This is a genomic window from Mesorhizobium alhagi CCNWXJ12-2, from assembly GCF_000236565.1.
Taxonomy (GTDB): Bacteria; Pseudomonadota; Alphaproteobacteria; order Rhizobiales; family Rhizobiaceae; genus Allomesorhizobium; species Allomesorhizobium alhagi.
In genome coordinates, this window is the sequence record NZ_AHAM01000068.1 from 1 (window position 1) to 44667 (window position 44667).

The 44667-nt window shown below is 62.9% G+C and carries 49 protein-coding genes and 1 pseudogene; 18 read left to right on the forward strand and 32 right to left on the reverse strand.

Annotation, left to right across the window (positions count from 1 at the left end):
- From MAXJ12_RS09270 to MAXJ12_RS09285, 4 genes and pseudogenes are all read right to left on the reverse strand, one after another.
- Positions 1-1261: pseudogene (locus MAXJ12_RS09270) on the reverse strand (hypothetical protein); the annotation flags it as partial.
- Position 1262: 1 nt separating this feature from the next.
- Positions 1263-4082, reverse strand: coding sequence for a DUF4159 domain-containing protein (locus tag MAXJ12_RS09275; RefSeq protein ID WP_008835566.1), 2820 nt, complete (start codon positions 4080-4082; stop codon positions 1263-1265).
- On the reverse strand, positions 4079-4996 hold the full coding sequence (locus tag MAXJ12_RS09280) for a DUF58 domain-containing protein (protein ID WP_008835567.1): 918 nt from the start codon (positions 4994-4996) through the stop codon (positions 4079-4081). The genes MAXJ12_RS09275 and MAXJ12_RS09280 overlap by 4 nt, the downstream gene beginning before the upstream one ends.
- Before the next feature lie 4 nt (positions 4997-5000).
- Positions 5001-6005 (reverse strand): AAA family ATPase, encoded by a 1005-nt coding sequence (locus MAXJ12_RS09285; RefSeq protein WP_008835568.1) that lies wholly within the window; start codon positions 6003-6005, stop codon positions 5001-5003.
- A gap of 139 nt (positions 6006-6144) precedes the next feature.
- On the opposite strand from MAXJ12_RS09285, the gene MAXJ12_RS09290 reads away from it, so the two are divergent.
- The 3 genes from MAXJ12_RS09290 to MAXJ12_RS09300 are packed head-to-tail and all read left to right on the forward strand — an operon-like array spanning position 6145 to position 8668.
- Positions 6145-6774, forward strand: coding sequence for a DUF1285 domain-containing protein (locus MAXJ12_RS09290; protein WP_008835569.1), 630 nt, complete (start codon positions 6145-6147; stop codon positions 6772-6774).
- 2 nt (positions 6775-6776) lie between these two features.
- Positions 6777-7406, forward strand: coding sequence for a CoA pyrophosphatase (locus MAXJ12_RS09295; RefSeq protein WP_008835570.1), 630 nt, complete (start codon positions 6777-6779; stop codon positions 7404-7406).
- A gap of 5 nt (positions 7407-7411) precedes the next feature.
- Positions 7412-8668 (forward strand): CCA tRNA nucleotidyltransferase, encoded by a 1257-nt coding sequence (locus MAXJ12_RS09300; RefSeq protein WP_008835571.1) that lies wholly within the window; start codon positions 7412-7414, stop codon positions 8666-8668.
- A gap of 81 nt (positions 8669-8749) precedes the next feature.
- Here the strand turns inward: MAXJ12_RS09300 and MAXJ12_RS09305 are convergent, their stop codons facing one another.
- The 3 genes from MAXJ12_RS09305 to hemF form a co-directional block, all read right to left on the reverse strand.
- Positions 8750-8935: a DUF1059 domain-containing protein gene (locus MAXJ12_RS09305; protein ID WP_008835572.1), complete on the reverse strand. Its 186-nt coding sequence runs from the start codon at positions 8933-8935 to the stop codon at positions 8750-8752.
- A 97-nt stretch (positions 8936-9032) separates the two neighbouring features.
- Complete coding sequence (locus MAXJ12_RS09310) at positions 9033-9941, reverse strand: alpha/beta hydrolase (protein ID WP_008835573.1); 909 nt, start codon at positions 9939-9941, stop codon at positions 9033-9035.
- Between the two features lie 202 nt (positions 9942-10143).
- On the reverse strand, positions 10144-11058 hold the full coding sequence (hemF, locus tag MAXJ12_RS09315; RefSeq protein ID WP_008835574.1) for an oxygen-dependent coproporphyrinogen oxidase: 915 nt from the start codon (positions 11056-11058) through the stop codon (positions 10144-10146).
- A gap of 108 nt (positions 11059-11166) precedes the next feature.
- Here hemF and MAXJ12_RS09320 point away from each other — a divergent pair, with 108 nt between their 5' ends.
- Complete coding sequence (locus MAXJ12_RS09320) at positions 11167-11424, forward strand: hypothetical protein (RefSeq protein ID WP_008835575.1); 258 nt, start codon at positions 11167-11169, stop codon at positions 11422-11424.
- Here MAXJ12_RS09320 and soxR read toward each other — a convergent pair.
- Together soxR and MAXJ12_RS09330 are read right to left on the reverse strand one after the other, a co-directional pair.
- Positions 11399-11860, reverse strand: a complete 462-nt coding sequence (gene soxR / locus MAXJ12_RS09325) for a redox-sensitive transcriptional activator SoxR (RefSeq protein WP_008835576.1) — start codon at positions 11858-11860, stop codon at positions 11399-11401. The genes MAXJ12_RS09320 and soxR overlap by 26 nt on opposite strands.
- A gap of 169 nt (positions 11861-12029) precedes the next feature.
- Positions 12030-12488 carry a tRNA (cytidine(34)-2'-O)-methyltransferase gene (locus MAXJ12_RS09330; protein WP_008835577.1) on the reverse strand — a complete coding sequence of 153 codons (459 nt, stop codon included), beginning with the start codon at positions 12486-12488 and terminating at the stop codon, positions 12030-12032.
- A gap of 285 nt (positions 12489-12773) precedes the next feature.
- Between MAXJ12_RS09330 and MAXJ12_RS09335 the strand changes: the two genes are divergently transcribed.
- The 4 genes from MAXJ12_RS09335 to MAXJ12_RS09350 all read left to right on the forward strand — a co-directional run bounded on the left by MAXJ12_RS09335 (position 12774) and on the right by MAXJ12_RS09350 (position 17415).
- Complete coding sequence (locus tag MAXJ12_RS09335) at positions 12774-13100, forward strand: hypothetical protein (RefSeq protein ID WP_008835578.1); 327 nt, start codon at positions 12774-12776, stop codon at positions 13098-13100.
- 143 nt (positions 13101-13243) lie between these two features.
- The gene (locus MAXJ12_RS09340; protein ID WP_008835579.1) at positions 13244-15115 is read left to right on the forward strand and encodes an ABC transporter ATP-binding protein; all 1872 of its coding nucleotides are present in this window, start codon (positions 13244-13246) and stop codon (positions 15113-15115) included.
- 104 nt (positions 15116-15219) lie between these two features.
- Positions 15220-17088, forward strand: a complete 1869-nt coding sequence (locus MAXJ12_RS09345) for an ABC transporter ATP-binding protein (protein ID WP_008835580.1) — start codon at positions 15220-15222, stop codon at positions 17086-17088.
- A 12-nt stretch (positions 17089-17100) separates the two neighbouring features.
- Positions 17101-17415, forward strand: coding sequence for a DUF6665 family protein (locus MAXJ12_RS09350; RefSeq protein WP_008835581.1), 315 nt, complete (start codon positions 17101-17103; stop codon positions 17413-17415).
- 19 nt (positions 17416-17434) lie between these two features.
- Here the strand turns inward: MAXJ12_RS09350 and MAXJ12_RS09355 are convergent, their stop codons facing one another.
- Positions 17435-17776, reverse strand: coding sequence for a cupin domain-containing protein (locus MAXJ12_RS09355; protein WP_008835582.1), 342 nt, complete (start codon positions 17774-17776; stop codon positions 17435-17437).
- Between the two features lie 315 nt (positions 17777-18091).
- Here MAXJ12_RS09355 and petA point away from each other — a divergent pair, with 315 nt between their 5' ends.
- The 3 genes from petA to MAXJ12_RS09370 are packed head-to-tail and all read left to right on the forward strand — an operon-like array spanning position 18092 to position 20865.
- Positions 18092-18655, forward strand: a complete 564-nt coding sequence (petA, locus tag MAXJ12_RS09360) for a ubiquinol-cytochrome c reductase iron-sulfur subunit (RefSeq protein WP_008835583.1) — start codon at positions 18092-18094, stop codon at positions 18653-18655.
- Between the two features lie 17 nt (positions 18656-18672).
- Entirely contained in the window at positions 18673-19977 is a 1305-nt protein-coding gene (locus MAXJ12_RS09365) for a cytochrome b (protein WP_008835584.1), read from the forward strand.
- Positions 19978-20004: 27 nt separating this feature from the next.
- Positions 20005-20865 carry a cytochrome c1 gene (locus MAXJ12_RS09370; RefSeq protein WP_008835585.1) on the forward strand — a complete coding sequence of 287 codons (861 nt, stop codon included), beginning with the start codon at positions 20005-20007 and terminating at the stop codon, positions 20863-20865.
- Between the two features lie 54 nt (positions 20866-20919).
- Here MAXJ12_RS09370 and MAXJ12_RS09375 read toward each other — a convergent pair whose 3' ends face one another.
- Both MAXJ12_RS09375 and MAXJ12_RS37590 read right to left on the reverse strand, forming a co-directional pair.
- Positions 20920-21255, reverse strand: coding sequence for a type II toxin-antitoxin system PemK/MazF family toxin (locus MAXJ12_RS09375; RefSeq protein WP_008835586.1), 336 nt, complete (start codon positions 21253-21255; stop codon positions 20920-20922).
- The gene (locus MAXJ12_RS37590) at positions 21236-21595 is read right to left on the reverse strand and encodes a hypothetical protein (protein WP_008835587.1); all 360 of its coding nucleotides are present in this window, start codon (positions 21593-21595) and stop codon (positions 21236-21238) included. Before MAXJ12_RS37590 ends, MAXJ12_RS09375 begins: the two co-directional genes overlap by 20 nt.
- 138 nt (positions 21596-21733) lie before the next feature.
- Here MAXJ12_RS37590 and MAXJ12_RS09385 point away from each other — a divergent pair, with 138 nt between their 5' ends.
- Complete coding sequence (locus MAXJ12_RS09385) at positions 21734-22279, forward strand: adenine phosphoribosyltransferase (protein ID WP_008835588.1); 546 nt, start codon at positions 21734-21736, stop codon at positions 22277-22279.
- Positions 22280-22503: 224 nt separating this feature from the next.
- Here MAXJ12_RS09385 and MAXJ12_RS09395 read toward each other — a convergent pair whose 3' ends face one another.
- The 9 genes from MAXJ12_RS09395 to MAXJ12_RS09435 all read right to left on the reverse strand — a co-directional run bounded on the left by MAXJ12_RS09395 (position 22504) and on the right by MAXJ12_RS09435 (position 29999).
- Positions 22504-22974 carry a MaoC family dehydratase gene (locus MAXJ12_RS09395; RefSeq protein WP_008835590.1) on the reverse strand — a complete coding sequence of 157 codons (471 nt, stop codon included), beginning with the start codon at positions 22972-22974 and terminating at the stop codon, positions 22504-22506.
- On the reverse strand, positions 22971-23432 hold the full coding sequence (locus tag MAXJ12_RS09400; protein ID WP_008835591.1) for a MaoC family dehydratase: 462 nt from the start codon (positions 23430-23432) through the stop codon (positions 22971-22973). The genes MAXJ12_RS09395 and MAXJ12_RS09400 overlap by 4 nt, the downstream gene beginning before the upstream one ends.
- 102 nt (positions 23433-23534) lie before the next feature.
- Complete coding sequence (locus tag MAXJ12_RS09405; RefSeq protein ID WP_008835592.1) at positions 23535-24509, reverse strand: magnesium transporter CorA family protein; 975 nt, start codon at positions 24507-24509, stop codon at positions 23535-23537.
- A 28-nt stretch (positions 24510-24537) separates the two neighbouring features.
- Positions 24538-25641, reverse strand: a complete 1104-nt coding sequence (gene ychF / locus MAXJ12_RS09410; protein WP_008835593.1) for a redox-regulated ATPase YchF — start codon at positions 25639-25641, stop codon at positions 24538-24540.
- Positions 25642-25652: 11 nt separating this feature from the next.
- The gene (locus MAXJ12_RS09415; RefSeq protein ID WP_008835594.1) at positions 25653-26117 is read right to left on the reverse strand and encodes a PIN domain-containing protein; all 465 of its coding nucleotides are present in this window, start codon (positions 26115-26117) and stop codon (positions 25653-25655) included.
- The gene (locus MAXJ12_RS09420; RefSeq protein ID WP_008835595.1) at positions 26104-26331 is read right to left on the reverse strand and encodes a hypothetical protein; all 228 of its coding nucleotides are present in this window, start codon (positions 26329-26331) and stop codon (positions 26104-26106) included. The genes MAXJ12_RS09415 and MAXJ12_RS09420 overlap by 14 nt, the downstream gene beginning before the upstream one ends.
- A gap of 100 nt (positions 26332-26431) precedes the next feature.
- On the reverse strand, positions 26432-27145 hold the full coding sequence (pth, locus tag MAXJ12_RS09425) for an aminoacyl-tRNA hydrolase (RefSeq protein ID WP_008835596.1): 714 nt from the start codon (positions 27143-27145) through the stop codon (positions 26432-26434).
- 24 nt (positions 27146-27169) lie between these two features.
- Positions 27170-27811, reverse strand: coding sequence for a 50S ribosomal protein L25/general stress protein Ctc (locus MAXJ12_RS09430; protein ID WP_040585546.1), 642 nt, complete (start codon positions 27809-27811; stop codon positions 27170-27172).
- A gap of 409 nt (positions 27812-28220) precedes the next feature.
- Positions 28221-29999, reverse strand: a complete 1779-nt coding sequence (locus MAXJ12_RS09435; RefSeq protein ID WP_008835598.1) for a DEAD/DEAH box helicase — start codon at positions 29997-29999, stop codon at positions 28221-28223.
- Between the two features lie 261 nt (positions 30000-30260).
- Here MAXJ12_RS09435 and MAXJ12_RS09440 point away from each other — a divergent pair, with 261 nt between their 5' ends.
- Positions 30261-31070, forward strand: coding sequence for a chromate resistance protein ChrB domain-containing protein (locus MAXJ12_RS09440; protein WP_040585548.1), 810 nt, complete (start codon positions 30261-30263; stop codon positions 31068-31070).
- Position 31071: 1 nt separating this feature from the next.
- Complete coding sequence (chrA, locus tag MAXJ12_RS09445) at positions 31072-32412, forward strand: chromate efflux transporter (RefSeq protein ID WP_008835600.1); 1341 nt, start codon at positions 31072-31074, stop codon at positions 32410-32412.
- Positions 32413-32417: 5 nt separating this feature from the next.
- On the opposite strand, the gene MAXJ12_RS09450 is transcribed toward chrA, so the two are convergent.
- The 8 genes from MAXJ12_RS09450 to MAXJ12_RS09485 form a co-directional block, all read right to left on the reverse strand.
- On the reverse strand, positions 32418-33353 hold the full coding sequence (locus MAXJ12_RS09450; protein ID WP_008835601.1) for a ribose-phosphate pyrophosphokinase: 936 nt from the start codon (positions 33351-33353) through the stop codon (positions 32418-32420).
- Between the two features lie 115 nt (positions 33354-33468).
- A complete protein-coding gene (locus MAXJ12_RS09455; protein WP_040585551.1) occupies positions 33469-34041 on the reverse strand; it encodes a hypothetical protein in 573 nt (190 codons plus the stop codon).
- Positions 34042-34099: 58 nt separating this feature from the next.
- Positions 34100-35251, reverse strand: a complete 1152-nt coding sequence (locus MAXJ12_RS09460; RefSeq protein WP_008835603.1) for a M24 family metallopeptidase — start codon at positions 35249-35251, stop codon at positions 34100-34102.
- Positions 35251-36045 (reverse strand): peptidoglycan editing factor PgeF, encoded by a 795-nt coding sequence (gene pgeF, locus MAXJ12_RS09465; RefSeq protein ID WP_008835604.1) that lies wholly within the window; start codon positions 36043-36045, stop codon positions 35251-35253. The genes MAXJ12_RS09460 and pgeF overlap by 1 nt, the downstream gene beginning before the upstream one ends.
- Before the next feature lie 104 nt (positions 36046-36149).
- The gene (locus MAXJ12_RS09470) at positions 36150-37238 is read right to left on the reverse strand and encodes a class I SAM-dependent methyltransferase (protein WP_008835605.1); all 1089 of its coding nucleotides are present in this window, start codon (positions 37236-37238) and stop codon (positions 36150-36152) included.
- A complete protein-coding gene (gene lgt / locus MAXJ12_RS09475; protein ID WP_008835606.1) occupies positions 37235-38086 on the reverse strand; it encodes a prolipoprotein diacylglyceryl transferase in 852 nt (283 codons plus the stop codon). The genes MAXJ12_RS09470 and lgt overlap by 4 nt, the downstream gene beginning before the upstream one ends.
- 90 nt (positions 38087-38176) lie before the next feature.
- Positions 38177-38479 (reverse strand): type II toxin-antitoxin system RelE/ParE family toxin, encoded by a 303-nt coding sequence (locus tag MAXJ12_RS09480; RefSeq protein ID WP_008835607.1) that lies wholly within the window; start codon positions 38477-38479, stop codon positions 38177-38179.
- Positions 38476-38736, reverse strand: coding sequence for a type II toxin-antitoxin system ParD family antitoxin (locus tag MAXJ12_RS09485; protein WP_008835608.1), 261 nt, complete (start codon positions 38734-38736; stop codon positions 38476-38478). Before MAXJ12_RS09485 ends, MAXJ12_RS09480 begins: the two co-directional genes overlap by 4 nt.
- Positions 38737-38873: 137 nt before the next feature.
- On the opposite strand from MAXJ12_RS09485, the gene MAXJ12_RS09490 reads away from it, so the two are divergent.
- The 4 genes from MAXJ12_RS09490 to MAXJ12_RS09505 all read left to right on the forward strand — a co-directional run bounded on the left by MAXJ12_RS09490 (position 38874) and on the right by MAXJ12_RS09505 (position 41528).
- Positions 38874-39179, forward strand: a complete 306-nt coding sequence (locus tag MAXJ12_RS09490; protein WP_008835609.1) for an accessory factor UbiK family protein — start codon at positions 38874-38876, stop codon at positions 39177-39179.
- Between the two features lie 321 nt (positions 39180-39500).
- A complete protein-coding gene (locus tag MAXJ12_RS09495) occupies positions 39501-40001 on the forward strand; it encodes a type III secretion system chaperone family protein (RefSeq protein ID WP_008835610.1) in 501 nt (166 codons plus the stop codon).
- Positions 40002-40003: 2 nt separating this feature from the next.
- The gene (locus MAXJ12_RS09500; RefSeq protein ID WP_008835611.1) at positions 40004-40363 is read left to right on the forward strand and encodes a tRNA-binding protein; all 360 of its coding nucleotides are present in this window, start codon (positions 40004-40006) and stop codon (positions 40361-40363) included.
- Between the two features lie 115 nt (positions 40364-40478).
- Complete coding sequence (locus MAXJ12_RS09505; RefSeq protein WP_008835612.1) at positions 40479-41528, forward strand: DNA topoisomerase IB; 1050 nt, start codon at positions 40479-40481, stop codon at positions 41526-41528.
- 18 nt (positions 41529-41546) lie between these two features.
- Here the strand turns inward: MAXJ12_RS09505 and MAXJ12_RS09510 are convergent, their stop codons facing one another.
- From MAXJ12_RS09510 to MAXJ12_RS09520, 3 genes are all read right to left on the reverse strand, one after another.
- Positions 41547-42578, reverse strand: coding sequence for a glycosyltransferase family 4 protein (locus MAXJ12_RS09510; protein WP_050898808.1), 1032 nt, complete (start codon positions 42576-42578; stop codon positions 41547-41549).
- A gap of 293 nt (positions 42579-42871) precedes the next feature.
- Positions 42872-44284, reverse strand: a complete 1413-nt coding sequence (locus MAXJ12_RS09515; RefSeq protein ID WP_008835614.1) for an ATP-binding protein — start codon at positions 44282-44284, stop codon at positions 42872-42874.
- Between the two features lie 138 nt (positions 44285-44422).
- Positions 44423-44667, reverse strand: a 245-nt coding sequence (locus MAXJ12_RS09520; RefSeq protein ID WP_008835615.1) for a winged helix-turn-helix domain-containing protein, incomplete at its 5' end; no start/stop codon positions are given.

The following is a 44667-nucleotide window of genomic DNA, read 5'->3' on the forward strand; positions in this document are numbered from 1 at the left end:
GACCGGTTTCGGTCAGGCGCGGATAAAACGCCTCTTCGACCACGTCGCCGGTCGGCATCGCCGGAAGCGCGGACATCAGGGGAGTGCGGGCAATCGACTGTTCGCCGGCATATTCGGGTCCGGCTGCGATCAGCAGCGCGCCGCCGCGCTCAACATATTCGGCGATGTAGTCGTAATAGAGGATCGGCAGCACGTCCCGGTGCTGGTAGCGGTCGAAGATGATCAGGTCGAAATCGTGGATTTTCTCCACGAAGAGCTCGCGCGTCGGGAAGGCGATCAGCGACAATTCGTTTATCGGCGTGCCGTCCTGCTTCTCCGGCGGCCGCAAAATGGTGAAGTGCACCAGGTCGACCGAGGCGTCGGACTTCAAGAGATTGCGCCAGGTGCGCTCGCCGGCATGCGGCTCGCCAGAAACCAGCAGCACGCGCAGATTTTCGCGGATGCCGTCTATGATGGCGATGGCGCGGTTGTTGGTGTCCGTGAGTTCGCCTTCGATCGGGTCGATCGCCAGCTCGACGATATTGCGCCCGGCGCTCGGGATCGTCACCTGCAGCGGCGTCTCCTGGCCGATATTGGCGCGTTCGACCGAAACCAGCTGGCCGTTGATGGAGACGCGCACATCGACCGAGCCGCGCTCATTGCCGGTGGCGATGACGCGGTAGGTCATGTCGAGCGGCTTGTCGACGATGCCGAAGCGGGGTGCGTTCTCGAATCGGATGCGGCGGTCCCGCTCGCCCTCGTCGCCGGTGATCAGCGCGTGCAGCGGCGCGTCGAAGCCGGGCGCTGCCTGCGGCGCGTCGTGGACCTGCCCGTCGGTGACCATGATGGCGCCGGCGATGCGTGAAGGCGGCACGTCGCGGAAGGCGCTTTCCAGCGCGCCGAACAGGCGTGTTTCGGTGCGCTCGTCGGCGGCGTCGGCCTGGCCCGCTTCGACGATGCGCACGTCAAACTGCTTGAACCGCGCCAGCCGCTCCTGCAGCCCGGCGACGGCTTGCGTGGTCTCCTCGTTGCGATTGCCGATCTCCTGGCTCTGGCTGCGGTCGACGACCAGGGCTACGACGCTCTGCAGCGGCTCGCGCTCCTCATCGAGCAGCACCGGGTTCAAAAGCGCGGCTATCAGCGCCAGCAGCGCGGCGAAGCGGAACAGCGCGCCGCGCTGGCGGAACCATAGTCCGGCAAGCGCGATCAGCGTGATCGGCACCAGCACCGCCGCGAGGATCGGCCAGGACAGGAGGGGTTCGAAGGCGAGGGAATAGTTCATGTCACTGCCCCAGCCGTTCGAGCAGGATTGGCACATGCACCTGGTCGGATTTGTAGTTGCCGGTCAGCATGTACATGACGATGTTGACGCCCGCCCGCAGGGCATAGGCGCGCTGCATCGGATCGGCCGGCACGGTCGGCAGCATGGCGTCGCCATTCGCGTCCACCGCCCATGCGCCCGCGAAATCATTGGCGGTGATCATGATCGGGGTCACGCCGTCTCCGGTGCGGACCGGCCGGTTGTCGGTGTTCTGAGCCTCCAGCGACGCCTCGACCCAGAGCGGGCCGCCGTTGAAGCGGCCGGGAAACTCGGGAAGGATGAAGAACGCCTTGGTCAGAACGTGGTCAGGCGGTACGGGCTCCAGGGGTGGCACGTTGAGATTGCCGAGGATTTCGCGCAACCGCTCATTCGCAGGGCTCGCGGATCCGGAATCCAGCCCGGTCGAGAACTGGTCGCGGGTGTCGAAAAGCACGGTGCCGCCCTGCTGCATATAGGCGTCGATGCGGGCGATCGCCGCCTCGGTCGGCATCGCCGCATTCGGATCGATCGGCCAGTAGATGATCGGATAGAAGGAGAGTTCGTCGGCCGCGATGTCCACGCCGGCAGGCTGGCCCGGCTCCAGCGCGGTCTTTTCGACCAGGAAGCGCGATAGGCCGGCAAGGCCGGCGCGGCTGATCGAATCGACGCCGGCATCGCCGGTGAGCACATAAGCGAGCCTGGTCGTGGAGATCGCCTCGATCGCCTCGGCGTCGCCGGGCTTGGCGTCCTGCGCGTCGGCCTGGCCGGCGGGCGCGAAGACGGCCATGACGGCGACCAGCAGCGCTGCGACCGAGCCTGAGGTGCGCGCCGCGGGCTTCGGCCGGCGCGTGAACATGCCGCCCATCCAGAAGACGGCGAGCGTGTCGAGCACCATGAGCAGAAGCGCGGCGGCCACGAGCGGCCCTTTCAGGTTGCGCGATTCGTCGAAGGCATAACGCATTTCGGTGACCGGCGCTTCGATGCGCGGGCGAACGAGCGGCGCCAGCACCGTTTCTGCATCGAGCAGATTGTGGGCAAACACGCCCTCTTCGGTCCCGTAGAGGCCGGGCGGGTTCTCGATTGTCACCGGAACCTTGCCCGCGCCGACGGCCAATGGCCGCGCATCGGGCGTCGGCGGCACCAGCGCGCCGTTGGCTGCGATCATGCGGTAGGGCGCGAGCGAGCCGGCCTGCCCCTCCGCGCCGGCGGCGGCCGCGCCCTGGTTGCGCGACAGCTGCACGATGCGGCGCAGCATCTCGACGAAGCTGCCGGAGATCGGCAGGCTCGACCACGTGGCTTCGGGCGTGATGTGGAAGAGCACGACGGTACCTTGCTCACGCTTGGCCCCGGTAACCAGCGGCGTGCCGTCCGCCAGATTGGCCCAGGTGCGTTCAACAATGTCGGCCGTCGGTTCGGCCAGAACCTGCCGGGTGACCGTGACCTCGTTCGGCGGAGCCAGATCGGAGAAGGGGCCGGTCGGCGGAAATTCGGTGACCGGCTGCGGTTCGGTCCAGGACAGCGTGCCGCCCAGCGAGCGCTCGCCCACCCGAAGGCGCACCGGCAGCAATTCCTCGTCATTGCCGGCGGCGGCGAGCTTGGAGCCGGCGAAGCGCACCAGCGTGCCGCCATTCTGCACCCATTCGACGAGTTGGGCGCGGGCGGTCTCCGGGATGGTGCCGACATCCGCCATCACGATCATGGCCGGCTTCTGTTCGAGAAGCTGCGGAATGGCTTCGGCGAGATCGGGGCTCGACGGCTCGACCAGATCGGCGAAGGGTTCGAGCGCGCGGCGGATGTAGTAGAGGGGCGACAGCAGCGGCTGGGCGCGGTCGGCCTCGGACTGTGACAGAAGACCGACGCGGCGGCGCTTGGAATTTTCGTCGAGCACGCGTACCGCGCCGGCCTGCGGCTCGCCGTCGATGGCGATGGAGGAAAAGTCGTTGCGCAATTCGAACGGCACCTGCAGCCGCCCGGTCGCCTCGGCTTCGCCTGCACCAAAGGTCAGCGTGGCGTCCGCGATGCGACGGCCCTTGTCGTCAAAGGCTCCTGCCGTGACCTGGCGCATTGTCGGATCGGCGGCACGGACAGCGGAAATCCTGAAGCCGTCGACCTCATTCTCGGCCGCGGTCAGCCCGATTGCCGATAGCCGCTCGGGGACAGCCCAGACAACATTCGCGGCGCCGCCGAGAAGATTGCCGAAAGCCGCTTCGTCGCCCTCGGAGGCCAGCCCGTCGGCGAGGACCGCGACGCTGGCGCCCGGCAGTGTTTCAAGAGCTGCGGCAACGCGCGCATAGACGGCGGGACGGTCGACCGGCACCGGTCGCGGTTCCGTGGCGCGGAGCTTGTCCCGGGCGGCCTCGGCGTCGAACGGCCCGATTTCCGCATTGGGCTTTTCAGCCGTGAACGCCAGCAGCACCGGCACGCCAGTCGAGGCGGCGTCGGCGATCAGGCGCTCTGCCGTGGCGACTCGGCGGTCCCAATCCGGGGCGCTCGCCCAGCCATTGTCGACGACCAGCGCGAGCGCCGCGCCGCCGGTCGGCAGTTTTTCCCGTGGGTTGAATACCGGTTCGGCCAACGCAAGCACAATCAGCGCGGCCATCAACAGCCGCAGCAATGTCAGCCACCAAGGGCTTTGATGCGGCGTCTCTTCCTTTTTCATCACCCGCGCCAGGATCTTCAGCGGCGGAAAGACTTCCATCTGCGGCTTTGGCGGCGTGAGCCTGAGCAGCCACCAGATGACCGGAAGCGCGAGCAGTCCCCAGAGGATTGCCGGGAAACCGAAGGAGAGCGGCAGCCAACTCATGCGCGCACTCCCGAAGCATAGCCCCCATCGGCAGTCATGAACGCATGCACGCGGACCAGCGCGTCGGAGGCCAGGCGGTCAGTATGATTGACGGTGAAGCTCCAGCCGAGGCGCTTGCACCAGGCGGCGAGTTCCTGCCTGCGGGCCGTGTACTGCCAGCGATAGGCCTCGCCCAGCGTTTCGGCGCGGCCGGCCGTCAGCTTCTCGCCGGTTTCGGGATCGGTGAACTCGGTGCGGCCGGAATAGGGGAAGGTTTCCTCGGCGGGATCAGCCACCTCGATCAGATGGGCCCGCACGCCGTGGCGCGCCAGGACGTCGAGCCATGCCATCGTCTCTTCGATCGGATCGAGGAAATCGCTGGTGATGACGATGTCGGAGAAGCGGCGGAGGATGGAAAGGTCAGGCTTGGCGACCAGTTCGGAGGCGTGACTGAGATGCGACGCCAGGCGCTCCGCGCCGTTGCGGGAAGTGAAAGGATCGGTGAGGCCGGGCCAGGCGATGCGCTCGCCGCTGCGCGACAGAAGCTCGGCCATTGCGAGGATCAAAACCAGTGCGCGCGATTCCTTCGACACGGTCGCGCCCGCCGATTTGTAGAGCATCGACGGCGAGGGATCTGCCCAGAGCCAAACCGTGTGCGCGGCCTCCCATTCGCGGTCGCGCACATAGGTGTGGTCGTCGCGAGCCGAACGGCGCCAGTCGATGCGGGCCATCGCCTCGCCCTCGACATAGGGCCGGAACTGCCAGAAATTCTCGCCGATGCCGCGCTTGCGGCGGCCGTGCCAGCCGCCGATCACCGTGTTGACGACGCGTCGGGCCTCGACCAGCAGGTCGGGCACCAGCGAGGCGCGCATCCTGGCCCGGGCGAGCGCATCGCGCGTAAGGACCGGGGAGGACGCCTCGCCGACACGCGCCATCAGGCTAGATACCTTTCACCAGCCGCGCCACCACGTCGCGCACCGACATGCCTTCGGCGCGAGCCGCGAAGGTCAGCGCCATGCGGTGCTGGAGGACAGGCTCGGCCAGCGCCTTGATGTCGTCGATCGACGGGGCAAGCCGGCCATCGTAGAGAGCACGGGCGCGGGCGCAGAGCGTCAGCGCCTGGCTGGCGCGCGGGCCAGGCCCCCAGGCGACATGCTTGTCGGTTTCGGCATTCTCCTGGCCGGGGCGGGCGGAGCGCACGAGCGCGAGGATCGCCTCAACCACGCTTTCCGGCACCGGCATGCGGCGGATCAGATGCTGGATTTCCTTCAGACGCTCTGGCGTCAGCACATTTTGCGCTCGGGCGTCCTCGGTGCCGGTGGTCTCGAGCAGGATGCGGCGCTCGGCTTCCAGTTCGGGATAAAGAATGTCGATCTGCATCAGGAAGCGGTCGAGCTGGGCTTCGGGCAGCGGATAGGTGCCCTCCTGCTCCAGCGGGTTCTGCGTCGCGAGCACATGGAAGGGCGAGGGCAGATCGTGGCGCTCGCCGGCCACCGTCACATGATATTCCTGCATCGATTGCAGGAGCGCCGACTGGGTGCGCGGGCTGGCGCGGTTGATCTCGTCGGCCATCAGCAACTGCGCGAAGATCGGACCGGGAATGAAACGGAAGGAGCGCTTTCCCAACTCGTCCTGCTCCATGACTTCGGAACCGAGAATGTCCGACGGCATCAGGTCCGGCGTGAACTGAATGCGGCGGGCATCCATGCCGAGCACGATGCCCAGCGTTTCGACCAGCTTGGTCTTGGCAAGGCCGGGAACGCCGACCAGCAAGGCATGGCCGCCGGCAAGAAGCGCCACCAGCGTGCGTTCGACGACGCTTTCCTGGCCGAATATGACGCGGCCTACCCCTTCCCGAACGCGTGAAATGTCGGCAAGCGCCTTTTCGGCCTCGGCGATCATGTCCTTTTCGCTTATCGGGGCCTGCTTGATGATGATGCTCATGCCGCTTCGGTCCTCATTTGCCTGGAACGCCGGCCAGCAGGTTTCCAGTGCCGCGATTCGCACATGACGGGTGTGCTCTAATGAACTTAAATCACCCAATCAGGCTGACAAGCGGAACAACAGTGACTATTTCGTGACGATGGACAATCAAGCGCGACCGGAGAAAGACAGCCTTGCCGCCGCCGGCGATACCGCGGATCTGTCCGCGCTGATCTCCCGCGCGGCACGCGCGGGCAAGGGCCTGCCGCCGGTTGAGCGCTGGAATCCGGACTTCTGCGGCGATCTCGACATGGAGATCAAGGCAGACGGGACATGGTTCTATCTCGGCACTCCGATCGGCCGCATGCCGCTTGTCCAGCTATTTTCGACGGTGCTGCGCAAGGATGCCGACGGCAAGACCTATCTGGTCACACCGGTCGAGAAGGTCGGCATCAGGGTCGTCGATGCGCCGTTCGTTGCGGTGGAGATGAGCGTGACGGGAGAGGGCGACGAGCAGAAGATAACGTTCCGCACCAATGTCGGCGATGTCGTTGAGGCAGGGCCGGAGCACCCGCTGCGCTTCGTCGACGAGCCCGAGACGGGTGGCCTGAAGCCCTACGTGCTGGTGCGCGGCCGGTTGGAGGCACTGGTGGCGCGACCGGTCATGTACGAGCTTGTCCAGTATGGCGAGGAGATCGAGGTCGACGGCAGGCTCATGTTTGCGGTGCGTTCCGGCGGCGAGGTCTATCCGATCATGCCGGCGGAAATCCTGAAAAGATTGAGCGCCTGACCGTGGATGCCTTCGCAGCAAAACCCTATTCCGCCGCCGACTTCCGGCTGCGCGCCGTCGCCGAACGCATCGACGATGACGAGGAGTATGGTGACCACCGCTTCAACCCGCAGCATGGTCCTCTGATCCGGCGGACCGATCTGCGCGATGCAGCGGTGCTCGTCCCGGTCGTCGATCATGGCGACGAGGCGACCGTGATCCTGACCAAGCGTGCGGAAAAGCTGCGCAATCATTCGGGGCAGGTGGCGTTTCCGGGCGGCCGTATCGACCCAACGGATCCGACCCCGGAACATGCGGCGCTGCGCGAGACGATGGAGGAGATCGGTCTCGATGCCGGCCATATCGAGATCATCGGCCGGATCCCGGATTATGTGGCGGGCAGCGGCTATCGCATTGCGCCGGTGCTCGGTATCGTCCGGCCCGGCTTCCAGCTCACCATCAACGAGCATGAGGTCGATGCCGCCTTCGAGGTACCGCTGCGCTTCCTGATGGATCCCGCCAACCACCGCCGCGACAGCCGCATGTGGGACGACAAGGAGTGGTTCTATTACGATATGCCCTATGGCGGGCGGCGGATTTGGGGCGTGACGGCCGGCATCATCCGCACGCTCTATGAGAGGCTCTATACGTGAACGGGATGACCCAGATCGCCGGGGCTGACTGGCTCGCCCGGGACGAGCTGCAGCGATTGCTGAACGCGCTTTCGGCGGACGGCGAGGAGGCCCGCATCGCGGGTGGCGCGGTGCGCAACGCGCTGCTCGCCGAACCGGTTTCCGACATAGACATCGCGACGACGAACCTGCCGCAAGAGACTGTGCGCCGTGCGGAGGCCGCCGGTTTCAAGGCCGTGCCCACCGGCGCCGAACACGGCACGATTACGGTCATCGCCGGCGGCAAGCCTTACGAGGTGACCACGCTGCGCGCCGATGTCGAGACTGACGGGCGGCGCGCGAAGGTGCGGTTCGGGCGCAACTGGAAGGAAGATGCGCAAAGGCGGGACTTCACCATCAATGCGCTCTACGCCGAGGCTGACGGAACCGTGGTGGACCTGGTGGGCGGGCTGGCCGATATCGAAACGCGGAGGCTGCGGTTCATAGGGAATGCCGAAGACCGCATCCGCGAGGATTATCTGCGCATTCTGCGATTCTTCCGGTTTTTCGCCTGGTACGGGACCGGACGGCCGGATGCGGAGGGTGTGAAGGCCTGCGTCCGGCTGAAGGACGGGCTCGACCAGCTTTCGGCGGAGCGGGTCTGGAGCGAACTGAAGAAGCTGCTTTCGGCGCCCGATCCGTCGCGTGCACTGCTCTGGATGCGGCAGGCGGGCGTCTTGACCCGCGTTTTGCCGGAAAGCGAGAAGTGGGGCATCGACGCAATCCACCCACTGGTCAGGGCCGAGCTGGAACTGGGCTGGACGCCTGATCCGCTGCTGCGCCTGATGGCCATCGTGCCGGCGGATGCGGAGCGGATGGCAGGCCTGGCGGAGCGGCTCAAGCTGTCGAATGCGGATGCGGAGCGTCTGTCGCATTGGGCCAAGACTGCCCCGGTCGCCTCGAACTTGCCGGAAGACGCATTGGCCAAGCTGCTCTACCGGGGCGATCGCCGCGGTTTCATCGACCGCCTGCGATTGGCGCTAGCTTCCGCGAGGGCGCGGGGGGTGGAGGACAACAAGGCACTGATGGAGGCAGGCGGATTTTCGCGTCTACTGGCTTATGCGGAGCAATGGCAGAAGCCGGAACTCCCAATCAGGGGACGCGACCTGGCCGGCCTGGGAGTCAACGACGGACCGCGCATGGGCGAGTTGCTGCGCGAACTGGAAAATCAATGGGTTGATGGCGGCTTTTCGCACGATCGCGGCGCGCTGCTGGACCGCGCCGCGACAATGTTGAGAGACTGATTCAAGCGATTGACGATTTGAATCAACTGGCTCGCGGCCTGAATCACCAAGTCGCCGCAACAGCCTGTTTCAAAACATGTTTTAGGCCGCGTCGCGAACCTTTTCGATGCGCGACCGGATCGCCTCTATCATGGTCTCGCGAATGATCGTTTCGCCGTGCGTTTCGCGCAGATGCTCGACGGCGCGCCGCATGATTTCGGCCTCTTCCTCATGGCGCGTGTGCCAGTCGCAGCCCGGGACAAGCGATCCGCAGTGAAATTCCTTCATCGGTTTCTCCTTTCCTCGTTCTGGCGGGGGAACCAGCATAACATGGAATCGGGCGATAGGTTGCCGACGGAGGCAATTTTCCCGGATGCGGCTTGCGCTACTGATTGAGCGAGACCGCGTTCGAGGGGGCGAGCCATTCGCTTACGACGGCAACGTCGTCGTTGCCGAGATCGTGCCCGGACTTGATCGTGCGGGCTTCGACGCGGCCGCCATGCTTGCGCAGCATCGCTTCAAGCGCGGGGGCAAAGGGTGCGTAGATGCTGTCGGCTGCCCCGGCGACGGTGAGGAACCGCGTGCCGGACAGGTCGACATCGGGAATGCTCTCCAGCACCGACATGGGCCGTAGCAGCACCGCGCGCTCGACAAGGCCCGGATGCAGGAGCGCCATTGCGGCCAGGAGATTGGCGCCGTTCGAATATCCGATGAAGGTGGTGTTGGCGAGATCGAGCTTCTTCGCTTCGACCGCGTCGCGCAGAAAAGACGCGAAAGCTTCGGCCTCGGAGCGGATGTCGTGCTGGTCGAACCGGGTCGGCGTGAGGCGACGGTACCAGCGCGTAACGCCGTCCTGGACGAGCCGTCCGCGAATGCCCATCAGTACGGCATGGGGATCTATACGCGAGGCAAGATCCATCATCGTCGTCTCGTCGCCGCCGGAGCCGTGCAGCAGCACGAAGGTTTCCCCGGTTGCGGGTTTCGGCTGCCTGCGCAGGACGAGGAAGCGATCCGACCGCTCGATCGCCGATACCTCGTCCCGCGGGGCTGAGTCGACATCTACGCCGGTCGAACGATTCGGGGCTAGGGGCACGGCCGCGTCTCCTGCTGTGGGAATATCGGCGCAGAACTGGAGCGCCTCCGCGTTGAGGGCGGGGTTCTTCTTTGCCGCTGCCGCGATCTTTCCCGGCGATGGGTTGCGGTCGCAATCAGACAGGTCGCTGGCATTGCCCATGCTCGCGAAGCCCAAGGTGATGACGATCGACAGCAAGCCGATGATGCAGTTTCTGGCCATTGGCCGACCCTGTCAGCTGAACGTTAATCATTCCGGAGCCTGCAGTTCCCGCCATGTCTGCCGCAGCCGACATGCCAGCGGAATTCGCCCTTTGCCCCAACCTTGTTCGCTTATAGCGGTCTCTTGCCGGCTACTCATCACACGATTTGATGATCCGGGAAGAAGACGGGCGGGTGTGTCCCGAAGGTCACGCGGGTTGCGGCTACGGCCATTTCACTTCCGGCGGCAAACTCGACAGGATCGAGTCGACATTGCCGCCGGTCTTGAGCCCGAAAATGGTGCCGCGGTCGTAGAGCAGGTTGAACTCGACGTAGCGGCCTCGCCGGATGAGCTGTTCCTCGCGGTCGCCGTCGGTCCAGTTCAGGTTGAAGTTGTTGCGGACCAGATGCGGGTAAACCACCGCGAAGGTGCGGCCGACATCCTGGGCGAAGCGGAAGTCGGCGTCCCAGCCGCCACTCTCCTGTGGAGACTGCAGCCAATCGAAGAAAATGCCGCCTATCCCGCGTGGCTCGTTGCGGTGTGGGAGGTAAAAATACTCGTCGCACCAGGCTTTGTATTTTTCGTAGTCGGCGACCGTCCGGTTCTTTTCGCAGGCAAATCGCATGGCCTTGTGGAAGGCGATTGCGTCGGGATCCTCCTGGCTGCGGCGGCGGTCGAGCACCGGCGTCAGATCGGCGCCGCCGCCGAACCAGTTGCGCGAGGTCACGACCATGCGCGTGTTCATGTGGACGGCCGGCACGTTCGGGTTCCATGGATGCGCGATGAGCGAAATGCCGCTTGCCCAGAAGCGCGGATCCTCCTCGCCGCCGGGCATCTGCTTGCGGAACTCCGGCGAGAATTCGCCATAGACCGTGGAGGTATGAACGCCGACCTTCTCGAAGACGCGGCCGTGCATCATCGACATGACACCCCCGCCGCCCTGGCCTTCCTGGCGCTGCCACGGCGTGCGCTCGAAGCGGCCGACCGCCCATGACGATTGCGGACCAGCGAGATCGTCCTCGATCTTCTCGAGCGCCGCGCAGATGCGATCGCGCAATTCCTCGAACCACGCCCGCGCGGCTGCCTTCTTGTCTTCAACGTCTTCCGGCAGCCCAGCCGGTATTTCGGGGCGTTCCATGCGCCGTCTCCGCTTCCTGCCGTTTCCACAGCCCGCGGGCATGCAAAAATGACTCGTTTTTTCCGGCGCGATCCCTAATCTCTAATTGTCCAGGGTCAAGGAGTTCCTGTGCGCACCCCGACGCGGCCGCCGCTCGATGGTCTAAAGAAAAGGCTCGATCAAAGCCGGGCCGAGAATGCGCGCATGCCGCGCGACGGGTTTTTGCGCGAGACTTTCGTGCTGCCGCGCAGCGACGCCCGAAAGAAGGCCAAGGAGTGGTTCGACCGTTGGCCTAAGCAGGCCTACTGGACCTCCATCGAAAGCTGGTTCGAGCGCCCCGGCGACGTCATAGAGTTCACCATCAGGCGCCTGCCAAGTTCCGACTAGGCGCGACAACAAGCCGCCGCGGGCCTGGGCCTTCCTCGGCCAGCCGGTCTCCCGGATTGCGCAATTTGCAGCGGTCGATCGACAGGCAGCCGCAGCCGATGCAGTCGGTCAGCCCATCGCGCAGTTTCTGCAACTGGAGAATCCGACGATCAAGATCGGCCGCCCATCCTTGCGATAGCGCATTCCAGTCGTCGCGGTTCGGCGTCCTGCCGTCCGGCAGCGAGGCGAGCGCGGCGCGGATCTCGGCCAGCGAAATGCCGACCTCCTGCGCCACCTTGATTATCGCGACCCTGCGCAGGACGTCGCCGCCATAGCGGCGCTGGTTGCCGCCTGTTCGGTGGCTTTGGATCAGTCCTTTCGTTTCGTAAAAGTGCAGGGCCGAAACCGCCACTCCGCTCCGGACCGCGACCTGCCCCACTGTCAATTCCTTCGCCATGCCGGATTTCCGCTTGACCTCAACTTAAGTCGAGGTTGTAGCAAGCTATCCCTGACGATGCAAACCGAAGGGAATTGCGATGCTTTTGAATGTAAGGGTTGCCGTCGGCGTCCGCGCATCGGGTTGCGGAGTGATTGCGTGGCGGATCGGCGTTCAATTCAGGGTACTTTCAGCCGACCTGCCTGATCGCTTCGCCAGCCGCCATTGCGGCGCTCAGCGCGACGTTGAGGCTGCGCCCGCCGCCCTTCATCGGGATCAGCAGGCGCGCGTCGGCGCGGTCGCGGACCTGGTCCGGAACGCCGGCCGATTCGCGCCCGAACAGAAGTATGTCGCCATCGGCGAAGCTGAACGCAGTGTAGGGCAGGGCGGCTTTGGTCGAAAACAGCAGCAGCCGGCGCGCTTCGCTCCGCCGCCAATCTTCGAACCGCGCAAAATCGACATGGCGGGGGAGGGCCGCCATTTCGAGATAGTCCATGCCCGCGCGCCGGAGATTGCGGTCGGAGAGGTCGAACCCGGCCGGCTCGATGATGTCGACGGCGACCCCGAGGCAGGCAGCCATGCGAAGGATTGTGCCGGTATTGCCGGCAATGTCCGGTTGGTAAAGCGCGATGCGAATGCCGTCGGCCAATATCGTCTCCAGCTAATAAGTGTCCATACAGCAACACCGTCGGCGACTTCGCCGCGATGGCCGTCTTCCGCATGGTCAAGGCGGCCGAATGAGTTTATAGAGCCGCCATTGTCAACTCGAACCGAAGGAGGCGGACATGGAATTCATGATGACCGTAGATATCCACCGCCCCATCCGCGGGCTAAGCGCCCTGGCGGTTTCGGTTCGACGCTTTACCTGACATTTCAAAGCTTCATCGTCTCGATTCCCGCCGGACCTTTTCATGGTTTCCGAAGGAATCTTGCTATGTCTTCCAATATCGACAAGGGCCAAAAGGCCCCCTCCGTAGATGAGCGCCGCCAGGGCCTTCGGGCCGTGGACGGCGCACCAGACCTGAACCGGCAAAAGCTCGAGGCGTGGGAACTCGCCATCGGCATTCGAAGTCCGGTCGCGCACCCACCAGGCCGGGCGGTTCGCTCGCATCGGGGCAATCTTCCCGATGTCGACATGTCGCTTGCGGTTCCGTTTCCGACCAAGCCGTCGCGCGTCAGCATGATCGCAGGATGGGTCCGGAATGTGCTCCGCGACCCGGCCAAGGAAGAGCGGCGCCACCCGTTTGTCAGGAGTTCGTGACAGGCGGGTCGGCGAAGCGGCCTCGACGCCTTAAGGTGTCGGGGCCGAACCCACGCTGGAATCAGGCCGGCCAGTATCCATCTTAGCTTCACGCCTGCACGGTTGGTGCGCAGCGGCATGAGGCGCCTTGAAAGACCGAGAAAATGTTCCGCTGGTTTGAACAGAAGCTCAATCCGTTTCCGGTCGAAGAACCGGTCGAGCCGCCCAATACGCTGGTCGCCTTCTGCCTGCATTACACAAAGGGCGCCTGGCCCTATATCATCGCCGCCGCGATCCTGATGTCGGCGATCGCGATCACCGAAGTCTGGATGTTCGCCTTCCTCGGAAACATCGTCGACTGGCTGTTGGTGCAAAATCGCGAAACATTCCTGGAGACCGAGGGCTGGAAACTCGCCGGCATGGCCTTCATCGTGCTGATCGCGTTGCCGGGGACGGTGCTGCTGCACTCGCTGATTTCGCAGCAGACATTGATGGGCAACTACCCGATGCGCATCCGCTGGCAGGTGCACCGTTACCTGCTCAAGCAGTCGATGACGTTCTATCAGGACGAGTTCGCCGGCCGTATCGCCACGAAGCTGATGCAGACCGCGCTTGCCGTGCGCGAATGCATCATCAAGCTGATCGATGTCCTCAACTACGTCGTCGTCTATTTCCTCGGCATGCTGTTCATCGTCGGCTCGTCCGACTGGAGGCTGGCCGCGCCGCTCGCCGTCTGGCTTGTGTGCTATGTCGGGCTGCTGCGCTACTTCGTGCCGTATCTCGGCGCCGTTTCCCAGGAACAGGCCGATGCCCGCTCAGTCATGACCGGCCGGGTGGTCGACAGCTACACCAACATTCAGACCGTGAAACTGTTTTCACATGCCAGGCGCGAGGCTTCCTTCGCACGGGAGGGCATGGCGACTTTCATGGACACGGTCTACCGCTCGATGCGGCTCGTAACGCAACTCTACGGGGCCCTCTACGTCATCAATGCGCTGCTGCTGTTCTCCGTCGGGGCGCTGTCGATCTGGCTGTGGCTCCACGAGGCGGTCACGATCGGAGCGGTCGCCGTCGCGATCGGCCTGGTCCTGCGGCTCTGGGGCATGTCGCAGTGGATCATGTGGGAGATGTCCGGCCTGTTCGAGAATATCGGCACGGTGCAGGACGGCATCGGCTCGATCTCGCTGCCACGGCTTGTCGAAGACAGGCCGGGGGCGAAAGACATCGATGTCACCAACGGCGAGATCGAATTCGAGACAGTCCGGTTCCACTACGGCAAGAGCAAGGGCGTCATCGAAGACCTGTCGCTCAAGGTTCGTCCCGGCGAAAAGGTCGGCATCGTGGGGCGATCGGGCGCAGGCAAGTCGACGCTGGTGAACCTGCTCCTGCGCTTCTACGATCTGGAGAGCGGCCGCATCCTGATAGACGGCCACGATATTGCTACCGTTACCCAGGACAGCCTGCGCGCCAATATCGGCGTGGTGACGCAGGATACCTCGCTGCTCCACCGCTCCGTGCGCGATAACATTCTCTACGGCCGGCCCGATGCCACGGAGGAGATGATGGTGGAAGCCGCCCGGCGCGCCGAGGCGTTGGACTTCATCGACAGCCTTTCCGATCCGAAGGGGCGCAGGGCGTTCGACGCCCATGTCGGCGAGCGCGGCGTCAAGCTCTCCGGCGGTCAGCGGCAGCGCGTCGCGATTGCCCGTGTGATGCTCAAGGACGCGCCGATCTTGATACTCGATGAGGCGACATCGGCGCTCGACTCGGAGGTAGAGGCCGCGATCCAGGAGAACCTCTACCGGCTGATGGAGGGGAAGACGGTGATCGCGATCGCGCATCGGCTCTCGACCATCGCCGCGATGGACCGGCTCGTGGTCATGGACGAGGGACATATAGTCGAGGACGGCACGCATGAGGAACTGCTCGCCCGAGACGGGCTCTACCGGCAATTGTGGCAAAGGCAGTCCGGCGGGTTCCTTCTGGATGGCGATCCGGTGGAGTCGGCTGTCCTGAAGGGGCAGGCCGCGGAGTGAAGCCAGACGGACGCGGGATGCGGCTTCTTCGCGGGAATTTCCCGGCGGCTTTCCTATATTGGTTCAGCCGGGCGGCGGACCGGCATGGCGAATGGCGAGAATGAATGGCTGACGAGGGATTTCGCAACAGGCTGTGGCAACGCTTCGAGGGAGCGGTGGATCCCTTCCAGGACACCGACCGGGAAGTGCTGCCGGCGAGCGCCTGGCGGTTCATCCTTTATTTCGCCCGGCAGGCGACGGGGCCGTTCGCCCTCCTGCTGATCGTCGGCGGCGCCGCGGGCGCGGTCGATGCGGCGCTCTACTGGTCCGTCGGCTGGCTGATCGACCTGCTGGACAATTCCAATCCACAGACGCTGTTTGCGGATCATTGGCCCGAACTCGCAGCCCTGCTTGCGCTGTTGCTGGTGGTGCGAACCGTCGTGATGATCGCTTCGGCGGTGGTCGAGCAGCAGATCGTGGTGCCGGGTTTCTATTCGATGGTGCGCTGGCAGGCTTTTCGCCGCGTCATCGAACAGCCCTACGATTTCTACCAGAACGATTTTGCGGGGCGCATCGCCACCAAGATCATGCAGGGCGGCGAGGCGGTCGGCGATTTCATCGTCAACATCCTGCAGACGATGTGGTCGTTCCTGACTTTCGTTGTCCTGGCGATCACAATATTGGTTTCGGTCGACCCGATGATGGGCCTGGTCGTCGCCCTGTGGTTCGCCGGATATGCCTCGATCGTCTATCTCCTGCTGCCCGAGATGCGCAGCGCCGGCCGCGCCACGGCGGACGAACGCTCGATCTTCAACGGCCGTCTGGTCGACGCCTTCACCAACATCATGGCCGTCAAGCTCTTCGACAGCGGGCGGCGCGAGCACGCCTATGTGCGCGACGGGCTGGAGCGCTTCCTGCGCGCGGTGATGCGGCTGACACGCGCGGTCACGACGGTCCGCGCCTCCGTTGCCATCATCAACGGCGCGATGATGAGCGCGATTGCGGCAATCTGCATCTACAAGTTCACCCAGGGCGGAATTTCCACGGGCGCAATCGCCGCGGCACTTGGCCTCGTCTTTCGGCTGAACCAGATGTCGGGCTGGATGATGTTCAACATCAACGGCCTGATCCGGAACTACGCTACCGTGCAGGATGCGACGCGGACGATCTCCGTAAGGCCGGCCATACGTGACGCGCCCGATGCGAAGGTGATGCCGCGCGCCATGGGCGACATCAGGTTCGAGAACGTCTCCTTCCACTATGGCAAGGGCGGCGGCATCATCGAAAACCTCAACCTGCATATCCGGCCTGGCGAGCGCGTGGCGCTGGTCGGTCCGTCCGGCGCCGGCAAGACAACCATCGTCAATCTGGCGCTGCGGCTGTTCGACGTCGAGGCGGGCCGCATCCTGATCGACGGCCAGGATGTTCGTTCGGTGACGCAAGGATCGCTGCGCGAGCAGTTCGGCGTGGTCAGCCAGGACGCAATGCTGATGCACCGCTCGATCCGCGACAATATCGGCTACGGCAGGGCGGGAGCCAGCCAGGCCGAGGTCGAGGATGCGGCACGGCGCTCGGAGGCGCACGAATTCATCCGGGGCGTTTCCGATCCGAAAGGCCGCAGGGGCTACGACGCGCATGTCGGCGAACGCGGCGTCAAGCTTTCGGGTGGCCAGCGCCAACGCGTCGCCATTGCGCGCATGATGCTGAAAGATGCGCCGATCCTGATTCTCGACGAGGCGACATCGGCGCTCGATTCGGAAGTCGAGGCAGCGATCCAGGACAATCTCTACCGGCTGATGGAGGGCAAGACCGTCATCGCGATCGCACACCGCCTGTCGACGATCGCAGCGCTCGACCGGCTGATCGTGCTCGACAAGGGACGCATCGTCGAGGAGGGGACGCATGATGCTCTGATCGCGCGCGGCGGCCTTTACGCGCAGCTCTGGAAGCGGCAATCCGGCGGCTTCCTGGCCAACCAGTTGGCGGCGGAATAGGTTCGCCGCAATATGTCTGCCCGGCTGCCTGAAAACTTTGCTGTTTCCTTCGCTGCAGAGACCAGCCTCAGCGCGGTCGACCAGGAGATATTGGCTGAAAAAGCGACCTCCCTCGGCAATGCCGGCCGCAAGGTCGAGACCTGCATGGAAAAGCTCCGTTCGCACCAGGGCGACAGTGAAACGCGGATGGCGCTGGTCAAGAGTGCCGCCGATGCCGTCTATGCGTATTTCGTGCAGCGCGAACTTTGCGGATTCCGCCGCCACGATGATATCATCCGCGACTACGGAATACCGCGGGAAGTGCTGGTCAGGCTGGGCGCAAGGTAGGCCGGAGCGGCAGCGCCGTTCATTCCAGCCATTCGGTTATGAACTTTTCCGATGCGTGGACATCGATTGTAATGAGCGGTTCAGGTCCGAGATTGCGGAACTTGTGGGGCATGTCGGCCGGAACAACCACAATCTGGCCGGCGCTTGCCTCGATTTCACTGTCGCCGACGGTAAAGAGCGCCCGACCCGACCGGATGATGAATGTTTCCGGATAAGGGTGCTTGTGGAGCCTCGGTCCGCCGCCGATCCTGTCGAAATCGTTGAACACAATGGAAATACCGGCGCCGTATGGCATGCCCTGCATTTCTCCATGCCAGCGGTCGCCTTCGGCCCAGCCTTCCTTATCGATCACATGTGCCATGAGAGGATGATATGCCGCCGGATTTCTTCGTGTCGAGCGCCGCGACGCGCCAGGGTCTGTTCAGCACAGATACGACCGGTCGGCACAGGCCTTGCCAGCGCCGAAATAGTCTTGCACCCGGCCTGCACCGCGGCCCCGCGACAATCTGCCGTCACCCCCTTGCACCGTCTGGACATAAGCGGGCTTCGCGCATAAACCGATGCCCGAATGCCGGATGGGTCGACCGGCCCGTCGCGCATGCGCCGACGGCGCCAGACCGACGGAGCAAGATCTGGCTCCAGCCGGCATAAAGTAAGGCGAAAGGATCATAGTCCCGTGAGCGCAACCGACACGACCGAGCCGACCCGGCGGGATTTCCTCTACGTGGCCACCGGCATGGCCGGAGTGGTCGGCGCGGGCGCCGTTGCGTGGCCCTTCATCGATCAGATGCGCCCGGACGCTTCGACGCTGGCGCTCGCCACGATCGAGGTCGACGTATCAGCGCTCCAGCCCGGCATGTCGCTGACGGCCAAATGGCGGGGCCGACCAGTCTTCATTCGCAACCGTACGCCGGAAGAGATCGAAGCGGCGAAAGCGGTTTCGCTGGATGAACTCAAGGATCCGGTTGCGCGCAATGCCAATATCGCCGGCGATGCGCCGGCCACCGACCTCGACCGCTCCGCGGGCGAAGGCAAGGAAAACTGGATTGTCATGGTTGGCGTGTGCACCCATCTCGGCTGCGTTCCGCTCGGCCAGCAGGGTGATTTCGGCGGCTGGTTCTGCCCTTGCCACGGATCGCACTACGACACGGCCGGCCGCGTCCGCAAAGGTCCGGCGCCCGAAAACCTGGCCATTCCGACATTCCAGTTCGTTTCCGACACCACGATCCGGATCGGCTGAGGTTTCTGGGGGATATCATGAGCGGTGGACACTCGACATACACGCCGAAAACGGGCCTTGGCCGCTGGGTCGATGCACGCATGCCTTTGCCGCGCCTGGTGTACGATTCATTCGTCTCCTACCCGGTGCCGCGCAATCTGAACTACGCCTACACGTTCGGCGGCATTCTGGCGATCATGCTGGCGTCGCAGATACTCACGGGCGTCGTGCTGGCCATGCACTACACCGCGGAAACCACGCTCGCCTTCGCATCGGTCGAAAAGATCATGCGCGACGTGAATTCGGGCTGGCTTCTGCGCTACCTGCACTCAAATGGCGCGTCGTTCTTCTTCATCGCGGTCTACATCCACATTTTCCGCGGCCTCTACTACGGCTCCTACAAGGCGCCACGTGAGCTGCTCTGGATTCTCGGCTGCATCATCTACCTGCTGATGATGGCTACGGGCTTTATGGGCTACGTGCTGCCCTGGGGCCAGATGAGCTTCTGGGGCGCGACCGTCATCACCGGCTTCTTCACGGCGATCCCGCTGGTCGGCGACTGGATCCAGCAATTGCTTCTGGGCGGCTTCGCGGTCGACAATCCGACACTCAACCGTTTCTTTTCGCTTCACTATCTGCTGCCGTTCATGATCGCCGGCGTCGTCATTCTGCACGTCTGGGCGCTGCATGTTACCGGGCAGACCAACCCGACCGGCATCGAGGTGAAGTCCAAGACCGACACGCTGCCCTTCACGCCCTATGCGACCTTGAAGGACGCGTTCGGCATGCTGGTTTTCCTGCTCGTGTTCGCGTACTTCCTCTTCTACATCCCCAATTATCTGGGCCATCCCGACAACTACATCATCGCTGATCCTCTGAAGACGCCGGCGCACATCGTGCCCGAATGGTATTACCTGCCCTTCTACGCGATCCTGCGCGCCATCACCTTCAACATCGGCCCGATCGATTCCAAGCTCGGCGGCGTGCTTGCAATGTTCGGCGCGATCGCGGTGCTGTTCTTCGTGCCCTGGCTCGACACGTCCAAGGTGCGCTCGGCCGCCTACCGCCCCTTGTACAAGCTGTTCTTCTGGCTCTTCGCAGCGAACGCGCTGTTCCTGGGCTGGCTCGGCTCGCGTCCGGCGGAAGGCGCCTATGTGGTGATGTCGCAGATTTCGACGCTGTACTATTTCGGCTTCTTCCTCGTGATCATGCCGGTTCTCGGTTACATCGAGACGCCGCGGCGCCTGCCGAACTCGATCACCGAAGCGGTGCTTAAGAAGAACAAGATGGGTGGCGCCGCGCATCTGGCCCACGCGCCTGCGTCGCCGGAAATCAAAGGCTAGTTGAGAATCTTGAGAGGGACTTTCGGAATGAAGAAGATTCTCAACGGTCTTGCCGTGGCGGGCTTCGTCCTGGCCGGCGCGCTCGGCGCAGCCACCGCGCAGGAGGAGCACAGCGAGACCGAGCCCACGCACTTCCCGATCCACAAGCCGGAGGAGCAGAGCTGGTCGTTCGCGGGGCCTTTCGGCACCTATAACAAGGCTCAGCTGCAGCGCGGCCTGAAGGTCTACAAGGAGGTCTGTTCGGCCTGCCACTCGATGGAGCTGGTTGCGTTCCGCACGCTGGAGGGGCTCGGCTATTCGGAGGCCCAGGTCAAGGCGCTTGCCGCCGAATACGAGGCGACCGACGGACCTAATGCCGACGGCGAGATGTTTACACGGCCGGCACTGCCCTCGGACTATTTCCCTTCACCCTTCCCCAACCAGGAAGCGGCAGCCGCAGCGAACAACGGCGCCGCGCCGCCCGATTTCTCGCTGATCGCAAAGGCGCGCGGCGTCGAGCGCGGTTTCCCGCTGTTCGTGTTCGACATCTTCACGCAGTATGCCGAGGGCGGTCCCGACTATATCCACGCGCTGCTGACCGGCTATGAAGAAGAAGCGCCGGCCGGCATGGAGATTGCGGAGGGTACCTACTACAATCCGTATTTCATCGCCGGCAAGTCATTGGCCATGGCTCCGCCGCTGTCGGACGGTCAGGTGACCTATGACGATGGTTCCCCCGAAACCGTGGACCAGTATGCCCGCGACATTTCTGCTTTCCTGATGTGGGCTGCCGAGCCGCATCTCGAAGCGCGCAAGCAGACCGGCTTCAGCGTCATGGCCTTCATGATCCTGTTCACCGGCCTCGTTTACCTGACGAAGCGCAAGGTCTGGGCCGGCGTGGCGCATTGAGCGCTGGAAATCGTGGAACCGGATTTTGAAAGGGGCGCTCGCAAGCGCCCTTTTTCATGTGCCGAACAGGAATCGGATCGCGGTCGCCATGCTTGTTTGATCTTGTTGGGCCAGTGTCCCGATCCGCCCGATTATCAAATCTTCGGCGACGGTGAACAGCTTCATTCGGGCGAAGCATGGCGAGCGCAGCCCAGCCTCGGCAAACGCCGCGATGTGCAAATCGCTTGCCCATCTCGTATTGCTTGCGGTTGTGACCATCGCAGTCACCGCGTGCAGGTGTGCGTTATTAAAATCGCGGTCCGTTAGGACGATGGCTGGACGTTGCTTCTGACCGCGTTTTTCGGTGAATGGAAATTGCACCAGGATGACGTCATAGCGGTCGTAGGTCACCAAAGGCCTCTTCGTCTTCCGCCGAGTACCATTCCTCGAATGTCGTGTCAGCGAGACGAAGCCATGCGTCTTCTTCGTCATCCGGCCAACTGACGCGTACTTTCTCGCCACGTCTTTCCTGTAGACGCTTCCAAACAGTCGCCATCGCGCCTACCGGCTTTATGCCCAAGGTCGGGCGTCCATCGGCACCTGTGCGCATTCTCGCCCACTTGCCGACGATGCCATCGACAGCCAGATTTATTGTTTCTTCCTCGGGAAGATTGACCACTGCATTGTAAAGCGCCGGACTTGCTTTCAGATGTTTCGCCCAGATGACATCGTCGCGGATCTCGATCAGCATCGTCCATCTCCCTTCAGGCTACAGATAGGGTGGGGTGAGGGTGGGGTCAAGCGACGAATTGCCGTGCCTTATTGCGCACGCCGCTTCCATTGATCGCGGCCAATGTCTAGAACGAATTGGTCCAAAACAGGATGCTCCATGAAATCCTCACTCGAAGACACGCTCCTTTCGGCGATCCGCACCATTCCGGACTATCCGAAACCGGGGATCATGTTTCGCGACATCACCACTCTGCTCGGCAATGCGCGCGCGTTTCGCCGCGCCATCGATGAACTGGTGCATCCCTACGCCGGGACCAAGATTGACAAGGTTGCCGGCATCGAGGCGCGCGGTTTCATCCTCGGCGGCGCCATCGCCCATCAGCTTTCATCCGGCTTCATCCCGATCCGCAAGAAGGGGAAGCTGCCGCACGAGACCGTGCGCGTCGCCTACAGCCTCGAATACGGACTGGACGAGATGGAGATGCACAAGGACGCCGTGGCGGCCGGCGAAAAGGTGATCCTCGTCGACGACCTGATCGCTACCGGCGGCACGGCGGACGGCGCTGTCAGGCTTCTGCGCCAAATGGGCGCCGACATCGTCGCGGCATGCTTCATCATCGATCTGCCGGAGCTCGGCGGGCGCAGGAAGCTTGAGGCGCTGGATGTGCCGGTCAGAACGCTGATCGCGTTCGAGGGGCATTGAAGGTGGGGCCTACTCACTTCGGAACTGCGTTGATAGGTGCTGTCCTGGGACTCCTCCTGATCTTCGTGGTGGAGGTCCTTACTTTTGTCGGTCCGGTCGTCACGATTGCACTTTTGGTCGGCAAGCGGAGCATGTCCGCTGCTCTTATCTGGGGCGCGTTGACCTGTCTGGCTTGGCTATTTCGGCTGGGAATCTGGATGCGGTGGTTTTGAGCAGCCGCGTCGTTACCCCACCTTCACCAGCACGGCGCTTTCGAACTCCAGCACCTTGTCGCCGGTCGAATCGAATGCATCGGCGCGGAGGGTCAGGAGCCGCCAACCCCGACGCGATGCGATAGGACGGTGCGCCACGCCGGTGCGGGTGAAGCTGACGGTTTCGCCCGCATAGACGGGTTTCAGCCATTTCAGATTCTTGAAGCCGGGCGAGGGGCCGAATTCGGGACGTGGGCCGGGGCCCCGCCAGCGTCTGCCCTCCGTTTCCATGCCGGTCGCCAGATTGTATTTCATCCAGGTCGCCGCCGTATGCCAGCCGGACGCGCAGAGACCGCCGAAGACGCTGTTCTTCGCAGCGGATTCGTCGATATGAAAAGGCTGCGGATCATATTTCCTGGCGAACGCCTTGATGGCGTCCGCTTCGAATTTGTGCGAGCCGAGCGGAGTGGTGACGCCGATGCCGAAAAACTCGTCGAGCGTCATGCGAAGACCTCGCGCTTCAGGAACATTCCGATGTTTTCGAGTTCGAACACCTGCTCGCCCTTCTGATTGAACAGTTCGTGTCGGCAGGTGACGAAGCCGAGGCTGGGCCGCGATTTCGACACGCGCTTGGCAAGGACGGTGCTGCGGCCGGTTAGTGTGTCGCCGGCGAGGACCGGTCTTTTCCAGCGGACATATTCGATGCCGGGCGCGCCCTGCGACGTCGAATCGAGCAGGAACGCGTCGCACATCATCCGCATGAATATCGCGCATGTGTGCCAGCCAGACGCGGATAGGCCACCTAGAATACTGGCCTTGCCCGCTTCTTCGTCCAGATGCATCGGCTGCGCGTCGAACTCGCTCGCGAATTCGATAATCTCTTCGGGGGTCACAAGTTTTGAGCCGAGGTCGATGGAGGCGTCCTCGCGAAAATCCTCATAGGCCCACTTCTTGGCGGTCATGCCCGAAATCCTGTTCAGATTTGAACCTTCATAATGGTGGGATCGGCCCAATGCGGCAAGCACATGTCGAGAAAAGCCTTGGGCCAGAGCCAGTACCGGGGCTCAGAGCCAGCCGCGGCGCTTGAAATACCAGAAGGGAAGAACCGCCGACAGGACCATGAGCGCCAGCGCAAAAGGATAGCCCAGCAGCCATTTCAATTCGGGCATGACGTCGAAATTCATACCGTAGACCGAAGCAACCAGCGTCGGCGGCAGGAAGACGACCGCGGCGACGGAGACGATCTTGATGATGGCGTTCTGCTCGATGTTGATCATTCCGAGCGTGGCATCCAGCAGGAACGTGATCTTCTGCGACAGGAACGCAGCGTGATCGGACAGCGATTCCACGTCCCGCGCAAGCGTCTTCACCCTGCCGCGCACATCCTTGTCGCTCCCCCGCTGCATCGTCGCCTGACCAAGAAAGCTGGACAAACGTTGCAAGGTCAGCAGGCTGTCCTGGATCTTGGACACCAGATCCTCCTTGCGCCCGATCCGGCGCAAAACGATCTGAAAGCCACGGTCGCGCTTCGAAGCCTTCTTTTCGGCGGGATGAAAGATGTCGTGCGAAATCTCGACGACCTCTCGACTGGCGCGTTCGAGTATATCCGCAACACGGTCCACTATCGCCTCCAGCAAGGCGATCAGGATCGTTTCGCCGCTGGTGCAGCCGGTGTCGGCCTTTTCGGCCCGCGCAGGAAAGGTCTCAAAGGCCCGCGGCTGATGATAGCGGATGGTGATCAGACGGTTTTCAGAAAGCACGAAAGTCACGGGCGACATAACCGGGTGGTCGCCGTCGGCCTGGGCGGGCAGGATGGCGGTCATGAAGAACGCGCCGTTTTCGGTGTGGAGCCGCGACGAGATCTCGATCTCTTCCATCTCCTCGCGCGTAGGAATGCCGACGCCGATCCAGTTCTCGATAGTCTCTTCTTCCTCCTTCGTAGGATCAAAGAGGTCCGCCCAGACGACCTCTCCCTTGTGGGCGAGAAGATCGCCGGTGGCGCGCAGCCGTCCCTTGTCCACGACGAATGCCTTGATCATGCCGGTTCTCCCGCCTGGTGGGATATCGTCAGGTATTGAACTTGAACAGCATGACGTCGCCGTCCTGCACGACGTATTCCTTGCCCTCGTCGCGCGCCTTGCCGGCTTCCTTGGCGGGAACTTCGCCGCCGAGCGTCACAAAGTCGTTGTAGGCGATTGTCTGGGCACGGATGAAGCCGCGCTCGAAATCCGTATGGATGACACCCGCCGCCTGCGGTGCCTTGGAACCCTTGTGGACGGTCCAGGCGCGGGTCTCTTTCGGCCCTACGGTGAAAAAGGTGATGAGATGCAGCAGTTCGTAACCGGCGCGGATGAGCTTGTCCAAGCCAGGCTCTTCCAGGCCGAGATCGGCCAGGAATTCCTTGGCCTCCTCGTCGTCAAGCTGCGCCACCTCGGCTTCGATCGCGGCCGAAATGACCACGGTGCGCGCGCCCTGGCCGGCCGCCATTTTCTCGACAGCGCGGGTATGCTCGTTGCCCGTTGCGGCATCGGCCTCGGAGACGTTGCAGACATAAAGGACCGGGTGCGAGGTAAGGAGATTGAGGCCTTGCAGGATGGCCAGATCCTCGGCCGCGATTCCGTCGAGCAGGATGCGCGTGGGCTTGCCGTCCTGCAGCAGCGACAACGCCTGCTCCATCATCGGCAGAACCGTCAACGCTTCCTTGTCCTTGCCACTGGCGCGCTTGCGGAACTGGACGATGCGCCGTTCCAGGCTTTCGAGGTCGGCGAGCATCAACTCGGTCTCGACTGTCTCGGCGTCGGCGACAGGATCGATCCTGCCTTCGACATGCGTGATGTCGTCATCCTCGAAACAGCGCAGCACATGCACGATGGCGTCGACCTCGCGTATGTTGGCCAGGAACTGGTTGCCCAGCCCTTCGCCCTTGGAAGCGCCGCGCACCAGGCCGGCAATATCGACGAAGGAAATGCGGGTCGGGATAATCTCCTTCGACTTGCCGGCAGCCGCCAACTTCTGCAGCCGCGGATCGGGCACCGCAACTTCGCCGGTATTCGGCTCGATGGTGCAGAAAGGATAATTGGCCGCCTGCGCGGCGGCAGTCCGCGTCAGCGCGTTGAAAAGCGTCGATTTGCCAACGTTGGGCAAACCAACGATGCCGCATTTGAAACCCATTTTGTCCGGTCCTATCGGGAGAAGAGAATTTGGTCAGGGCTATGGGCGAAAGGGTTGACGATCGTCAAGCTTTTGCCTCGCCCGAGCTCGATGCGCTGTCCATCGGACAGATCCTCGGTCAAGAAATAAGTGCAGCCGAGGTCGAGCGCGGAAGCAAGCAACAGACTGTCCCACCAGCTGAAAGCTGTCCGGACGTGGATCAGACGGGCGAGCGACGACTGCTCAGGCGTGATCGGTGCTTTCCCGAAAACACCGAACGCGTCGATGATTGAAAACACCGTCGCCGGAGAATCGAACCATTTCTTTCTGAGCAATACGTGAGCGACCTCGTTCAGCACCTGCAGATTAGTCCTTGCCCGTTGCTCTTCCGCGATGCGCTTAAGCGTAGCGCCCGCAATCGCCGCTTTCTCCGGCTCGTGACGGTCGTGGAGGTAGATCAGGACGCTGGAATCCACGAAGACGTCAGCGTCGGGCATTTCGCTCTTCGCGCGTTGGCATGCGGCCGTTCTCAGTTACATCCCACATCGGCCCGGCGAGGATACGCTCTATCGCCTCCAGTTGAGGATTGCGCGCTCCGGTCTGCGTGCCATCTGTGTTATCCTCTCGCAACTTGTCCGCGATATAGCGGGAGAGGCTTTTCTGTGCCTCAGCCGCCCTAATGCGCGTCGCGCGATAGAGCTTGTCGTCCATGGAGATAGTTACGTTTTTCATTTCAGCTCACGGAAACACGAATTTCATGTTTCCGTGAGAATTAATCCGGCTGACGCCGGATTTCAAGTCTCCCAGCAGGTCAATCCCTGCCAAAGAGCCGTTTCAACATTGCGGCCATCGGCCCCGTCTCGGGAGCCTTCACGGCGGGAGGCTGCTGGCGCGCCTGACGTATGTGGCTCTGCTGTTTCGGGGCAGGGCGGTCCGGCTCCGGCTTCGCCTTGCCGCCGCCGGAAACGGCAAGGCTGACCTTGTTCATGAAACTCGAATCCTCGCCTTTGACCAGGAGTTCGGCACTTCCCGCGATTGCGTCCAGCAGGGGCTCCAGCCACTCCTTGTCGGATTTGGCGAAGTCGCCCAGCACGTACGGCGAGACCAACTCCTTGATACCGGGATGGCCGATGCCGATGCGCACGCGGCGATAGTCTTTCCCGATATGCTGGTCGAGCGAGCGGATGCCGTTATGGCCGCCCGCACTGCCGCCGACTTTTACCCGCACCTTGCCGGCCGCCAGGTCGAGTTCGTCGTAGAATACCGTGAGATCGGCCGGCCGTAGCTTGTAGAACCGCATCGCCTCGCCGACCGATTGGCCGGACAGGTTCATATAAGTCTGGGGCTTGATGAGGATGACCTTCTCGCCGCCGAGATTTCCCTCGGCGACGAGGCCCTGGAACTTCTTCGACCATGGCGAAAAATCATGGCGGCGGGCAATCGCGTCCGCCGCCATGAAGCCGACATTGTGCCGGTGATTGGCGTATTTCGCGCCCGGATTGCCAAGACCAGCAAAGAGAAGCACGGCTTCGGCCTCCGGGTTGCGAGATTATTCCTCGTCGGCCTCTTCTTCTTCCTCTTCCACCTCGGCCGCCGTCTCTTCAGCAGCTTCCGGCTTCATGGCCGAGGAGCTTGCGACGGTCGCGATGGTGAAGTCGCGGTCCGAGATGACCGGCTTGACGCCGGCCGGCAGCTTGACCGCCGAAATGTGGATCGAATCGCCGATATCCGTGCCGGTGAGATCGATCGTAATGGAATCGGGGATCGCATTGGCCGGGCAGTGGAACTCGACTTCGTGGCGCACGATGTTGAGAACGCCGCCGCGCTTGATGCCGGGCGACTTCTCTTCGTTGATGAAGTGGACCGGGACGTTGACGTTGACCTCGGTGTCCTTGCCGATGCGCAGGAAATCCACATGCATCGGGAAATCGCGGACGGGGTCGAGCTGGTAGTCCTTAGGTAGAACCTGAACCTTCTTGCCGCCGACGTCGATCGTGGCGATGGTGGTCAAAAAACCGCCGCCGTGGATCTTGTAGTAGATGTCCTTGTAGGACAGGGCGATCGCCAGGGGAGGCTGTTTGTCGCCGTAGATGACTGCAGGCACTTTGCCGTTGCGGCGAACTTCACGGGCGGACCCCTTACCGACCTGTTCGCGCGTTTCGGCCTTGAGCTCGTAAGTGTCGTGGCTCATGGCATTTCCTTTCGGGTTTACTGGAGCGTCTGCGGCGGGCGCTTGCCCTGCCCCAAACGTCGAAAGCCGCCGGATGAGGCGGCCTTCCGCCGCGTTGCCTCCAAGGGTGTCTACGCGGGTGGCGGCTCTATAGCCGAAGGCATCCGAGAGCGCAAGTTTGCGCAGAATTTCCAACTCTGTTCGGGCGGAAAAAAATAATTCGAACACCGGGAACCTTTTTGAAGGCTGCCCGTTATCGACCGCTAACGTTTGTAGTTGAAGCTTCAACGTGGGCACGGACCGGCGGTCGCGACCCCCAAGCCCCCCGCCCAGCGATCGTCGGTCCATCCCCAATTGTCCTGAAAATCGCCGCCTCCGCGCTACCGCGAAGTTGCTGCTCTTGCTACACAAAGCAGCAAATTCTTCGAAGCTATGGCTTCGGGCGCTTCTTCTTGAGCTTCTTCGGTGGAGGCGCGCCGGTCGAAGCCTCCGGCCGTGGTTTGCTCTTCGGCTTGAATTTGCCCTTTTTCGCGCTGTTCCAGGAGCCCGGCGCGGCTTCGTTGGCCGGCCCGGTTTTGGCCGGGGCCTTGCCGTCGAGACGCTGGATCGTGACGCCCTTTTCGCCGGTGCCGTTCTCCCTGACCGCAGCCCAGAAGCTTTCCGCCTTGTCGCCGGCAATTTCGAACTGGCTTTCCGTGTCGAGAATCTTGATCGAGCCCACGGCCCGTTTGGTGATGTGGCCGGCTTTGCAGATCATCGGCAAGAGCCAGCGCGGCTCGGCGCGGTGCTTGCGGCCGACGGAGACGCGGAACCAGACGCCGTTGGTGAAGTCGCTGCGATCCCGGGGTGGCGCTTCCGCGCGAGGCTCGCGCTGTCCGCGCTCGGCGAAGCTCGAAGGGGCGTCGAGGAGTTCTTCCGGGGCAGGGCGCGCCGCCAGTTGGAGGCGGAGATAGGCTGCAGCGATGTGCTCGGCGCTGTGGGCGTTCATCAATTCCTTGACGAATGCGATCTCGTCCTCGCCCGGCGCCACCGCCAAGGCCGGATCCTCGAGAATGCGCTCCCTGTTGTGCCGTTCGATGTCGCTCGCCGTCGGCGCGGGCACGGTCCGCGCCGTGAGCTTCGCCAGCTTCAGCACGCGCGCAGCGGCATTGCGCCGATGATATGGCACGATCAGCGTGCAGATGCCCTTGCGGCCGGCACGCCCGGTGCGCCCGCTGCGGTGCAGCAGCGTGTCGGGGTTGGTCGGCATGTCGGCATGAATGACCAGGTCGAGATTGGGCAAGTCGATGCCCCGCGCCGCGACGTCGGTCGCTACGCAGACGCGGGCGCGGCCGTCGCGCATCGATTGCAGTGCGTTTGTGCGCTCCGCCTGACTGAGTTCGCCCGATAGTGCAACGACCGGAAAGCCGCGATTTCCAAGGCGGCTGGCCAGATGCTTCACCGCTTCGCGGGTATGGCAAAAGATGATCGTGTTCTGTGAATCGAAGAACAGCAGCGTGTTAATGATGGCGTTTTCGCGGTCGGCCGGCGCGACCAGGATCTGCTGGTATTCGATGTCGCTGTGTTGGCTGCTTTCGCCCGCCGCCGTGATGCGCAGCGCGTCGCGCTGGAAGCGTTTTGCCAGTTGCGCGATCTGGTTGGGAACGGTGGCCGAGAACATCAGCGTCCGGCGCTCATCGGGCGCGGCAGCGAGAATGAATTCGAGGTCGTCGCGAAAACCCAGGTCGAGCATCTCGTCGGCCTCGTCGAGGACGACCGCGCGAAGTTCCGAAATATCGAGCGAGCCGCGCGTGATGTGATCGCGCAGGCGGCCGGGCGTACCGACAACGATATGCGCGCCGTCGGCGAGCGCCCGGCGTTCGGTGCGCATGTCCATGCCGCCGACACAGGAGCCGATGCGCGCTCCCGTGTCGCGATAGAGCCATTCGAATTCGCGACGAACCTGCATAGCGAGTTCGCGCGTCGGTGCGACGATCAGCGCCAGCGGCAGGCCGGCCGGGCCGAATCGCGGCGAACCGCCCAGAAGCGTCGGCGCGATCGCGATGCCGAACGCGACCGTCTTGCCCGAACCGGTCTGCGCCGACACCAACAGATCGGCGCTCTGCGCTTCCGTGCCGAGCATCGCGCTCTGCACGGGCGTCAGCCTGTCGTAGGCACGGGCCGCGAGCGCAGCCTTCAGCGGCGGCGCCATCGTGTCGAATTCGGTCATGGAACGAACTTTCATTGTATATGTAGCGGCGGCTCAAATTTGAGCGGGCGCGCAATCAGACAGTCAAGGCCTCTCCCTAAAGAGTTGGGCAGGGACCGGCAAGCTGCCAGCGAGGGTGCGGCTTTATAGCGTTCGCCGTGAAATCGTCATTGAACATGGCCGCCGGCAGGGCTAAGGTCTTGATATCGGGGGCATGGGTGGACTCCCCGTTGAGGCTTCGGCCCAAGTTCCGCCTTCGCTTGTTTATGCGGAGGAAAAACCATGCCTCGAAGAATCTCAGCCCAGGAACTTGTTGCGTTGACCGGCACAGACCGGTTTCCTCATGTCGTTGATGTGAGGCGCGACAGCGTTTTCCGGAGTTCCGGCAAGCGTATCGCCGGTGCTGTCTGGCGCGATCACCTGAAGACCGCCGAATGGCTGCCCGAGTTCGCCGACGGCCGCCAGGTCGTCATCTATTGCATTCACGGCCACAATGTCAGCGAGTTAGCCACCGCGCGACTGGCAGCGGAAGGCGCCGATGTCGCCATGCTGGAGGGCGGCATGGAGGCCTATGAGGACGCCGGCGGCGTCATGGTCACGCGCGACGGACCGAGCGTGGATGTCGCCACCGGCCCGAGCGTCTGGGTGACCAGGGAAAGGCCGAAGATAGACCGGATCGCCTGTCCGTGGCTTGTCCGCCGCTTCATCGATCCGTTTGCGATATTCCATTTCGTCGCGGCAGAATGGGTAAGGGACGTTGCCGACGAGATTGGGGGGATTCCCTATGACATCAAGGATGTGCACTATTCGCATCGCGGCGTGGAGTGCACCTTCGACACGTTGATTTCCGAGTTCGGCCTGACCGATCCCGCCTTGCTCCATCTTGCAAGAATCGTGCGGGGGGCCGATACGGCGGGCCTGGAACTGGAGCCGCAGGCGGCTGGACTTCTGGCGATCTCGCTCGGACTCTCGGCGATCGAAGCGGACGATCTGGCGCAACTGGAAAAGGGCATGGTGATCTACGACGCGCTTTATGGCTGGTGTCGCCATGCCACCCAGGAAACGCACAATTGGCCGGTGAAGGCGGCATAGCATGGACATTCAAGCAAGCCGGCCCGCCGATCCGTCGTTTTCCGAAGCGACGAGAACTTTCGCAAAGATCGGCCTGCTGTCGTTCGGCGGGCCGGCCGGGCAGATCGCGCTGATGCATCGCATTCTGGTCGATGAGAAACGCTGGCTCGATGAGCCGCGCTTCCTGCACGCGCTGAACTACTGCATGCTGCTGCCCGGACCGGAGGCCATGCAATTGGCCACCTATGCCGGCTGGCTGTTGCATGGTGTGCGGGGAGGGCTGGTCGCCGGCCTGCTTTTCGTCCTGCCCGGCGCGATTGTCATTACGCTTCTCTCAGCTCTCTACCTGGCGGTTGGAGATGTACCGCTGGTGCAAGGCCTGCTGTTCGGCTTGAAGGCAGCAGTGCTCGCCGTGGTGCTGGAAGCGCTGATCAAAGTCTCCAAGCGCGCGCTCAAGGACTGGACGATGGTGGTGCTGGCGGCGGCGGCCTTCATCGCAATCGCGTTTCTGAAGCTGCCGTTTCCGCTGATCATAGCCGCGGCGGCGCTGATCGGCGTTTTCCTTCGCAAGACGAATTCCAGGGCCGGGGCAAAAGCGAAAGCCGCGGCCGCCGATGCGCATATGCAAATAGAAATGCCGGAGTGGGCTCGACCGAACTGGAGGAGATTCCTCGTCACTCTCGCCGTGTGGCTGGCGATCTGGTTTGTCCCGCTATTCGCGCTCCACGCAACGCTCGGCGGCGCCAATGTCTTTTCCGCCGAAGCATCATTCTTCTCGACAATGGCGACAGTCACCTTCGGCGGCGCCTATGCGGTGCTCGCCTATGTGGCGCAGCAGGCCGTGGAGGTCTATGGCTGGCTCCGCCCGGACGAGATGCTGACCGGCCTCGGCCTTGCCGAAACCACGCCTGGTCCGTTAATACTGGTGCTGGTGTTCGTCGGCTTTCTGGGTGGGGCGCGCCTCTCCGGCCTCGACGCCCTGACCGGCGGTGTACTGGGTGCGGCCGTCACGCTGTGGTTCACCTTCGTGCCGTGCTTCCTGTGGATTTTCGTCGGCGCGCCCTATGTCGAAACGGTGCGCAATGTGCGCTGGCTCGCCAGCGCCCTGTCCGCAGTCACCGCCGCGGTAGTCGGCATCATCGCCAATCTCGCGGTCTGGTTCGCGCTGCATGTGCTATTTGCACATGTGGGCGAATGGCCGATCGGGCCGTTTGTCCTGCCGGCGCCTGATCTAACTACCGTCGATCTCGCAGCGGCGGCTATAGCCGTCGCGGCCGGCATCGCGCTCATCCGCTATCACCAGAACATGATCGCGGTGCTCGTCGCGGCCGGATTGGCCGGAATGATTTGGACGTTGTCGTAGGGCAGCTAATCGAACAGGCTCGAGACCGATTCCTCAGTGGCCGTCCGGGAGATCGCTTCGCCGATCAGGTCGGCGATAGAGACGACGCGGATGTTGTGCGCGGCCTCTATTGCGGAGGTCGGCTGGATCGAATCCGTGATCACCAGTTCCTGCAGCTTCGATGCCGCAATGCGGGCTGCCGCGCCGCCGGACAGTACGGCGTGGGTGATATAAGCGGTGACGGTGGTCGCCCCGTTGGCGAGAAGCGCGTCGGCGGCGTTGCACAGCGTGCCGCCGGAATCGACGATGTCGTCGATCAGTAGGCAATCCTTGCCGCGAACGTCGCCGATGACGTTCATCACTTCCGATTCGCCCGGCCGCTCGCGGCGCTTGTCGACGATCGCCAGTTGCGCGTCGATGCGCTTGGCGAGCGCACGGGCGCGAACCACACCGCCGACATCCGGAGAAACGACCATGACATTGGCGAGTTGCTTGTACTTGGCCTTGACGTCGCGCGCCATCACCGGGACGGCGAACAGATTGTCGGTCGGAATGTCGAAAAAGCCCTGTATCTGCCCGGCGTGGAGGTCGAGGGTCAACACGCGGTCGACGCCGGCGCGGGTGATCATGTTGGCGACAAGCTTCGCCGAGATCGGCGTGCGACCGGAAGCGCGGCGATCCTGCCGCGCATAGCCGAAATAGGGAATGACGGCGGTGATGCGGCGCGCCGAGGAGCGCATGAAGGCGTCGATCATGATGAGAAGTTCCATCAGATGATCGTTGGTCGGGAACGAGGTCGACTGCAGGATGAAGACATCCTCGCCGCGGACGTTCTCCTGGATCTCGACGAAAATTTCCTGGTCGGCGAAGCGCCGCACGCTGGCTTTGCCGATCGGTACATTGAGATAGCGGGCGACCGCTTCGGCCAGCACCCGGTTGGAATTGCCCGCGAAGAGTTTCATACACCGTTCCTGGTAGGAATATGAGGCGGCTTTTAGCGGCCTTCGCTGCTATTGCAAGCGCCGGGATACGTTTTCGGCCCACAATCCATAGATTTGGTTGATCGCATTGCCGTGATCAGCCGGTGCGCGCCGAAAGCCAGGTAATCAGCTGGTCTATGGTCGCATCGGCAATCGTCTGCATGGTTGACGAGGAAACAGACGACCAGCCGTCACCGCCAGCGGACCGCGCCTTTTGCTGTCCCGTGATGCGGTGAACCCGGTTTCCGGCGGGATCGTAGACATCCCAGACATAGATGACGGTGGTTTCCTTGCCTTCGGCAAGCGGCGTGAAATAGCCCTTCAGCACATGCGTCGTGGCTGGGTCATTGCTGCGTGCAAGCACGATGCCGCGCTCGCGGGCACGAGTGGACAGCCGCTGGGACAGCGTCGTCGCGGCCTCGACGGAGGTGCCGACGATCGGAGCGAACTGAATGCGAGCATTGGCCGCGACGGCGGCGCTCTGGGCTGGCGTCGGCGTCGTCGATGCGCCGGGCGTGGCTGTGGTGGCCGGCTGCAACGGAGCGGCGTCGCCTTGCGCCGGCGGCTGTGCGGCGATGGCGGAAGGCTCGAGGACGTCCTGGGTGCTGGTGCAGGCCGACAATGCGGCCGCGGCGAGCAATGACACGGCCATTGACGGCAAACGTCTCATTCTCCCGAACCTCTCTGCGCCCCTCGCGCCAAGCGGAAATCCCTTTCGCATTCCGGATTCACTTCACGATCAAGTCGAGATCATGGCGCGAAAGCGGCCTGGGCTGCGAATCCGTCGTCAGGTAAGTGCGGCCTAGCGTCATGGCGGTTTCAGTCTCGGAATCCATGATGATCATGTGCGCAAACAGCGTCATGTTCGGCGCTATGGGTTCCGGGTTGCCCTGGTAGAACATCGGCATGTCCATCCATGAAGGCGTGAAACGGGCACCCAGCGAATAGCCGCAGGCGTTGAGCCGGTGCTTCGTAAGGCCGTGAGCTTCCAGCGTCCGCGCATGAGCGTCGAACACGTCGCCGAAGGTGTTGCCCGGCGTCATGGCCTTTTCGACGGCAATAAGCGCGTCGCGCGAGGCGTCGAACAGTTCCTGATGCCGCTTCGAGACTTTGCCGGTGAGTACGGTGCGCATCATGGCGGCGTGGTAATGGTGGAACACGCCGGCCCATTCGAGCGTCAACTGGTCGTTCTTCAGGAGCTTTCGGCGGCCGGCCTTGTAGCGGCAGAGGAGCGCGTCGGCGCCCGATCCGATGATGAACTCGTTGGCGGGATAATCTCCGCCGCCGGCAAAGATCGCGCTCTGCATTGCCGCAAGGATAACGCCTTCGTCGGCGCCCTGTTTGATCAGTCCAAGCGCTGCATCGAAAGCGTCGTCGGCCAGATTGGCCGCCTTCTCCGCTTTCTGGATCTCGGCCGGGCTCTTGAACAGGCGCAGGCGCTGGACGATACCGGAAGCGTCGGCGATCTGGCCAAATGTCTGCAATTGGTCGTCAAGCCTGCGGCCGTTGAAGGCGGTCAAGCCATGGGTGTCGTATTCAACGCCGATGCGAGCGCCCAGAAGATCCAGTTCGTTCAGCAGATTGCGCAGGTCGAGCGCCGGATTGGCATCCGCCCGGTCGGTCCACACGACGATGTTTTCGATCGTGGACGTGTGACGCGCCTGGCGCAGATCGGCCGACCGCGTCAGGAGAACCATCGAGCCGTCCGCCTCCAGCACGAGGCACTGGAAGAAGCAGAAACCGAACGTGTCGTAGCCGGTCAGCCAGTACATGCTTTCCTGCGCGAACAGCAGAAGCGCATCGAGCTTCTTTTCGGCCATCTCGATCATCAGCCGGTCGCGGCGCGCGTCGAATTCCGATCGTTCAAAATGCAGCGCCATCAAATTTCCTCCAGAACGATTGCCGAGATCTGCCTGCCGTAATCGGCCTCCCTGCGATGGGTGGTGCGGCGATAGGAATAGAAAAGGTCTTCCTCGGCATAGGTGCAGCGGTCGAGGCCTTCCGCCGAAACGCCTGCCTTGCGTAGCCGGTCGAGCGTATAGCGGTTGAGGTCGAACATCGAGTGGCCGCCGTTACGGGACGGCTTGAAATACTTGTCGTTTCCCTCGTCGGCTTGTGCGAATCGCGCGACGAACTCGGCTCCGACTTCGTAATTGTCGGGTCCGATCGAAGGGCCGAGCACGGCGACGATGCGTTCGCGCACGGCGCCTAATTCCTCCATTGCGTCGATGGTGTTTTCGAGCACGCCGGCGAGCGCCCCTTTCCATCCGGCATGCGCCGCGCCGATCACGCGCGCTTCGGCGTCGGCAAACAGCACCGGCCCGCAATCTGCAGAAGAAGCGCCAAGCGCCAGTCCCGGCCGGTCGGTCACGATAGCGTCGGCCCGCGGCCGAGGACCTGGAAAAGGTCCGGTGGCGACGATCACGTCCGGCGAGTGGACTTGATAGACCGACAGCAGCGAATCTGGCGCGACACCCATCCACTCGGCCACGCGCCGACGGTTTTCCTGCACCCGTGCGGGATCGTCATTCGAGCCGACGCCGATGTTGAGGCCTTGGTATATGCCTTCCGAAATGCCGCCGACGCGGGTGAAAAAGCCGTGGCGGATGCCCTGTGCTTCCGCATTTGCAAGCAAAGGTGACCGGAGCGGCTCCGGTTTCGAGTCGGTTCTCATGCTCCGCCTTGTTGTCTCCGAACACCATTGCGTCAAGGCAAATTCGCCCTTGTCCGCCGGTCGGCGCTCCCGTGGCTGGACAGTGGGGCAGGGGATTTGCCGAGTCAATCCGAAGGAATGAAGGGTGGAACGGCGGCCCCGCGCGGCGTGATCGCGAGCACCTTGAACAGGTTTCCCATCTGGTCAGGGCCGGCAAGGCGTTCGACCTCGCCGGACAGGCGCTCGCGCGTCACAAGGTCGGCGTTTGCACCAAGACGCCCGGCGCGCTCGAGCAATCCCATGGCCAGCAGGAATTCGCCCTGCGTCATGATGTGTGCGTCGAGCCCGGCATCGCGCGCGGCTGCGGCAAGGGCGGAAAAATCGACATGCGCGGTCAGATCCACCTCGCCCGGATGGGCGAGCACGTCGTCATATTGGTGCTTTCGAAGCGCCTGCAGCGTGTCGCCGAGTGCAGGCGTCGCATAACCATAGTCGAAGAACAGGCCGGCTCCGCCATGACGGGCGATCCACTCGGCTACCGTCTCCATCAGCGCTGCCCGGGCCGGGGAAAGTTCGGTGATAGAGCCCTCCGGTGCACTTTCGGTCTCCGGCGAGAGCAATGAGGGATCGGGCGCGCCGGCGCCTGCAACGAAGGTCAGGCTGCCGGCCTCATCCAAGCCTACCGCTCGCTCGCGCCATTTGCCGCCGGTGCGGACATATTGGCGGATCGGAACTGCGTCGAAGAGTTCATTGCCGACGATGAGCAATGGTTGCGAGTCAAGATTGTCGACGGAACCATGCCAGCTGATGCCTGCGTCAATATTAGACAGCGTTTCCTTCTGAATTTCAGCCAGCCTCGGGCTGGTCTCGATCATCGCGAAATCGGCTCCGGTCGCCAAGCCGGGATCAAGCCTCGAAAGCGTGCGCAGCACATCCTTCATCAGCGTGCCACGGCCGGGGCCGATCTCGGCGACGGTAACAGGCATTGGCCGGCCGATCGCATCCCAGGCGGCCCGCAGCCATACACCGACCAGTTCGCCGAACATCTGGCTGATTTCGGGCGCGGTGATGAAATCGCCTTCCACGCCGAACGGCTCGCGATTGGTGTAGTAGCCGGACTCTGGATCGAACAGGCAAAGCGCCATGTACTCGGCGACGCTGATCGGTCCGTTGAGCTCGATCAGAGCGGCAATGCGCTCCTTCAGCCGCGTCATGCAGGGCTTGGCGCGGCGGTCCTTCTCGCCCTCGCCATCATCCAGATCCCGACAATGACCATCGGGATCGACAACACCATGCCCATGGTCAGCCAATTGCCCAGCAAATAGCCGATATGCTGGTCCGGCTCACGGAAAAATTCGACGAAGATGCGCGACGCGCCATAACCGGCGACGAACGCGCCGGCGACGAACCCGGGCGCCTTCAGCTTGAAAAGCGAATGAGTAAGCAAACGCAGCACCAGGAACAGCACGAGCCCTTCCAGCGCCGCCTCATAGAGCTGGCTCGGATGGCGTGCAAACGGTCCGCCATTCGGGAACACGAAAGCCCACGGAACGTCGGTCGGCCTGCCCCAAAGCTCGGAGTTGATGAAGTTGGTGCTGCGGACGAGCCCGAGCGCCACCGGCGCGCCTGCCGCGACCACGTCGAAAAAGCTCCAGACATTGATGCCGCGCGAACGGGCGAACAGGATCATGGCGAGTGTGGTTCCCGCAAAACCGCCGTGAAACGACATGCCGCCCTGCCAGACGGCGAAGATGTCCAGCGGATTGGCCAGGTAACGCTCCAAATCGTAGAACAATATGTAACCGATGCGCCCGCCCGCTACGACGCCGATAGCGGCCCAGACCAGAAAATCATCGAGGTCTTCCGGTTTCATCGGCAGGGAGCCACCGGCCCAAAGCTTGGAATCCGTCACAAGTCGCTTGGCGTACCAGTAGGCGAAGAGGATGCCGACGATATACGCGAGACCATACCAATGAATGGCCAGCGGTCCGATCTGGACGATGACCGGATCGATATTCGGAAACGGCAGCGCCGCGAGTGGCAGGAGGAGATAGTCGGTCAAACGGAACTCCGGACTGGAGGCAATTTGCGTGGACCATGCGGGAGCGCTTTGGCAGGGTCAAGGCGGAGGCGGTGAGCTCTTATCGGGTGATCAATTGTCAGGAAACAGCAACGTTTCGTAGTCCATGGCGCCATGGAGAATATGAAGGATTTCTATTCGTTCCGATTCTATCCGATAGAAGATCAGATAGCTGCCATGCACGCAGCGGCGAATGCCCGCCGGACGATTGCTTTGCAACAAGGGAAATCGTTTGGGCATTTCGGCAATGCTCATACAGCGTTCCCGCAATTCCAGAACAAACGTCACGGCACGACCGGGATTTTGTAGTGCAATGTAATCGCCAATAGCTTCGAGGTCCTGTTCCGCCGCGTCGGCGAAAGCGATCCGCGTCACTTGCGGTTCTCAGCCTGAGATCGGTATTTAGCTTCGAGCCGGGCAAATACTTCTTCCGCCGGCTTCACCCGGCCCGCATCAGCATCGGCTATTCCCCGCGCGAGCGCGGCGTCGAGTGCGGCAAGCCTTGCCTCGCGCTCCTCGATTAGCCTGACGCCTTCGCGCAGTACCTCGCTTTTAGAGTTGTAGCGGCCCTTGTTTACGAGTTTGCTGACGAACTCTTCGAGGTGAGGGCCGAGATCGGCGCTGATCGGCATGACTGTCTCCAGGCGTTTGGGATATTCTAATAACTGTTATGGGTCCAGGCAAGTTGGCGTGCGCCGTTGCGGCTCAACGATCTTGCATTCATGGCTGCGCGCCATTACTTCGAATGAGACGCCACGAGGTTTTTGCCATGTCGACGACCGGACCGAACCGCATACTCGATGAATTTGCAAAGCTGGTGACCGATGCAGCGGGTGCGGCGCAGGGCGTCCGGCGCGAAGTCGAGACGGCTTTCAAGGGCCAGGCCGAAAAGATCCTGAACTCGATGGATGTAGTGCAGCGCGAAGAGTTCGAGGCGATGCGCGAAATGGCCATCAAATCCCGTGCCGAGGCCAAGCGGCTCGCAGCGCGCATTGATGCGCTGGAGGCGCGCATCGCGGAGCTATCGGGCGTCAATGCCGCTGCTGCTGCTTCCAAGGCCAAACCGAAAAAATAATTCGTTAACTTTTCCACAAAGCCTGATCCGGAAAAGTGCTTTGCGCTGAATCGCTTATCCGGTTCGCGTGAATCTTTGTGACAGTCGCTTTCCACACCCTTATGCCGCACTGCGCAAAAAGGGGCTGGTCACGCGACTCTGCATCAATACACTGAATTTGTTGCATGATTCGGAGCCGGATCATGCGCCGGGCGGCGGGGTCCGGCGTGGGGTCTGTTGCGCCATACCATCCTGCCTGCCTGAGTTCGCGAATTTTGTTCGTCGTGTGTGCCTTTCCCGCGGAGCGCGCGGTGGCGCTCCCGTAACGACAGGAAGCATTTCATGGAACTTCTCGAACTCGAGTTTGCTCGCGAAATCCACCCCGTGGATGTGATTGAGCATGTCGCGAGCCATAACGACTGGGCGTTCGAGCGCACGGGCGACGATGAAATATCGATTTCGGTTGCGGGAAGCTGGACCGACTATCATGTCTCTTTCTCGTGGATGGAGGATTTCGAGGCCCTGCATCTTGCCTGCGCTTTCGACATCAAGGTGCCGGAGAGCCGGACGCTGGAGATCATGCGGCTCCTGTCTCTGATCAACGAGCAGATGCTGTTCGGTCATTTCGACCTGTGGGAGCAGGAGGGCGCGATCATGTTCCGGCAGTCGCTGCTGCTTGCCGGCGGTGTCGAGCCGTCCAGTCAGCAGGTAGAAGTGCTTCTATCTTCAGCGCTCGAGGCCTGCGAATGCTATTTCCAGGCCTTTCAGTTCGTCGTCTGGTCGGGCACTTCGGCCAAGGATGCGTTGGCCAGCGTCCTGTTCGAGACATTCGGCACCGCCTGATCATGATTGCACCGAGCGGGCGGAAGCCCGAGATCAGCTTTGCCGATTTCGATCGTGTCGACATCCGCGCCGGCACGATCGTGGAAGCCGAACCCTATCCGGAAGCCCGCAAGCCGGCGATCAAGCTGAAGATCGATTTCGGCCCTAAGATTGGCGTGAAAAAATCCTCGGCGCAGATCACCAAATACTACAGCCCCGAGACGCTGGTGGGGCGGCAGGTGTTTGCCGTGGTCAATTTCCCGCCGCGCCAGATCGGCAAATTCCTGTCCGAAGTCCTGACCCTCGGCTTTCCGGACGAGGATGGAGACGTCGTTCTGGGCGCAATCGAACGCAGGGTTCCGGACGGCGGCAGACTCTTCTGAATTGCATTCTGCAATCCCTGGAACTTAGGCGCGGCTGATTGCTTATCCTCCGTCGTTCATTCCGGCGGAGTAGCCCGTGCTGGACCGTTCCCAGGAAAGCACCCCTAAAAAGATAATGCCCGAACCGGCTGCTTCCGCGCGAAGCGCTTCGCTCGTCCATGTCAGCGACGAAGAGCCGGGCATCAGGCGCCAGCGGGTGGGCAAGGGCTTTTCCTATACGACACCCGAAGGCGAGCGGCTTTCCGATCCCGAGGCGCTCGCCCGGATCAAGAGCCTGGCGATCCCGCCGGCGTGGACGGACGTCTGGATCTCGCCGGTCGAGGACGGGCACCTCCAGGCCACCGGCCGCGATCAGCGCGGGCGCAAGCAGTATCGCTATCATCCGCGCTGGTCGGCCTGCCGCGATGAAGTCAAATATTCAAGCCTTGTGGACTTTGCGAAGGCTTTGCCGCGGCTGCGCGCCTACGTCGATGCCGACCTGAAAAAGCCGGGGCTGCCGCCGGAGCGCGTGGTCGCCTCGGTCGTCTGGCTGCTCGACAATACGATGATACGCGTCGGCAACAGCGCCTATGCGCGTGACAACAACAGCTTCGGGCTGACGACGCTGCGCGACCGCCATGTCATGATCAATGGTTCCGAAATCCGGTTTGCCTTCAAGGGCAAGTCGGGCAAGGAATGGAATCTCAGGCTCGTCGACCGGCGCATCGCAAAGATCGTGCGCGGCGCGCAGGACCTGCCGGGTCAGCAACTCTTTCAGTACAAGACCGAGGATGGTGGGCGCAGCGTCGTGCGCTCACAGGACGTGAATGCGTATATTCGGCAGGCAAGCGGCCAAGACTTCAGTTCGAAACACTTCCGCACCTGGGGCGGCACGATCTGCGCGGCCTCGCTCTTTTCCGCCACGCCGGTTCCCGACACCAAGGCGGCGGTCGCCCGGGTCACCAACGAGATCGTCGACCGTGTGGCTGCACGACTCGGCAACACGCGAACGGTCTGCCGCAAGTGCTATATCCACCCGCTGGTGCTTGAGCGCTGGTCGGAAGGGCGGCTGGCCGAAGATATGGCTGCCGCCAGGCGATCGTTCCGTAAGCCGATCGACGGACTGGACGAAGAAGAAACACTGGTCCTGAAATGGCTCTCCAACACCGGGAACGGCGTTGGGTAACGATGTTCCCAAGACCAGCTAAATCCGCGACCGCAGCATCGTCCCGATCTCGCCGTGCGCGGTGCGTACATGGCGCAGAAAAAGCTTCGCGCATGACGACCAGCTATAGCTCATCGCCTTTGTGCGGGCGTCGCCGCGCGGAATGGCCAGCGCTGCCCGTGCCGCTTGGCCGAGATCTTCGGAGAGCGCTCCGCCAAGGCCGTCGCCAAGCACATCGAGAGGCCCTGTCACCGGATAGGCGGCGACCGGCAGACCGCTCGCCAATGCCTCCAGAAGAACGATGCCGAACGTGTCGGTCCGGCTGGGGAACACGAACAGGTCGGCCGATGCATAGATATCGGCAAGCTCTTCGCCGGTGCGGGCGCCGAGAAAGACCGCGTCTGGATATTGCCCCTTGAGCGCGGCGAGCGCGGGCCCGTCGCCGACCACGACCTTGCTGCCAGGCAGATCAAGCTCGAGAAACGCCGGCAGGTTCTTCTCCACCGCCACCCGGCCCACCGAAAGCAGGATCGGCCGGGGCAGATCGAGCACCGGCCGGCGGTCCGGCCGGTACGTCTGAGTGTCGACGCCGCGGGTCCAGAGCCGTACATTGGTGAAGCCGCGCTGAGTCAGTTCGGCGGCGAGCGAGGGCGTCGCGACCAGTGTTCCGGCGCCCGCATTGTGGAAGCGCCGCAGCCATCGATACGTCCAGCTCTCGGGCACGGGGAGGCGGGCCCGGAGATATTCGGGAAATCGTGTGTGGTAGCTCGTGGTGAAGCTGACGCTCCTGGCGAGGCAAAAGCGCCGCGCCAGGAACCCGAGCGGCCCTTCCGTCGCGACATGGATGTGGTCAGGATTTGCCGCGTCGATGCGGCGGGCGATCTGGCGCGGCGTGGCCAGCGCCAGCCGGATGTCGGAATAGGAGGGCAGCGGGATGGTGCTGAAGCCGGCCGGCGTCAGCAAATCGACCATGTGGCCGTCCGCGGCGAGTTCCTGCGCGAGCCGGTCCAGCGTGCGCACTACGCCGTTGATCTGGGGGTGCCAGGCGTCAGTGACCAGCATGATCCGCAACGTCGCGGGCAGTTTTTCCGCCCCGAGGTTCTTGTCCGCCAGCTGATTCACGCCCCCGGACATCGAATCGCCGGCCCCTCGGTTTGCATGGCGGCGTTTCAACATTGCTTCATGACAGGAGAATGAATCGGTCCATCGGGCGACGCGGAGCACGCGGCGCTGGCGCTCACCGAAGCCGTCACCCGCTCAGCGCGAACGCCTGTCTCTGACGAAACTCTGGGAGGCAGGCAGCCGGCGTTTGGGGCTGAGCAATTCCCGCGCGGTCATCGCAACTACGCGCCTGACCGCGCAAGCTACGCCGGCACCCGCACGATCACCCTGAGCCCGCCCATCGGGCTGTCCTCCAGGGTTATGTCGCCGCCATGGCTGCGGGCGATATCGCGGGCGATGGAAAGACCGAGGCCGGTGCCGCTGGCGTCGAGATTGCGCGCTGCATCCAGGCGCATGAATGGCTTGAATACGTCCTCCCGGCTCTCGGCGGGCACGCCGGGGCCGTCATCGTCAATGATCATGGTCAGCGAACCGCGTGTATGGGTGGCGCTGACGCGGACGTTTTTCGCATAGCGGAAGGCGTTGCCGACAATATTGGACAGCAAGCGGTTAAAGGCGTTGGGGCGGACATGAATGTCGGGAACGCCGGTCATGGAGGTCGACAGCGTGCGTTTGCGGAGCTTGGCTTCCTCGGCAAGCTTCTCGAAATAATCGGTCAGATCGAACCGGCCGGGATCTTCGAGCGCCTCTCCTCGCGCAAAAGAGAGATAGCCCTCCAGCATCGCCTGCATGTCGTTGACATCCTGGTTGAGCGCCTCGGTGTCCGCCTTCGCCCCGCTCAGCGCCAGTTGCAGCTTGAACCGCGTGAGGATGGTGCGCAGATCGTGGCTGACGCCCGTCAGCATAGCGGTGCGCTGCTCTATCTGGCGCTCGATGCGCTCGCGCATCTGTATGAAGGCGAAACCCGCGCGCCGCACTTCCTCGGCTCCGCGAGGGCGGAAATTGCGCGGCATGGGCCGACCCTTGCCGAAGCTCTCGGCCGCTTCGGCAAGCTGCAGGATCGGCTTTATCTGGTTGCGCAGGAACGGAATGGCGATCATCAGGAGCACAAGCGATGTACCGACCATCCAGACGATGAAGATGTGGGTGTTGGAGGCGTAGGCTTGGCTGCGGCGCACAAAAACCCGCAGCACCTTGTCTTCGAGCTGGATGCGGACTTCGACCACATCGGAGTCCCCCACCGTGTCTATCCAGAATGGACGATCGATCTGGTCGGTGATTTCCGCCGAGAGAATCTGGTCGAGGATCGAAAAGAACGGCCTGGGCCCGGGCGGCGGGAGCGGGTCGGGCGGAAGAATGTCGATCTTGAGCCGCAGCCGCTCCTGAGCGATGCGGATCACGTCGGCATAGTTGTCGCCCTCCGGATAGGTTTCGATCATGTCGATGATCGCTGCAATGTCGCGGGTGACGGCGGTGGAAAGGCGCTGCGTTACCGTCTGCCAGTGGCGTTCCATGAACACCAGCGTCACCACCGACTGCAACAGGATCATCGGCGTGATGATGATGATCAGCGACCGGGCATAGAGCCGCTTGGGCAGATAGAGCGAGACCAGCCGCCAGAACCTTTTCCAGCTTTTGGGGATCGAGGCGATAGTGCGCAGCACCCTGGCTGCGAAGCCCTCATTTTCCGTCCGATCCACTTCGGAAGTCGCCATTCATCGTTTCCATTGCCGACGCGGCCCGTCTGGCGCCATCAGGCGGCAGTCTATTCCACACAAGATGGTTCCGAAAGCGAAAGACCGCCAGCAGACCAAGCAGCCGCCCGTCGAGGCAATCGCCGACGCCCGTATTGGCTATTCGACACTAAGCCTGTAGCCGATGCCGCGCACCGTCTGCAGCCAGACGGGATTGGCGGGGTCACGCTCGATCTTGCGCCTGAGCCTGTTGATCTGTACGTCGATCGTGCGCTCACCGACATCGGCCTCGCCGGCCACCAACTCGTGACGCGGAATGGTTTCTCCGGCGCGCGCGGCGAAGATGGCCAGGATCTCCTGTTCCCTGTCGGTTAGCTTGAGCGGCTCCCCCCCCCTCTTCCATT

Excerpts from the sequence above, each read along its gene's own strand:
- MAXJ12_RS37590 (WP_008835587.1), bottom strand. The coding sequence starts at position 21,595 with ATGCTGATCGAGATCCGCGACGATGTCATCTGGGCGAAACATCTGAAA.
- MAXJ12_RS09420 (WP_008835595.1), bottom strand. The coding sequence starts at position 26,331 with ATGGACGACAAGCTCTATCGCGCGACGCGCATTAGGGCGGCTGAGGCA.
- MAXJ12_RS09370 (WP_008835585.1), top strand. The coding sequence starts at position 20,005 with ATGAAGAAGATTCTCAACGGTCTTGCCGTGGCGGGCTTCGTCCTGGCC.
- MAXJ12_RS09400 (WP_008835591.1), bottom strand. The coding sequence starts at position 23,432 with ATGACCGCCAAGAAGTGGGCCTATGAGGATTTTCGCGAGGACGCCTCC.
- MAXJ12_RS09350 (WP_008835581.1), top strand. The coding sequence starts at position 17,101 with ATGTCTGCCCGGCTGCCTGAAAACTTTGCTGTTTCCTTCGCTGCAGAG.
- hemF (WP_008835574.1), bottom strand. The coding sequence starts at position 11,058 with ATGGAACGCCCCGAAATACCGGCTGGGCTGCCGGAAGACGTTGAAGAC.
- MAXJ12_RS09290 (WP_008835569.1), top strand. The coding sequence starts at position 6,145 with ATGGACAATCAAGCGCGACCGGAGAAAGACAGCCTTGCCGCCGCCGGC.
- MAXJ12_RS09340 (WP_008835579.1), top strand. The coding sequence starts at position 13,244 with ATGTTCCGCTGGTTTGAACAGAAGCTCAATCCGTTTCCGGTCGAAGAA.
- soxR (WP_008835576.1), bottom strand. The coding sequence starts at position 11,860 with ATGGCGAAGGAATTGACAGTGGGGCAGGTCGCGGTCCGGAGCGGAGTG.
- MAXJ12_RS09280 (WP_008835567.1), bottom strand. The coding sequence starts at position 4,996 with ATGGCGCGTGTCGGCGAGGCGTCCTCCCCGGTCCTTACGCGCGATGCG.
- MAXJ12_RS09355 (WP_008835582.1), bottom strand. The coding sequence starts at position 17,776 with ATGGCACATGTGATCGATAAGGAAGGCTGGGCCGAAGGCGACCGCTGG.
- MAXJ12_RS09385 (WP_008835588.1), top strand. The coding sequence starts at position 21,734 with ATGAAATCCTCACTCGAAGACACGCTCCTTTCGGCGATCCGCACCATT.
- MAXJ12_RS09500 (WP_008835611.1), top strand. The coding sequence starts at position 40,004 with ATGATTGCACCGAGCGGGCGGAAGCCCGAGATCAGCTTTGCCGATTTC.
- MAXJ12_RS09470 (WP_008835605.1), bottom strand. The coding sequence starts at position 37,238 with ATGACGCGGCTGAAGGAGCGCATTGCCGCTCTGATCGAGCTCAACGGA.
- MAXJ12_RS09305 (WP_008835572.1), bottom strand. The coding sequence starts at position 8,935 with ATGAAGGAATTTCACTGCGGATCGCTTGTCCCGGGCTGCGACTGGCAC.
- pgeF (WP_008835604.1), bottom strand. The coding sequence starts at position 36,045 with ATGAGAACCGACTCGAAACCGGAGCCGCTCCGGTCACCTTTGCTTGCA.
- MAXJ12_RS09505 (WP_008835612.1), top strand. The coding sequence starts at position 40,479 with ATGCCCGAACCGGCTGCTTCCGCGCGAAGCGCTTCGCTCGTCCATGTC.
- MAXJ12_RS09345 (WP_008835580.1), top strand. The coding sequence starts at position 15,220 with ATGGCTGACGAGGGATTTCGCAACAGGCTGTGGCAACGCTTCGAGGGA.
- MAXJ12_RS09395 (WP_008835590.1), bottom strand. The coding sequence starts at position 22,974 with ATGACGCTCGACGAGTTTTTCGGCATCGGCGTCACCACTCCGCTCGGC.
- MAXJ12_RS09285 (WP_008835568.1), bottom strand. The coding sequence starts at position 6,005 with ATGAGCATCATCATCAAGCAGGCCCCGATAAGCGAAAAGGACATGATC.
- MAXJ12_RS09515 (WP_008835614.1), bottom strand. The coding sequence starts at position 44,284 with ATGGCGACTTCCGAAGTGGATCGGACGGAAAATGAGGGCTTCGCAGCC.
- MAXJ12_RS09415 (WP_008835594.1), bottom strand. The coding sequence starts at position 26,117 with ATGCCCGACGCTGACGTCTTCGTGGATTCCAGCGTCCTGATCTACCTC.
- MAXJ12_RS09450 (WP_008835601.1), bottom strand. The coding sequence starts at position 33,353 with ATGAAACTCTTCGCGGGCAATTCCAACCGGGTGCTGGCCGAAGCGGTC.
- MAXJ12_RS09310 (WP_008835573.1), bottom strand. The coding sequence starts at position 9,941 with ATGGCCAGAAACTGCATCATCGGCTTGCTGTCGATCGTCATCACCTTG.
- MAXJ12_RS09430 (WP_040585546.1), bottom strand. The coding sequence starts at position 27,811 with ATGAGCCACGACACTTACGAGCTCAAGGCCGAAACGCGCGAACAGGTC.
- MAXJ12_RS09275 (WP_008835566.1), bottom strand. The coding sequence starts at position 4,082 with ATGAGTTGGCTGCCGCTCTCCTTCGGTTTCCCGGCAATCCTCTGGGGA.
- MAXJ12_RS09455 (WP_040585551.1), bottom strand. The coding sequence starts at position 34,041 with ATGAGACGTTTGCCGTCAATGGCCGTGTCATTGCTCGCCGCGGCCGCA.
- MAXJ12_RS09495 (WP_008835610.1), top strand. The coding sequence starts at position 39,501 with ATGGAACTTCTCGAACTCGAGTTTGCTCGCGAAATCCACCCCGTGGAT.
- MAXJ12_RS09300 (WP_008835571.1), top strand. The coding sequence starts at position 7,412 with ATGACCCAGATCGCCGGGGCTGACTGGCTCGCCCGGGACGAGCTGCAG.
- MAXJ12_RS09440 (WP_040585548.1), top strand. The coding sequence starts at position 30,261 with ATGCCTCGAAGAATCTCAGCCCAGGAACTTGTTGCGTTGACCGGCACA.
- MAXJ12_RS09405 (WP_008835592.1), bottom strand. The coding sequence starts at position 24,509 with ATGATCAAGGCATTCGTCGTGGACAAGGGACGGCTGCGCGCCACCGGC.
- MAXJ12_RS09335 (WP_008835578.1), top strand. The coding sequence starts at position 12,774 with ATGTCTTCCAATATCGACAAGGGCCAAAAGGCCCCCTCCGTAGATGAG.
- MAXJ12_RS09365 (WP_008835584.1), top strand. The coding sequence starts at position 18,673 with ATGAGCGGTGGACACTCGACATACACGCCGAAAACGGGCCTTGGCCGC.
- MAXJ12_RS09435 (WP_008835598.1), bottom strand. The coding sequence starts at position 29,999 with ATGACCGAATTCGACACGATGGCGCCGCCGCTGAAGGCTGCGCTCGCG.
- MAXJ12_RS09490 (WP_008835609.1), top strand. The coding sequence starts at position 38,874 with ATGTCGACGACCGGACCGAACCGCATACTCGATGAATTTGCAAAGCTG.
- MAXJ12_RS09460 (WP_008835603.1), bottom strand. The coding sequence starts at position 35,251 with ATGGCGCTGCATTTTGAACGATCGGAATTCGACGCGCGCCGCGACCGG.
- MAXJ12_RS09485 (WP_008835608.1), bottom strand. The coding sequence starts at position 38,736 with ATGCCGATCAGCGCCGATCTCGGCCCTCACCTCGAAGAGTTCGTCAGC.
- ychF (WP_008835593.1), bottom strand. The coding sequence starts at position 25,641 with ATGGGTTTCAAATGCGGCATCGTTGGTTTGCCCAACGTTGGCAAATCG.
- chrA (WP_008835600.1), top strand. The coding sequence starts at position 31,072 with ATGGACATTCAAGCAAGCCGGCCCGCCGATCCGTCGTTTTCCGAAGCG.